This window comes from Nitrospira sp. M1 (genome assembly GCF_965152605.1).
This window is the reverse complement of the sequence record NZ_OZ224217.1, coordinates 4,282,711-4,340,381: the sequence shown is the minus strand read 5'-3', so window position 1 is coordinate 4,340,381 and position 57,671 is coordinate 4,282,711. Positions and strand designations below refer to the sequence as shown.

The 57,671-nt window shown below is 48.6% G+C and carries 47 protein-coding genes (2 of these 47 only partly in view); 28 read left to right on the top strand and 19 right to left on the bottom strand.

Going from position 1 to position 57,671, the window contains the following annotated elements; all coding sequences use genetic code 11:
- Window positions 1-643, bottom strand: partial view of a hypothetical protein gene (locus ACWHX8_RS19515; protein ID WP_447969809.1) — the 5' portion only. It extends 182 nt beyond the left edge of the window; 643 of the gene's 825 nt are visible here — the first part of the coding sequence; the start codon lies at window positions 641-643; its stop codon lies beyond the left edge, outside the window.
- A gap of 260 nt (window positions 644-903) precedes the next feature.
- On the opposite strand from ACWHX8_RS19515, the gene ACWHX8_RS19510 reads away from it, so the two are divergent.
- The 7 genes from ACWHX8_RS19510 to ACWHX8_RS19480 all read left to right on the top strand — a co-directional run bounded on the left by ACWHX8_RS19510 (window position 904) and on the right by ACWHX8_RS19480 (window position 10,214).
- Window positions 904-1,509 carry a 2,3-bisphosphoglycerate-dependent phosphoglycerate mutase gene (locus ACWHX8_RS19510; RefSeq protein WP_447969808.1) on the top strand — a complete coding sequence of 202 codons (606 nt, stop codon included), beginning with the start codon at window positions 904-906 and terminating at the stop codon, window positions 1,507-1,509.
- A gap of 572 nt (window positions 1,510-2,081) precedes the next feature.
- Complete coding sequence (locus tag ACWHX8_RS19505) at window positions 2,082-4,184, top strand: S8 family serine peptidase (protein WP_447969807.1); 2,103 nt, start codon at window positions 2,082-2,084, stop codon at window positions 4,182-4,184.
- A gap of 579 nt (window positions 4,185-4,763) precedes the next feature.
- Entirely contained in the window at window positions 4,764-5,696 is a 933-nt protein-coding gene (locus ACWHX8_RS19500) for an aldo/keto reductase (RefSeq protein ID WP_447969806.1), read from the top strand.
- Window positions 5,697-5,822: 126 nt separating this feature from the next.
- Entirely contained in the window at window positions 5,823-7,208 is a 1,386-nt protein-coding gene (locus tag ACWHX8_RS19495) for an NTP/NDP exchange transporter (protein ID WP_447969805.1), read from the top strand.
- A 134-nt stretch (window positions 7,209-7,342) separates the two neighbouring features.
- Complete coding sequence (locus ACWHX8_RS19490; protein ID WP_447969804.1) at window positions 7,343-8,482, top strand: D-2-hydroxyacid dehydrogenase; 1,140 nt, start codon at window positions 7,343-7,345, stop codon at window positions 8,480-8,482.
- A 180-nt stretch (window positions 8,483-8,662) separates the two neighbouring features.
- Complete coding sequence (locus ACWHX8_RS19485; protein ID WP_447969803.1) at window positions 8,663-9,454, top strand: SDR family NAD(P)-dependent oxidoreductase; 792 nt, start codon at window positions 8,663-8,665, stop codon at window positions 9,452-9,454.
- A gap of 79 nt (window positions 9,455-9,533) precedes the next feature.
- Window positions 9,534-10,214, top strand: a complete 681-nt coding sequence (locus ACWHX8_RS19480; RefSeq protein ID WP_447969802.1) for a class I SAM-dependent methyltransferase — start codon at window positions 9,534-9,536, stop codon at window positions 10,212-10,214.
- 59 nt (window positions 10,215-10,273) lie between these two features.
- On the opposite strand, the gene ACWHX8_RS19475 is transcribed toward ACWHX8_RS19480, so the two are convergent.
- The 3 genes from ACWHX8_RS19475 to ACWHX8_RS19465 form a co-directional block, all read right to left on the bottom strand.
- Window positions 10,274-10,729 (bottom strand): hypothetical protein, encoded by a 456-nt coding sequence (locus ACWHX8_RS19475; RefSeq protein ID WP_447969801.1) that lies wholly within the window; start codon window positions 10,727-10,729, stop codon window positions 10,274-10,276.
- A gap of 358 nt (window positions 10,730-11,087) precedes the next feature.
- A complete protein-coding gene (locus ACWHX8_RS19470; protein WP_447969800.1) occupies window positions 11,088-11,453 on the bottom strand; it encodes a VOC family protein in 366 nt (121 codons plus the stop codon).
- Between the two features lie 202 nt (window positions 11,454-11,655).
- A complete protein-coding gene (locus ACWHX8_RS19465) occupies window positions 11,656-12,660 on the bottom strand; it encodes a hypothetical protein (RefSeq protein WP_447969799.1) in 1,005 nt (334 codons plus the stop codon).
- Window positions 12,661-12,941: 281 nt separating this feature from the next.
- Between ACWHX8_RS19465 and ACWHX8_RS19460 the strand changes: the two genes are divergently transcribed.
- From ACWHX8_RS19460 to ACWHX8_RS19405, 12 genes are all read left to right on the top strand, one after another.
- The gene (locus ACWHX8_RS19460; RefSeq protein ID WP_447969798.1) at window positions 12,942-13,202 is read left to right on the top strand and encodes an AbrB/MazE/SpoVT family DNA-binding domain-containing protein; all 261 of its coding nucleotides are present in this window, start codon (window positions 12,942-12,944) and stop codon (window positions 13,200-13,202) included.
- Window positions 13,180-13,611: a putative toxin-antitoxin system toxin component, PIN family gene (locus ACWHX8_RS19455; protein WP_447969797.1), complete on the top strand. Its 432-nt coding sequence runs from the start codon at window positions 13,180-13,182 to the stop codon at window positions 13,609-13,611. Before ACWHX8_RS19460 ends, ACWHX8_RS19455 begins: the two co-directional genes overlap by 23 nt.
- Window positions 13,612-14,413: 802 nt before the next feature.
- On the top strand, window positions 14,414-15,316 hold the full coding sequence (locus tag ACWHX8_RS19450; RefSeq protein ID WP_447969796.1) for a polyprenyl synthetase family protein: 903 nt from the start codon (window positions 14,414-14,416) through the stop codon (window positions 15,314-15,316).
- A 153-nt stretch (window positions 15,317-15,469) separates the two neighbouring features.
- On the top strand, window positions 15,470-16,456 hold the full coding sequence (gene hpnA / locus ACWHX8_RS19445) for a hopanoid-associated sugar epimerase (RefSeq protein WP_447969795.1): 987 nt from the start codon (window positions 15,470-15,472) through the stop codon (window positions 16,454-16,456).
- A gap of 45 nt (window positions 16,457-16,501) precedes the next feature.
- The gene (locus tag ACWHX8_RS19440; RefSeq protein ID WP_447969794.1) at window positions 16,502-17,308 is read left to right on the top strand and encodes a carotenoid biosynthesis protein; all 807 of its coding nucleotides are present in this window, start codon (window positions 16,502-16,504) and stop codon (window positions 17,306-17,308) included.
- Window positions 17,309-17,646: 338 nt separating this feature from the next.
- Window positions 17,647-18,045 (top strand): phage holin family protein, encoded by a 399-nt coding sequence (locus ACWHX8_RS19435; RefSeq protein WP_447969793.1) that lies wholly within the window; start codon window positions 17,647-17,649, stop codon window positions 18,043-18,045.
- A 131-nt stretch (window positions 18,046-18,176) separates the two neighbouring features.
- Window positions 18,177-19,994 carry an ATP-binding protein gene (locus tag ACWHX8_RS19430; protein WP_447969792.1) on the top strand — a complete coding sequence of 606 codons (1,818 nt, stop codon included), beginning with the start codon at window positions 18,177-18,179 and terminating at the stop codon, window positions 19,992-19,994.
- A gap of 127 nt (window positions 19,995-20,121) precedes the next feature.
- Window positions 20,122-20,466 carry a hypothetical protein gene (locus tag ACWHX8_RS19425; RefSeq protein ID WP_447969791.1) on the top strand — a complete coding sequence of 115 codons (345 nt, stop codon included), beginning with the start codon at window positions 20,122-20,124 and terminating at the stop codon, window positions 20,464-20,466.
- Window positions 20,467-20,747: 281 nt separating this feature from the next.
- Window positions 20,748-21,731 (top strand): SAM-dependent methyltransferase, encoded by a 984-nt coding sequence (locus tag ACWHX8_RS19420; protein WP_447969790.1) that lies wholly within the window; start codon window positions 20,748-20,750, stop codon window positions 21,729-21,731.
- Between the two features lie 506 nt (window positions 21,732-22,237).
- Window positions 22,238-22,462, top strand: coding sequence for a hypothetical protein (locus tag ACWHX8_RS19415; RefSeq protein ID WP_447969789.1), 225 nt, complete (start codon window positions 22,238-22,240; stop codon window positions 22,460-22,462).
- Between the two features lie 885 nt (window positions 22,463-23,347).
- Complete coding sequence (locus ACWHX8_RS19410) at window positions 23,348-25,153, top strand: SLC13 family permease (RefSeq protein ID WP_447969788.1); 1,806 nt, start codon at window positions 23,348-23,350, stop codon at window positions 25,151-25,153.
- A gap of 125 nt (window positions 25,154-25,278) precedes the next feature.
- Window positions 25,279-26,340: a potassium channel family protein gene (locus ACWHX8_RS19405; protein WP_447969787.1), complete on the top strand. Its 1,062-nt coding sequence runs from the start codon at window positions 25,279-25,281 to the stop codon at window positions 26,338-26,340.
- Window positions 26,341-26,412: 72 nt separating this feature from the next.
- On the opposite strand, the gene ACWHX8_RS19400 is transcribed toward ACWHX8_RS19405, so the two are convergent.
- Window positions 26,413-27,201 carry a sulfite exporter TauE/SafE family protein gene (locus ACWHX8_RS19400; protein WP_447969786.1) on the bottom strand — a complete coding sequence of 263 codons (789 nt, stop codon included), beginning with the start codon at window positions 27,199-27,201 and terminating at the stop codon, window positions 26,413-26,415.
- A 650-nt stretch (window positions 27,202-27,851) separates the two neighbouring features.
- On the opposite strand from ACWHX8_RS19400, the gene ACWHX8_RS19395 reads away from it, so the two are divergent.
- Window positions 27,852-28,199: an endonuclease III domain-containing protein gene (locus tag ACWHX8_RS19395; RefSeq protein ID WP_447969785.1), complete on the top strand. Its 348-nt coding sequence runs from the start codon at window positions 27,852-27,854 to the stop codon at window positions 28,197-28,199.
- 221 nt (window positions 28,200-28,420) lie between these two features.
- Here ACWHX8_RS19395 and ACWHX8_RS19390 read toward each other — a convergent pair whose 3' ends face one another.
- From ACWHX8_RS19390 to ACWHX8_RS19380, 3 genes are all read right to left on the bottom strand, one after another.
- A complete protein-coding gene (locus ACWHX8_RS19390) occupies window positions 28,421-30,619 on the bottom strand; it encodes a S8 family serine peptidase (RefSeq protein WP_447969784.1) in 2,199 nt (732 codons plus the stop codon).
- Between the two features lie 99 nt (window positions 30,620-30,718).
- Window positions 30,719-31,345, bottom strand: coding sequence for a hypothetical protein (locus ACWHX8_RS19385; RefSeq protein ID WP_447969783.1), 627 nt, complete (start codon window positions 31,343-31,345; stop codon window positions 30,719-30,721).
- 65 nt (window positions 31,346-31,410) lie between these two features.
- Window positions 31,411-34,338, bottom strand: coding sequence for a S8 family serine peptidase (locus ACWHX8_RS19380; RefSeq protein WP_447969782.1), 2,928 nt, complete (start codon window positions 34,336-34,338; stop codon window positions 31,411-31,413).
- A gap of 874 nt (window positions 34,339-35,212) precedes the next feature.
- Between ACWHX8_RS19380 and ttcA the strand changes: the two genes are divergently transcribed.
- The gene (gene ttcA / locus ACWHX8_RS19375) at window positions 35,213-36,148 is read left to right on the top strand and encodes a tRNA 2-thiocytidine(32) synthetase TtcA (RefSeq protein ID WP_447969781.1); all 936 of its coding nucleotides are present in this window, start codon (window positions 35,213-35,215) and stop codon (window positions 36,146-36,148) included.
- On the opposite strand, the gene ACWHX8_RS19370 is transcribed toward ttcA, so the two are convergent.
- From ACWHX8_RS19370 to ACWHX8_RS19360, 3 genes are all read right to left on the bottom strand, one after another.
- Window positions 36,134-36,361 (bottom strand): YgaP family membrane protein, encoded by a 228-nt coding sequence (locus tag ACWHX8_RS19370; RefSeq protein ID WP_447969780.1) that lies wholly within the window; start codon window positions 36,359-36,361, stop codon window positions 36,134-36,136. The two genes, ttcA and ACWHX8_RS19370, sit on opposite strands and share 15 nt — an antisense overlap.
- 15 nt (window positions 36,362-36,376) lie before the next feature.
- Entirely contained in the window at window positions 36,377-37,219 is an 843-nt protein-coding gene (locus tag ACWHX8_RS19365) for a hypothetical protein (RefSeq protein WP_447969779.1), read from the bottom strand.
- A 107-nt stretch (window positions 37,220-37,326) separates the two neighbouring features.
- Entirely contained in the window at window positions 37,327-39,333 is a 2,007-nt protein-coding gene (locus ACWHX8_RS19360) for a thiamine pyrophosphate-dependent enzyme (RefSeq protein WP_447969778.1), read from the bottom strand.
- Window positions 39,334-39,590: 257 nt separating this feature from the next.
- Here ACWHX8_RS19360 and ACWHX8_RS19355 point away from each other — a divergent pair, with 257 nt between their 5' ends.
- Both ACWHX8_RS19355 and ACWHX8_RS19350 read left to right on the top strand, forming a co-directional pair.
- Window positions 39,591-41,198 (top strand): glutamate synthase-related protein, encoded by a 1,608-nt coding sequence (locus tag ACWHX8_RS19355; protein ID WP_447969777.1) that lies wholly within the window; start codon window positions 39,591-39,593, stop codon window positions 41,196-41,198.
- Window positions 41,199-41,208: 10 nt separating this feature from the next.
- Window positions 41,209-41,646 carry a hypothetical protein gene (locus tag ACWHX8_RS19350; protein WP_447969776.1) on the top strand — a complete coding sequence of 146 codons (438 nt, stop codon included), beginning with the start codon at window positions 41,209-41,211 and terminating at the stop codon, window positions 41,644-41,646.
- A gap of 8 nt (window positions 41,647-41,654) precedes the next feature.
- Here the strand turns inward: ACWHX8_RS19350 and msrA are convergent, their stop codons facing one another.
- Window positions 41,655-42,215, bottom strand: coding sequence for a peptide-methionine (S)-S-oxide reductase MsrA (gene msrA / locus ACWHX8_RS19345; protein WP_447969775.1), 561 nt, complete (start codon window positions 42,213-42,215; stop codon window positions 41,655-41,657).
- Between the two features lie 108 nt (window positions 42,216-42,323).
- On the opposite strand from msrA, the gene ACWHX8_RS19340 reads away from it, so the two are divergent.
- Window positions 42,324-43,130, top strand: a complete 807-nt coding sequence (locus tag ACWHX8_RS19340) for a metallophosphoesterase (protein WP_447969774.1) — start codon at window positions 42,324-42,326, stop codon at window positions 43,128-43,130.
- A gap of 16 nt (window positions 43,131-43,146) precedes the next feature.
- Here ACWHX8_RS19340 and ACWHX8_RS19335 read toward each other — a convergent pair whose 3' ends face one another.
- From ACWHX8_RS19335 to ACWHX8_RS19325, 3 genes are all read right to left on the bottom strand, one after another.
- Window positions 43,147-45,180 (bottom strand): TIR domain-containing protein, encoded by a 2,034-nt coding sequence (locus ACWHX8_RS19335; RefSeq protein ID WP_447969773.1) that lies wholly within the window; start codon window positions 45,178-45,180, stop codon window positions 43,147-43,149.
- 784 nt (window positions 45,181-45,964) lie between these two features.
- Window positions 45,965-46,180, bottom strand: a complete 216-nt coding sequence (locus ACWHX8_RS19330) for a DUF2191 domain-containing protein (protein WP_447969772.1) — start codon at window positions 46,178-46,180, stop codon at window positions 45,965-45,967.
- A gap of 231 nt (window positions 46,181-46,411) precedes the next feature.
- Window positions 46,412-47,344, bottom strand: a complete 933-nt coding sequence (locus ACWHX8_RS19325) for a carboxypeptidase-like regulatory domain-containing protein (protein ID WP_447969771.1) — start codon at window positions 47,342-47,344, stop codon at window positions 46,412-46,414.
- A gap of 379 nt (window positions 47,345-47,723) precedes the next feature.
- On the opposite strand from ACWHX8_RS19325, the gene ACWHX8_RS19320 reads away from it, so the two are divergent.
- Complete coding sequence (locus tag ACWHX8_RS19320; RefSeq protein ID WP_447969770.1) at window positions 47,724-48,917, top strand: geranylgeranyl reductase family protein; 1,194 nt, start codon at window positions 47,724-47,726, stop codon at window positions 48,915-48,917.
- Window positions 48,918-49,229: 312 nt separating this feature from the next.
- The gene (locus ACWHX8_RS19315; RefSeq protein ID WP_447969769.1) at window positions 49,230-49,544 is read left to right on the top strand and encodes an RNA recognition motif domain-containing protein; all 315 of its coding nucleotides are present in this window, start codon (window positions 49,230-49,232) and stop codon (window positions 49,542-49,544) included.
- Window positions 49,545-49,985: 441 nt separating this feature from the next.
- On the opposite strand, the gene typA is transcribed toward ACWHX8_RS19315, so the two are convergent.
- The gene (typA, locus tag ACWHX8_RS19310; RefSeq protein WP_447969768.1) at window positions 49,986-51,821 is read right to left on the bottom strand and encodes a translational GTPase TypA; all 1,836 of its coding nucleotides are present in this window, start codon (window positions 51,819-51,821) and stop codon (window positions 49,986-49,988) included.
- A gap of 557 nt (window positions 51,822-52,378) precedes the next feature.
- A complete protein-coding gene (locus ACWHX8_RS19305) occupies window positions 52,379-52,738 on the bottom strand; it encodes a hypothetical protein (protein ID WP_447969767.1) in 360 nt (119 codons plus the stop codon).
- Between the two features lie 447 nt (window positions 52,739-53,185).
- On the opposite strand from ACWHX8_RS19305, the gene ACWHX8_RS19300 reads away from it, so the two are divergent.
- On the top strand, window positions 53,186-54,484 hold the full coding sequence (locus ACWHX8_RS19300; protein ID WP_447969766.1) for a DEAD/DEAH box helicase: 1,299 nt from the start codon (window positions 53,186-53,188) through the stop codon (window positions 54,482-54,484).
- Between the two features lie 185 nt (window positions 54,485-54,669).
- The gene (locus ACWHX8_RS19295) at window positions 54,670-55,995 is read left to right on the top strand and encodes an NTP/NDP exchange transporter (protein ID WP_447969765.1); all 1,326 of its coding nucleotides are present in this window, start codon (window positions 54,670-54,672) and stop codon (window positions 55,993-55,995) included.
- Window positions 55,996-56,432: 437 nt separating this feature from the next.
- Here ACWHX8_RS19295 and ACWHX8_RS19290 read toward each other — a convergent pair whose 3' ends face one another.
- Window positions 56,433-56,936 carry a hypothetical protein gene (locus ACWHX8_RS19290; protein WP_447969764.1) on the bottom strand — a complete coding sequence of 168 codons (504 nt, stop codon included), beginning with the start codon at window positions 56,934-56,936 and terminating at the stop codon, window positions 56,433-56,435.
- 587 nt (window positions 56,937-57,523) lie between these two features.
- Window positions 57,524-57,671, bottom strand: the final stretch of a protein-coding gene (locus ACWHX8_RS19285) for a hypothetical protein (RefSeq protein WP_447969763.1). It continues 290 nt past the right edge of the window; the window shows 148 of its 438 coding nt (coding positions 291-438); the start codon falls outside the window, past its right edge; it ends in the stop codon at window positions 57,524-57,526.

Sequence of the window (57,671 nt, the reverse complement as noted above, 5' to 3'; positions counted from 1 at the left end):
GATGTCCGTTTCCTTGAACAATTTCTGCGGCGGCGACTACATCGGCAATGAGTCGCCAACAGCGATCCTTGCCTAAGCCAATTGAGCGAAAGTGTTCCCGGAGGAGAAAGACGACCCAGAGTTCGGCGCTATGCCGTTTGTTATGTTTAAAGGGCTGGGTTTGCCGTAAGGGAATGGGGTCAAAATATTTGACAATGGACGTATAGTCCGGGCCGCCATAGCTTCCGGTAATTTCGGCAATACCTTCCAGCATTCGCGCGAGTTCGACTTCGACAATCGGAGGAGCGGGGGAAATCTCTTGTGCGAGTGGGTTGGGCGTGGTGAGGAGATCAATGACGGGTTTGAGTTCTCGCAGGCGGTCCACCGCGGCTTTCAGAATTTGTTCTGACTCTATCCAATAATCGGCATCGTGTTTGGCTGTGCGTTCTCGGCCAGGCGGAGGAAGAACGGGAGGAATCCAGTGACGCAGAAGCACAAATAAGACATAATTCGGGTCGCCCCCTTCTTGGGCCACGCGTTCCAATGCTCGGTCTGCTCCCAAGGCATTCGCGAAAAATACCTGTGCTTGTTCTTCAACTTCGTGCCGTTGGGCTAGAGTGGCCCACCAGGCGGCCAATTGTTGCCAGGAAATGTGAGAATCCATAGGACCGGTACTATCACCACGTGTAAATTCAGATTGTTCGGCATGGTACGTATTGGGTAGAAGCAAAGCAAGTCACCTTCGTCGCTCGTGAATCGTATCTCGTAAAATGAAAAACCGTTGCTCGTATCTCGTGAAAAGAGTTTTCTGTCTTTTCTTCACGAGATACGCTTCACGAACGACGAGCGACGGATAAGGGGAGCCAGGACAAGACAACGGTTTGAGAACTCTTCAATTTTCCGTATAAGCATCAGGAGGAAGAAATGGCGCAGCTGATATTGATTCGACATGGAGAATCGCAGTGGAATCTAGAAAATCGATTTACCGGGTGGGTAGACGTCGATTTGACCTCCAAAGGTATTCAAGAGGCGAAGGATGCGGGAGAGAAGCTTCGCTCGTATCGTTTTGATCAAGCCTTTACTTCAGGGTTAAAACGTGCCCAAGAAACCCTTCGCTTGATTCTTGAAGTCATCGAACAGACCGGGCTTCCTATCGAGCGAGACGGTGCCCTGAATGAGCGAATGTATGGAGATCTTCAAGGATTAAATAAAACCGAAACCGTTGAGAAGTTTGGCGAGGAACAAGTCAAGCTCTGGCGGCGAAGTTACGACATTCAACCACCGGGCGGAGAAAGTCTTAAAGATACCGCTGAGCGGGTGCTTCCCTATTACGATCGCCGTATCCACCCTGAAGTGCTGGCAGGAAAAACCATTCTTGTCGCCGCCCATGGGAATAGTTTACGGGCCCTTGTCATGCATCTTGAACAGTTATCAAAAGAAGAGATCCTTGAAGTGAATATCCCAACCGGAGCCCCATTACTCTATGATATTGATGAACGCGGAAAGGTCGTCAATCACCGGTATCTCTAGTATTGATAAAAGTGCGTAATGGTCGTGCTCTTGCTCTGCCTTTTCTTCTTTTCTTTTTCCTTCCCCTAGTTGTATCGTCAGTATGTTTCCTCTTGTTCTGATGCTGCTATCAAGTGGACTCCCCTGTGTATCTCTTTGTGATAGTAAGATATCTTTTTGGATACGCTGCCTTCCTGTACAGGTACTACGCTATTCGGCCTCCTATGGTCAACCTTCCTGTTGCCATTTGCCCATTCAACCGCAACAGTCGAAAGTCGTGCTCTCTATTCCTACATCATGAAGGGCATGTGACTCACTGGCATTTCTTTTGCGTTTCTTACTCCAGATGAGCGCATGATCTTTCTCTTCGTCTCGATTGGAAAGTCTGCATCGCGGCAGTTTGCATGTGCGTGATCGCGCTCTTGTCAGTCGAAGCAATGAAAAAAATCTGCTATCGAAACGCAAGTCGATCGTGAGGTTGGCTATATGCGACATTCAAGTCTTGAGGCAACTGGATGTCTGCCTGTGTATGTTCCCTGATACATCGAAGTATAGGCGTAGCGCCTTACGCCAATTCCGTAAAGGAGAAAAGTATGAAACAGAGTCACGTAACAACAAAATGTCTAGCTGTTCTTCTCATTCTGTCCTTCATCAATATTTTTTCCCCGCTCTATGCGCAGCATTCTGAGACGCAACCACGGTTTGTTCCTGGGGAAGTTATTGTCAAAATGAAACCATCCGGCAATGCAGATGCGATGACCCGCTCAATCTTTGGTGTTGAAATGAGCGGAAAGAAGACATCTGGAGGCGAGGTCGTCATTACGGTGAGTCCGACGATGAGACAACGGTTTTCCGCTGCCCAGATGATTGACGAAACGCTGGCCTTAGTTCAGGAGCTGAACCAACGTCCGGATGTCGAGTACGCTCAACCGAACTATATTCTCGAACGACAAGCCACGCCGGATGATTCTCGATATGATGAGCAATGGTCCTATTTCAAGAATGGTTCAGGGGATGGCGAATCACCCGGTGGCATAGGTTTGCCGGAAGCGTGGGATGTGACGACAGGAAGCCCGAACATCGTTGTTGCGGTACTGGATACGGGGATACTGCCAGAACATCCAGATATCGTGGGTTCGCCCAATCTCATACCTGGATATGACATGATTACCGATCCGTTCATGGGTAACGATGGAGACGGTCGGGATGCCGATCCAACGGATACGGGAGATGCCATTCAGGCGTTTGACTGTGGAAACGGTCCCCCACAAGATCGGGACAACAGTTGGCACGGCACGCATGTGGCTGGAACGGTGGGTGTCGGGGTGACCAACAATGCGCTTGGTATGGCTGGCGTGAATTGGAATACGAAGGTTCAAGCCGTTCGTGTTCTCGGAAAGTGCGGCGGGACGACAGCCGATATTATTGATGCGATACGGTGGGCGGCAGGGTTGGATGTTCCAAATGTTCCCACCAATGAAACCCCTGCCAACGTCATCAATATGAGTTTAGGCGCATCGGGTGTGAACTGTCCCACACAAGATCTGGCTACCCAATCGGCTATTCGAGATGCCGTGCTTGCCGGTACAACAGTTGTCGTGGCTGCTGGGAACGATGCCATCGATGCCTCGCAAGCGACACCGGCTAGCTGTGATGCCGTGATTGCGGTGGCGGCAAGCGACTCTCGTGGTCATCTCGTCTCGCGATATTCAAACTTCGGGCAAACAGTTGACATTCTCGCGCCCGGCGGTGACCTTGCTGGAGGGAGTGGGGGCGGTGTGTTGAGTATGGTGGAAGGCGGGTACGCATTGTATAACGGGACATCGATGGCGGCCCCTCATGTCGCCGGTGTAGTCGCACTCATTTTATCTGAGAGTCCAGAATTGCTTCCTGGGCAGGTTGAGGCCATGTTGAAGCATGATGCGCTTCCGCGTGACGACCATCAATGTCCCAAAGCCTGTGGTGCTGGATTGCTTCAAGCGAAATTCGATAGTTCATCAGAGAAAGCCGATCTTGGAGTGCAAGTCGTTATTGTTCCAGAAATGGTAAATGTTGACGATGCAATGACCTATTCGGTGACGGTTACCAATCATGGCCCGGACGAGGCGACAGGAGTCATGCTGACCAATACGTTACCCCAAGAAGTCGACCTCATTTCGAAAGAGATCAATCATGGAACCTGTACCGGAGATTCAGTCGTGATCTGCGATGTGGATTCCTTACCGAATGGTTTTCATGCTCGATTAACGATGGTGGTCAAAGCGGGAATGGCCGGTTCCATCACGAATCATACCGAAGTCAAAGGAGATCTCTCTGACGAAAATATGAGTAACAATATTGCATCGGCCATCACAGTCGTTGACGATGCGGGTGGACCTCCTCCAGCATTGATTCCCGTAGCTCCTCCGTCGACGGACGGTGAGATTACCGAATTTCGGCAGATGGACCTGTATCGGGTGAAGGTCGAGACTCAAGGCGAGTATCGGTTCGAAACGGCAGGAGACACGGATGTCATGATGACACTGTATGGACCGAATAACACGCATTCTCGTGTGGCACAAGATTTAGATGGCGGCGATGGAGTCAATGCAAAAATCGTTCAATCATTAGAACAAGGAACGTACTTTGTAGAGGTGAGGCATCAATCGATCTTTGGAATGGGAACATATGAAATTGACGTGCAGCAATTACACTAATCTAAAGTATGTCATAGAAATTCGTGCGTTTCTAACCGTTGCTCACCCTCTCTATGGAAACATGGAGAGGGTGAGTGGTTTGGCGGCATTCTTTATTCCCACGTGTTGTGCTAACTCCCTGAATGACATGTTGCCGTCTATGGCGAATCCAAATGAATACAAGAAGATAGGCTTGGACATGGTATAGTGTTCTACCTTTTTGTTCAGCCCCCCTCACCCTTCCCTTTCCCATCAAATGGGGCAAGAAGATTTAGAGTGTCTTAGTTGAAAGTTAAAATACTATAGAATATCAACCCAAGAGTTCTTGACATCTCTGCCATGTCGTCACGCAATGCCTCCAGTCATGTGTTAACGTGTGATAGACAATACGTCTGCAATTGCATCTGCAGGGCGGTAGGCATTACTCGTGGGCGTTTGTTCGTCGTTCATTGTTCCTTTATGATAGACCTGAGGGCGGATGCTGACGGTGGCACCTATGGTAGATTTTAGACGCAAGAAATGAAACTCACCTGCATATTCATCAGAAGCACTCCGTCATCGATGAATTCAAACACCTGACACAATCGAAGGAACAGCGCTATGCATACAATGACGAGACGACAGTTTCTCATGACCGCTGCGGCCGGAACCGCCTCCCTCTCGTTACTTGGTATTGTTCCGACGTGGACAATGGCCGGTACTCAGAAATTAGTGCAACGCACTATTCCACGTACGGGAGAAAAACTACCGGTGATTGGTCTCGGCACGGCGGGTAACCTGGATGATATGCAGGACCCTGCGACAAAAAAACTGCGTGTTGCATTGCTGCAGGCTTTCTTTGACCTGGGTGGACGGCTTATCGATTCATCACCCATGTACGGAGATGCCGAAAGCGCGATTGGCGAATTACTGAAGGATGTTACACGTAAAGAGTCTCTGTTTGCGGCAACCAAGGTATGGACCGATGGGCGAGAGGCCGGCATACAACAGATGAATCAGTCTTTTGTACGTATGGGTGTGCAGAAGATGGATGTCATGCAAATACATAACTTGCGTGATTGGCAGACGCATCTTCCCACGCTCCGCGAGTGGAAAGCGCAAGGGAAGATTCGGTATCTCGGCATCACCACATCAAACGGCCGGGATCATGCGGAGCTTGAACGCATTATGGAATCTGAGGAATTAGACTTTGTGCAGTTCAGCTACAGCATGGGTGAACGCGTTGCTGAACAACGCTTGTTGCCGTTAGCCGCGGAAAAAGGCATTGCAACCCTGATCAATCGTCCCTTTCAGCGTGGTGAGTTGTTCGCTAATGTAAAGGGTAAGCAATTGCCAGCGTGGGCTGCAGAGTTTGATTGCGATAGTTGGGGGCAGTTTTTCTTGAAGTTTGTTGTGAGCCATCCAGCGGTGACGTGTGCTATCCCGAGAACGTCTCAATTGAAGCATATGCTGGATAACATGGGAGCATGTCATGGAAGGCTTCCAGACAACGCGACGCGTGTGAAAATGATCAGTCTACTCAATTCGCTGTAGATCTTCTTGTGTCCACATCACTTCCTGACGGGAACAGCCTCACGATGCCGTCCATCATTCAGCTGCCTGCCGTCCCGTTTTTCTTACAAGGCCTACGTCTGTGCAGCGGTTCAGACCATTAAAGCCATGGCACACACACACATTCAGTCTATTGCGAGATTGTTAGATGTGCAGCGTTGGATAAATGCGAAACCCGCTGAGATGCCGGCCTTGCTCTGGTCTTTCGCCTATTTCTTCTTTCTCCTGTGCAGCTATTACATTATTCGCCCCATTCGCGACGAAATGGGTGTGAGCGGTGGCGTGGAAAATCTGCAATGGTTATTTCTTGGCACGTTTCTGGCCATGCTGGCCATTGTGCCGGTGTTCGGCTGGGTCACGTCGCACTTTCCACGACGAAAATTTTTACCATACGCGTACATGTTTTTTATTATGAACCTGTTGGTGTTCTACGTGCTGCTCCAGTCAAGCATGGAGCAACAGTATATCGCCCGTGCCTTTTTTATCTGGGTCAGCGTGTTTAATTTGTTTGTCGTATCGGTGTTTTGGAGCTTCATGACCGACGTCTATACCGAAGAACAATCCAAGCGATTGTTTGGGTTTATCGCCGCAGGTGGCTCGGTAGGTGCCTTGATGGGACCACTCCTTACCCTTAGCCTGGTTGATCGTCTTGGTATCACTCACCTGCTACTCCTTTCCGCATTGTTGTTGCTGTGCGCCATTTACTGTATTTGGCGGTTAGACCAATGGAATCAAGACATGCGTGCTACTGGTGGGCAGTCTGCAGTGCCTACTGTCAGTCCGCTGAAACATGAAAAAATTGCAGGCGGGGTGTGGGCCGGAATTCAGCTTGTCGCAAAATCTCGTTATCTGCTCGGTATTTGTCTGTTAATTGTGCTCTATACGACCTTGTCGACCTTTTTGTACTTTCAGCAGGCGCAAATTATTCGTGATAGCTTTATCGATTCCGCCACTCGTACCGCGGTGTTCGCGAATATGGATTTTGCCACCAATGTCCTGACTCTAGTTTTTCAGGTGTTCTTGACAGGGCGTATTGTTGCCACCGTAGGTATCGCATGGATGCTCGCGCTGGTGCCACTGCTCCTTGCTGCAGGATTTCTCATTCTCAGTTTTGCGCCAATATGGTGGGTCATTGTTGTACTGCAAGTGCTGCGTCGCGCTGGCAACTTCGCAATCATGCGGCCCGCCCGCGAAATGCTCTTTGTGGTGCTTGGCCGTGAACAAAAATACAAGGCAAAAAACTTTATCGACACGACAGTGTATCGCAGCGGCGATGCGTTCAGTGCCTGGGTGTATGCAGGATTTAAGACGGTAGGGTTACCGCTTGCGCAGATTGCATTCATTGCCGTTCCGCTGTCGCTCTTGTGGGCAGTGGTGGCATTTGTGCTTGGTAAAAAACATGAACAACTCGTGAAGCAGCAGTCAGAGCAATTGCATGTCGAATCACCAGAAGACGAGGCGAAGAACGGAGCTTATTCACGAGACGACAGGTAACCCTGTTATAGGTGGTGAGGGTCATGAGGTCCGACATGCTTCTGTCTGCGAGATGCAGATCGCTTGGAAGATGATGTATCTGATCGAATCCATGTACAGTTTTTTGGTATTCTTTAACCATTGGAGAGTGACTGATGTCGCGTATGACTCAATTGGGAAGCGTGCTATTGATTGCGCTGTGCCTAGCCGCACCGCTGCAAGCCGAGATCACATCTGATGCCGAGGTTCAGGCGTTAATCGAGGAGCTTGGTTTACGAGAAAGCCCGCAGGCGATTCGCGAATCACCGAACTGGCAAAAACCGCAGCGCATCGTTGTGTTACTGCGAGAGGACCAGCTAGCCACATCAACGAAAGCCTTGGAGGAACTACAACACGTCAGCCATGGCGTTCAGCTTGTTCCGGTCAAATCCATTGATTCGCTACCGGCTGCATTGAATGGCGCTGATGCGCTGCTTGGCGTTTGCTCGCCGGAAGTGTTGCAGGCTGGCCTACAGCTTCGCTGGATTCAAACGTATAGCGCTGGAGTAGACCGCTGTGTTGGCTCTGCTGAACTGAAAGGGAAAGACTTGTTGCTGACTAATATGCAACGCGTACATGGGCCAGCCATTGCCGAACATGTATTGGCGACATTATTGTCACTGGCACGCGGGTTGCCGGCATACCAGAAATTACAGGGGCAGGCCGTATGGGGTAGTGCATCACAAGGCGGTAACAATGCCATCGAGTTAAAAGGTAAAACCATGTTGATTGTGGGTCTTGGTGGGATTGGTACTGAAATCGCCAAACGTGCTCACGCGCTTGGCATGCGTATTATTGCCACACGAAATTCACGTCGTGAAGGCCCTGCGTATGTCGACTATGTTGGGTTAGCCGATGAATTGGTGGAGCTTAGTAAGCAAGCCGATGTTGTGGTCAATGCCACACCGTTGACGACGGCTACTACAGGCCTGTTTGACGCCACCATCTTTCACGCCATGAGGCCGACCGCGTACTTTATTAATATCGGTCGTGGAAAAAGCGTGGTGACTAATGACCTCATCAGTGCATTGAAACATGGCGACATCGCTGCTGCTGCGTTGGACGTGACCGATCCGGAGCCACTGCCAAAAGACAACGAATTATGGCGATTGCCTAATGTGTTGATTACGCCGCATATCAGCGCTCGCAGCGACCAAAGAATCCAACGCGTCTGGCTCCTGGTCCGAGAAAATTTACGCCGTTATGTTCATGGCGAACGCATGTTGAATGTCGTAGATATCAAGCGAGGCTATTAATGCTCACAGAGCTTGTCCGTCTGTGAAATCCGTTCAGTCAGGCACGCGACGCTTGTTGCTACGCAAAACTATGGTAGGTCAATCTCCCCTTCGTAATCAAACACATGCGAAGGACAGTGTAGTATTTCGTTGCATTCTCTATATTGAAAGTCTGTGGAATTGAAACAATAAGGAGATCTTATGGATTTACAGTTAACCGATAAATTATGTCTCGTAACCGGCAGCACGGCAGGTATCGGATATGCGATTGCAGAAGCCCTTGTTGCTGAAGGAGCTCGAGTGATTATCAATGGACGTTCTCAGAAGTCAGTCGATGAGGCGATTGCGAAATTGGCTTCCGGTGCGTCAGGAGAGCTCATCGGGTTTGCCGGCGATCTTTCAACGGAGGCCGCTGCAGAACGGTTGGCGCAGACACAACCGGATGTTGAGATACTGGTGAACAACCTGGGGATCTTTGAACCAGTGTCGTTTGAAGAGATTCCGGACGATGATTGGCGACGGTTTTTTGAGGTGAATGTCTTGAGCGGAGTGCGTTTGAGCCGTCTCTATCTGCCTAGGATGCGAAGGCGTAACTGGGGACGGATTGTCTTCATCTCAAGTGAAAGTGGAGTTCAAATTCCTGCTGAGATGATCCATTATGGGATGACCAAGACCGCGCAGTTAGCTATTTCGCGTGGCCTTGCGGAAGCGGTTGCTGGAACAGGTATCACGGTCAACAGTGTGCTGCCTGGACCAACCAAGTCCCGAGGTGTGAGTGACTTCGTTGAGGATCTCGCCAAGCAAGAAGGCAAGTCGTTCAAAGAATTCGAAGAAGAATTCTTTCAGAGTGTGCGTCCGACCTCACTGATTAAACGTTTTGCGACCCCGGAAGAAGTCGCATCATTGGTGACTTATGTCGTGAGTCCGCTTGCCTCGGCGACAACAGGCGCTGCGCTGCGAGTCGATGGTGGCGTGGTGAAGAGTGCGTTTTGATTTCATTGTCGACTGGTGTTTTCACGCTCAGTGTTTGGTGAATAACCGGTGCAAACATGTGCGTGGGTCACGTTGATTCATGACGAAACGTTCTGATGCACATATTATTGAGTCCTGGAAAAAGAATGTGCACCCATGGATTGTGGCTATACGCGACGGTACAATTGAAAGTCGTGTACGTGTCACGAATACCGCCATTGTTGAGACCGTTGTCGCGCAATCCCCTCGCACCGTTCTGGATGTCGGCTGTGGGGAAGGGTGGTTGGTTAGAGCATTGGGACAGTGTGGAATCGACGTACTTGGGATTGATGGTGTTCCACAACTCATCGAACATGCCACGCAGCAAGGGGATGGCCGGTTTAGAACGCTCCCGTATGAAGCTTTGTCTTCAGACGTGCTCCAAGAGAAATTTGATGTGATGGTATGCAATTTTTCTTTGCTTGGCCATGAGTCCGTTCACCGCATTTTTCAACAGGCACAATTCTTACTCCAAAAACATGGTTCACTCATTATTCAAACGATGCATCCTGTTGCCGGCTGTGGAGAGGAAAATTATGAAGACGGCTGGAAAGACGGGTCATGGGCTGGATTTAGTGATGCATTTTGTGATCCCGCGCCGTGGTATTTCCGAACACTCGAAACATGGAAGGCATTGTTTGCGGAGAATCACCTTAGGCTCAATGACATCGTGGAACCGGTAGATCCAACAACACAACGTCCTGTCTCAATCATTTTCACTGGAATGTTGACGACATTGTGAGTGAAGCAGATGAATAGATGAGAGGCAAGAAGAAGATACGTACGTAGAAAAATAGTAACTTACGACATGAAAAATCGAGGAGAGGGTGGCTTGATTGGTGTTGGTTGTTGTTTAACTTCCGAGGGACTTTCATAACGCAGTCTGATGCGTTGCTTCCGGTGGTGAGCGTCCAGATCTCGCAGATCTTCTTCAAGTATTTGTCGATTTCGTTGAAACTTTCTCGTGCAGATCCCTGACGCGCACTTACGCCAGGTGTATAAATGAATATCCTCCACGATATTATTCAGGTATTCCCAGATATCTTTGTTTTCAGCATAGCGGTGAGCGCGCGAAATTTCATGGATGAATTTCTTTTCCCGCGCATGTCGACGGATGTCTTCGAATTCTTTTGAATAGTCGGCGTTGAGTTTATCGAGTTCGGCGAGTAGCTTTGTGCGCTCGTCGTTTTGTTGTGAAAGAAGTTGCCGTTTGTTGCCAGCCAGTTCCACCCGACACCATTTTGGTTGGAAAGCCATAGAGTGTAGCAAAACTGGTTAACGATTCCATGTACAGGATAGGGTGGGCCTTAATAGATAGGTCCACTAGATATAGATGTCTGAGAACTTCGAGAACATGAATTTACCCACTTTGCCTCACACGGTAGAAAGATCATGAATAGGAAGACCAGGTGGAGGAAAAGAGAACCGCGGTAGGCGGTGATTTAGCCGGGGGATGAAGGCAAGGATGCATCTGTTTTGGTCGAAAAAAGAGCCGTGTTCAAGAGATTCATGCGCTTGGTAAGAATTTTCTTACATCGAGCCTAAGGCTCATCAAGGGAAATGACAATTGGCATTACCTTTGTCAGAAGGTGTTGTTCCGGCCTGAAGCGGGTGCTCAAGCCCCTAAATCTTGCCCTATCATTATTCGATGACCATCGTTTGTTCGCAAACCAAATTCTCGCATTCCCCATGGTTCGCTTCTCAGTTCCTTTATCAGTTCTGCACCGTTTGCCACAACCTCAGCGTAATACTCATCTGCATTGTCGACAACAAAGTAAGCAAAATACGAATGATCTCCAAGGTCACGAGCTGGCGTTGAGCCAGGACAATGACCAGCCATTATTTGACATCCGTCACGCTCGAATAAGCGCCAACCTTCGTCTCCAATCTCTCTAATTGCGAATCCGAGAACATCGCGATAGAACTTCAGAGACGCTTGTAGGTCTTGTACTGCCAGAACATACATGGTGCGTTGAATCATTTTTATCACCTAAACGGTATTTATTTTTTCGATCTAATGGTGCATAACACATCGACAATGATCAATTGCATCCAACTGCGAATATCCGCTTTGGGTCGAACTCGAGAATTTGCCGTCTGGTGATAAACTCTTTGGCAATCGTTTAAGCAGTTCGGCAGAGTTCGGCCATAAGCCGACCTTACGTACACCACAGTTGTGACAATCAAACCTTATCGATCTCGACTCTATTGAAATTGTTAACATCCGTATCCAAGAACACCTTGATGTTCTCATTATTCCACGTTATGACGACCGTCAGCTCTTGACGGATCATCGGCTCCGGGACAGGAACACAAAGATTTAATGCTTTCTCGTCTAAGCCTTCAACGATAATTTCCATATTGCGATTCGGTAGTTTCTTTGTTGAAAAGCGAAGCCCGCCGAATTCCACAGACCCGAAATTGTAGGTTTCTTCATTTATCCGCCAATCATGATGCGGATGGTTAATCCTGAAGTAAGAAGTACCCTCAGTTGGCGGGCGCGAATCTGGCAATTCAAAGCCGCTCAGTTTTTCATCACCAGCGGTTGATGCTGCAAATTGGGGCACCGTTCTTTCTCCCAGCTTTATGCCAAACTCTTCGGCCAGTTGCTCGACTGCTCTCATCCCAACTTCTAACGTCAACTTAGCGATCAAAATCAACATAAGCTCCAACCCATTATGGGAGCCTAACTGGTATCCTTCGAGATCGGCGATGATGCGGTCAGCCTGATCAAGCTCGTGTCCGACTCCGATCTGGCCCGCAATGCGTTGGATCAATTTTTCATAGCTAAAACCTTTTCCCCCTACGTAGTACGCGTCATAGTTCTTAATGATTTTTTTAAGGCTTTCATCTCTTACAGCTAATTCGGTCGGCCCATCTCCCGCCAGATACAGCGGAATCTGTGTGAAAATCAAGCCTTCAGCCCGGGGATGTGTTGCATTTATGTTGAGACCCGGTGATTGAATCTTTACTTGGTCATCAATGCCCGTTGATTCTGTGAAACGCCAAATAAGACCTTCTGAACCTGAAACGTAACAAACCAAATTGCGCAAGATGGTGGATATTGTTTTAGAATATGCCGCCTCGCCTGATTCCAATCCAGTTAGGGAGACACGTAGAAGGTAGAGCTGGTTATCAAGGTCTTCCAACAGTCGTATCGGAGTTTTTTTTACTGTCTTTTTCGCCATAAATTCTGACCACTCTTTCTTGTCCCTCTAGAATCGGGCCCTCTGACTGTTGGATTCCTTAATATTCCAAACGGCTGGTATGGGTCGAGAGCCGCCGTGGTGATTTAGAAAATAACGAATTGTATCAAAAAGGATTAGCAGGACGGAAAATATAACTGAACATCTCATTCGGTTGCATGTACCGCACATAGGCTATGGCTTTGAGCGGAAATTGTATTCTTGGCAAAACCCTGTCATACTAAAATAAGAAATTCATAATTTACAAAATTAGGACAAAGGACATGAACAGAATCACACCAGAGAAACATCCTTCGGCATTGGTCAAAGTACGGAGAGCTGCACAGATCACGTTGCCGCGTGAAATTCGACAAGCGGCACATTTGGAAGAAGGCGATTATTTAGAGGCAGAAGTCACCGACTCCGGAATTTTGCTCCGGCCTGTGAGTATCGGCAGCCGTGAACCGACACCACAACAAGAGGCCGAAATCCTCGCCGTAGTGAACAAAGAGCGCCGGACCTATGCCGCACAACGCCATCGTTGATGCCTCGGTGTTGGTCAGCGCCTTCCTGTTCGCTGAGAGTGTGCCGAGACAGGTTATCCGCTTGGCAAGACAAGGGCTGTATGCTCTCCATTTCTCTCCCATCCTGATTGAAGAAGTTTCCCGTTCCCTCAAAAATCCACGCTTGAAAAAGCCATACAGCTACACGGATGATGACGTGCGTATATGGCGTGCGGAATTAAATGAGATCGGACTTTTATGGACTAAGCCCTTGCCTAAGGTCGGGAAGGTATGCCGTGACCCTGACGACGATCATGTCATTGCCGTAGCTGTGGCCGTCAAAGCTAAATGGATTGTCACGGGTGATTTGGATTTACTCGATCTCGGCGAATATAAGGGTATTCGGATAGTGAAGGCTCGGACTTTTGTTGATGAAATTCTTGCAGGCTAAAAATGTGACGAATCCCCCTTTCTAGGTGGGATGCAAGAAGCGGTCTATTTGATAAGGGCTATATCGTACATTTCGATCTTAGGGGAATGAAGGAAATCAAAGGAGGAAGCGATCATGATGAACGTAAAGGCGGTCATGGTTTTCTTTTGGGGGCTGCTGGTTGTGGTCCTTGATTCCAGTCCGGCCAGGCCACGATAGAACAAACGAGCCATCCCGCACGTTTTTAGAGGTGCCCTTATGATTGTCACATGAAAGCGTTGGAGTAATCCATTATCACTTCGATGAGAGAACATGATTGCTCGAAGATAAAGATATCGTCGTCGAGAAAACCTTCTTGGTTTGACACCGAAAAACCTCTTTGATACGCTCGGTATCTGCTTGACGCCTCCCGAAATCCATTGATCATTCGTGTTTTTTGAGCACTATCTATGCGACGTGTGGATGTCCATCGTCCAAGCGGATGGCTATGGAAAAGAACGGAGTTTGTCGGGACAAACGGTTGTGGCTAATACGGGAATCAGGACAAAAGGCAACAATCTGTTAGGATATAGCGAATCCAAATAAGTTCCAAACGGAAAAATATAACAAACTCCGCGCGGTTCAACGTTTGAATCAGCGGAAGTTATAGCCGTACCTTTCATCTTTTGCTCCTACGACATGTGTGGTTGCGCTTTGTACATGATAGCAATTCGGCTTAGAGTTATACGGTTACGCTATAATTGAAACGGCTATATCTTTTTCCATGTGTCATTGATGGCCGTCTGTCATCGGTGATGAATGAATACAACACAAGCAAACGTTTATGAGGATTTCTGTGGATATTCAAGATTACCTCAAGCAACAACAAGACAAGATTGATTCATTTTTAACGCAGGTTGTCCCGCCGGGAAATCCTCTGGCGAAAACGCTCTATGAGTCTATGCAGTATAGTCTCCTAGGCGGAGGGAAGCGTATTCGGCCTATTCTGACACTTGCTGCGGCAGAGGCTGTCGGGTCTCAGAGTCATGTGATTATGCCCTATGCGGCGGCACTTGAACTCATCCATACCTATTCTCTTGTGCACGATGATCTTCCGGCCATGGACAATGATGATTATCGAAGAGGGCGGCCGACCAATCATAAAGTGTACGGAGATGGCCTGGCGATTCTGGCAGGAGATGCGTTGCTGACGATGGCGTTTGAATTGTGCAGCCAACCTGCTACGGAGTCTGGAATTCCGGCTGACAGACAAGTCAACGTCATGTATGAGCTTGCGGTTGGCGCGGGGCATGATGGCATGGTCGGTGGGCAGGTGATGGATATTCAGGCAGAAAATCAGGATATCGACCTGATCACTTTGCAAACGATACATAACTACAAAACCGGGAAGCTCATTCGGGCAGCGGTTCGGATTGGCAGTTTGTTAGGTGGTGCCACACAGGTGCAATTAGAAAACTTGACGGGGTATGCGGAAGACATCGGCTTGGCCTTCCAAATTGCTGACGATGTACTCAATATGACCGGAACACGAGAAGAGCTTGGGAAGGATGCAGGGACGGATGCGAAACGTGGGAAAAAAACCTATCCTTCGTTCTATGGAATCGATGGGGCACGGGATCTTGCCGCAGATTGTGTCAGCCGTGCGTTGAAACGACTGGATGACTTTGATGATCGAGCCGATCCGCTTCGCGCATTGGCGAACTACGTAGTGCAGCGACGCAACTAGTCTTTCGAAGCGCGTCGTTCGTCGCTCGTATCTCGCAAAAAAAACTGAAGAACTTTTCCGACGAAATACGAGCAATGAAATACGAGATACGTTTTTTCATCGCATGAGACGTCAATGGCATGTTGATAAGCCTTCTATGAGGAAGGGGCAGTCGTGAAAGCGTTGGTTACCGGAGCGACGGGATTCATCGGTGCGGCTGTGGCTCGAGCGCTTCTGGAGGCTGGAACCGACGTGCGCGTTTTGGTCCGTCAGGAGAGCAATCTGAAAAATCTGGAAGGCCTGCGGGTTGAATCTGTTGTCGGGGATTTGCAAGATCCGCCCTCGCTTCGCCGGGCACTCGATGGTTGTCAGCACCTGTACCACGTTGCGGCGCATTATGCGCTGTGGGCCAAAAATCCAGAAATTTTTTATCGGGTCAATGTAGATGGAACAAAGCATTTGCTTCAAGCCGCAGGGGATGTGGGTGTGGAGCGAATTGTCTATACCAGTACCATTGGGGCGATTGGCCTTCCTGATGGCGGCGGGATGGGAACGGAGGAAACTCCGGTGTCTCTCTCGCAAATGGCTGGAGATTACAAGCGATCAAAATATTTGGCTGAGCAGGAAGTCTTAACCTTAGCCAAAGCCGGGCTTCCGGTTGTGATTGTCAATCCTTCAGCTCCTGTGGGTGAACGAGACGTGAAGCCGACTCCTACCGGTCAGATTGTCGTCGACTTTATGCTTGGCCGCATGTTGGCCTACATCGAAACCGGGATGAATCTCATTGATGTGAATGATGTGGCCATTGGACACATTCGGGCCATGGAACGTGGTCGAGTCGGAGAACGCTACATCCTTGGACATCGCAATCTCACACTTCGAGAAATTTGTGACATATTAAGCCAACTGACCGGCGTGAAGGCTCCACGCATCAAACTGCCTTGGCGAGCTGTTCTTCCCTTAGCGCACATGAATACATGGCTTGCTGATTACGTGACCCATCAAACCCCACGAATTCCGTTAGAAGGGGTGCGCATGGCCAAGTATCATATGCATTATAACTGTTCTAAAGCTCTTCGTGAACTCGACCTTCCTCAAACACCGATTGAGCATTCGTTGGAACATGCCGTGAAGTGGTTTCGAGCAAATGGCTATGCCTAGGGACTACATTTGCTGTCTGATCTAACCCTGTAGACCGATTTCCCTATGGAGTTTTTTTCACTTCTCATACCCACCGTGCTTCTTCGTCCATATGTCTTTCTGTTTCTCGGCATGTCGTTGTTTTCTGCTGTTCGCCTACTAGGGTGGAAGCGTACGCAGTGGATGTTTGGCCTGACGTGGGTTATTGCATTTCTTTGTGAGTTTTCTTCAACCCGTAACGGCTTCCCGTTTGGTGAGTACTATTACATGGGCTCGACGGTTGGACAGGAATTGTACATCTCGAATATCCCCTTTATGGACTCGTTATCGTTTACCTTTTTACTGTATGCAAGCTACTGTCTTGCCCTGACATGTGTGTTGCCGGTGCGTCAGGCGGGTTGGGGATCGACGTGGGACATCAATGTGCGTGATCGAACGTCTTGGCCAGTGATTGTGTTGACGACGCTCTTTATTACGTTTATTGATATTGTCATCGATCCCGTTGCTCTTCGCGGAGATCGTTGGTTCTTAGGCCTTATCTATGGCTACACGCACCCTGGGGTCTATTTTGGCGTTCCTCTTGAGAATTTTTTGGGGTGGGCCACGGTTGGCGTGTTATCGATCGGACTGTATTGTGCTGGAGATCGCTATCTTTGGAGTGATTCGTCTCTTCCACAGCGCACCGTCAGCGGGAATCTTCTTTGGGGAGTTGCACTCTACTATTTGGTGTTGGTGTTTAACTTGATCATGACCTTTTGGATAGGCGAAACCTTGATTGGTTTGGTGGGTTGCTTGATCTATGTACCAATTTCATTATTGATGACACTGAGAATTTTAGGTCGGGCGCCAGTTCATGCCTTGAAAGATGTTTAAGGGAACATTCTGCCAATTATTGCTTACTTTTTTGGCCTGCTGATGCGCCTGTTGCCAGAATCGGCGACAGGAATAACTTGAGGGCACCTCTAAAAACCGTTCTTTTCCGCGATTGCAGCGTCAGCCGCGTGCTCAAATCCTCATGTATGCGTCTATACACTGCGGTTTTGCGCGCGCGACTTCCTTGCACTCACGAAAAAGTCCTGGTTTTTAGAGGTGCCCTTGAGCCTGTGCGGAAGCCCCGTTATGATGAACCGTGATGATGGAGTTACTCATGTGGGGCCACGGGCGTCCTTCGGCTGCCACTGTCGTTACTATGGGATTCAATTGAACGTACAATGCGTGGGTTTTTGATTCGTTGTGGGGTCACTGCGGTGGCCGTCCTTCTTGCCAGCTCTATTATTCCTGGGATAGAAATGCGTAGCCTGTTGGCAGGCATTGTTGCTGCGGTCGTGCTGTCATTTTTGAACGCGTTAGTCAGACCATTACTGTATATCCTCTCTGCTCCGTTTATTTTATTGAGCTTAGGGCTTTTCATGGTGATGATAAACGCTTTTTTGTTGCATGTGGTGTCATTTTTTGTCAAAGGTTTTTCGGTTGACGGGTTTTGGCCAGCTATTGGGGGCGCTATTTTGATTAGCTTTGTAAGCGCCATTTTAAACATTTGGGTTTCAGAACGAGGCCATGTTGAGGTTGCGATGACCAGTCAACGGCGAAAAATACGCCATATTAATTGACGCAAATGCATGACTATTCATCGATTTCACTCACACTGGTGTCAGTGTAAGCTGCACAGTATGTTTGGCCGGTTAGGGCCTGCGTTGAAAAGCTGGAAACAGTACGCACGCCGATAAAGGAGAGAGACGATATGCCCAATTCCGTTGAAACCGCCTTGCCTACCAAGCAAAGCACGCTACAGAAAATTCTTACGTCGGCGGTTAATGAACTTGGAATGGAAGCGGTATTAGTGGCCATTATCGAGCATGAAAGTGGGCCATTTCTTCCTCAAGTGTCGCGCGGGTTTACCGCACGAGAAATTCGCGCAATCCTCAGGACCCTGACTCCGAATGAATGGGGCAAGCTGGGATCGAAGGGACAACTTTCAGATGCTGACCTCAATAAAGCGCTTCGTCTTCGCATGATTACCCCTGGCAGTAAGGTCTTATTAGGTGTGCCGTTAAAGCATGGGGGGCGTATTTACGGGACGATTGTGTTAGGGCGGAAAGAGAACTCCACACTCTTAAAGCGCGACAAGTCATCGGTTGAACGCGTGAGGGCCTACATCACTGAAGAATTGATGAAGGCCGGACTTTTTAGCACATCGCTGATTTTAGGTCGGCCGCTTGTCGCTCAAGAGCCGATGGCCGCTGATGGGGACGGCGTTCAAGCTAACCAGCCTCGATCGTACTCGAGTCCTATTATTCAGGAGCGGGTAACCACATTGCTTGGAGACATAGGCGATTCCGTTCCGTTCGAGCGGGCTTGGGTGACGATTTATGATCCGATTGCCGCGACGTTAGAAGTGCTTGGCGGTATCGGAAACGTGAAGCGCGATCTTGCGCCTGGGCAGCGACTCCTCTTGGATGAGTCCGCTTCGGGGTGGACCGTCAGACATCGAAAACCGAGATGTGATCATAACTTAGCTTCGACTCAGGGGCGTTTTCAGGACTACAAGCAACTCTATAAAGATCGATTTGCCTCAACAGTTGTCGTTCCTTTCTTTGTGAGAGGTCGAGTAGCGGGTACCGTGACGTTGGCGTCAAAGTCTCCTTCGCAGTATGAACCTGATGGGTTTCAGCTTAGGCAAATAGAGCCCATCACGACAAAATTGGTGGAATTATTTGAAGACCCCTCGGCTCAGCTGTCTATTCTGTCAGAACAAAAATCAGCAAATGGGAAACCTGTTGATCGCAATCGATCTGAAATATCGGAGCCGGCCATACGTCGTGAGGAACGGCGAGTGGCTCTTGACGAAGTCAGTTCGTTTCTCGCGACAGAAATTCGAGAGCCCATGGGATTTATTCGTGCGCAACTCGAAGAGATCACGGTCGAAGCGACGTTGGATTTTGACTCTCAGACTCGAATCGAAACGGCCATGCGAGATTTGATTCGTATTGAATCCATTCTCCATGAAATTTTGGACTTCGCCAAACCCCTCCAACTTGATCGACGACTCTGTCGCGTTCCTGATCTCTTGGATCACGCGTTTTCGCTGATTTCTACCGATATTCGCATTAATCGTATTGAGGTCGAGAAGGAGTATCCCGCACGACTGGCTCAAGTGCGATGGGATGAAGCGAAAATGCGACATGCGTTTCTCAGTATTTTCAAGAATTCTCTCGAAGCCATGTCTCCAGGCGGTCACTTGCGAGTGTCGGTGGCATCGCTAAAAGAGCCACGAAATCATATTGGCATTACGATTGAAAACGATGGGATACCGATTCCACCTGAACATGTCGATAAAGTATTTGAACCGTATTTTACGACTAAACGCTCAGGAACCGGATTAGGGCTAGCGATGGTCAAAAAAATTGTAGAGGAACATCAAGGGCAGATTCATATCACGAGCGGAGCAGACCAGGGAACGACGGTGACTCTACAAATGCCAGCCTTACGTCCACGAGTTCCATACAATCGAGGGAGGAGAAGAGGCCCGAGACGCGTGCCAACAGGACGCACGACATAAACGGTCGTTTCGTGTCTTGACAGCGCCGTTGAATTAGGAATATGATAGCCTTCCCTATGGCGTAAATGACGACACCATTATAAAGTTTTTTCCGTTGTTAACCTGTTTCTAACAAAGGAGCGGACTTATGAAAGCGATTGGAATTGTATTTGGCACAATGGGTGCCACCCTGCTCGCCGTCTCTCTGGCATGTGCCAACCCCGCGTTGCTTCCTAAGCATCCCGGCTATCCTGCAAAAGGCAAATCGCCAGCGACGGGACAAGCAACAGCCAATGATCAGGGGCAAGGCAATGTGAATAATCTCAGTGGCTCAACGATGTCTCATGATGTGGCTGTGATTAATGATGTTTCCGACCCAAACCGAAACCGGATCAAAAAGTCGATGGGTGCCGGTCGCCTTCCAGAAATCGAAGGTCCGCTGAATAGAACGAACCCTAACCCAGCTGGTGCAACGTCAACTGTCATTAAGTAACGTCGCTGGTTTTCGGTCGTTTACTGGCAAAAGTATTGATAAAAGGAAGAGTCCCTATTATTAGGGGCTCTTCCTTTTTTTATATTCCCACTCTTGGTTGTCTCTAATTCTTTAGAGTTTCAATGCATCGTGTTTGTGTGCTGGTGATCATTGATCGCATGGATGACCTCTGAAGGCAGTAGGAGGAAGAACCCGTCAAACCCATTCGCATCCAAACAGTACTCGGCGATCAATTAAAAGTTCAAATTACTGAGAATGGACCTCTCACATTTCATGAATTTATGACCGCAGCCTTGTATGATTCTGAGTATGGCTTCTACACGAAAGGTCCATTAATTGGTCGTCCCGAAGGTGATTTCAATACAAATGCAATGTTTCCAGCCTTCGCCTTTGCCATCAAGCAGGCGATAACGCGGGCAGAAGCACTTATTGGTGAACCCCTTAGAGTCGTAGAGTTTGGTGGTGGGACGGGTGAGCTTGCGTCAAATATTATCGCGTTTCTGGCATCTTCGCTCAACAACTACACTATCATTGAATCCAGCCCTTCACTAAGGGAGGAGCAGAAGCAGCGAGGGATTACGAGCCTTGCAAGTACGGAAACGCTCTCTCCGGCTCCGACATTTGTTTTTGGAAATGAAGTCTTAGATGCATTGCCGGTTCATCGAGTTATGCGTGATGGGTCGGGAGAACTTCTCGAAATGTATGTCGGGCTTGATGGTGATAGGGAATTGATGGAATTCCCTGGTCAGCCCTCTACGCCTCTATTGGCCAAACGACTGCAAGATGAACATATCAATCTAGGCCGTGGGCAAGTTGCAGAAATATGTCTGGATCTTGAAGAGTTTCTCTGTACAATACAAGGTATTGTGTCCAAAGGGTATGTAGTCTTTATCGATTACGGAGATGAAGCCACCGATCTCTATTCGTATAAGAAGCTCAATGGGACCCTGCGATCCTTTCGTTCACACAAACCGACGTTTGATCCGTTTGACGCTGTAGGAGAGCAAGACCTTACGGCAGATGTGGATTTTACCGCTCTCAAGCAAGCAGCAAGCAACGCCGGATTTTTCTATGTGGGAGGTGTTCGACAAGGAGCATGGTTAACAGACCTTGATATTAAACAATTCGTAAATTGGTCTCAAGATCAAGAACATGCACTCATGCAAATCGACCAATTAACCAGCATGGCCCAATTAGGAAGTTGTTTTGATGTTCTCATATTTAAGACGGCTGGCTTACCTGACGGGCTTACCCTACACTATTGATTACACATTTGCTGTCAATTATTCCAACAGACTGCCAAAAAACACCACATGAGCTCTTGTTTTTATTGCAAATTTGTTTTATTCTGTTCTTACTGTTGTGTGTCATAATACGAAACACTATTTTTTTTGACACAGTTTATATCGTTTCATTCATTCATTTTTTCTTTTGACGTGGCCGTATGGTCACATGATGTTCTTACAATAAATCATCTTTCAGCCGTAATCTTCCACATTTTTTCTCAATTTATCCCGCCTTTATTCTCTCGTTCCGTTTTCTAGATGCTGTCTAGATGTTCAACGTATACGTTGTAGCAAATAGAACACTTACAATACTTCATGTCTTCCCCTCTTGGCATGAGTGATGCATTAGCTTTGATTGTCGAAATCAATGGCTAGAGCGAAGCCCAATGACTTCCAATTGACTTAGGGCAAGATGCGATGGGTCGGAAGGATGTTGAAATGGCGACAAGAAGGCAGGAGGCTTTCAAAAAGAAGGAGGCGTCAATATGAATTGTACACGTTGTAGTGGACTCATGGTTGTGGATAATTGTTTAGACATTAAAGGCGGTCCCGGCGAATTGTGGATTAAGGCTCTTCGATGTGTCATGTGCGGAAATCTTGTCGATCCAACAATTAATCGCCATCGTTCCGGTTTTAAGGCAGAAGTTCTTCCATTTCGTAAACGTCTCCGCAGAGCACCGAGGACTCCTGTGGCTCGCTTGTCAGCCTGAGTGCAGGCCTACGGTAGCAATTCTTAAAAATCCTGTGGCGCGTTGACGCTACGGGCCGGCTTTCCTTTCTCCCTCTTTCGACGTGCGCCATTCTTGCCAACATTCAATCTGACATGAATGTGTGTTGCAAGAGCTTATCGGTGACTCTTATAGCCATTTCAATTATAGCGTAACCGTATAACTCTAAGCCGAATAGATATCATGTACAAAGCGCAACCACACATGTCGTAGGAGCAAAAGGTGAAAGGTACGGCTATAACTTTCACATGCTTGAAGTGAGTAAGCGCGTGGGGCTATAGCCGATTCACTGAACTTCCGAACCCTTGAAGGTTTTGACACCGCGTTGAAAGTCTTTTGGCATTATAGCGAAACCAAATAACTTCCAACCGAGTGTACATGTACACAGCGCAACAACACACGTCGTGCAGACGGAAGTAAATTGGAACGGCTATAACTGGACCGAATTGAGATTCGCTATAGTTGATCGACCTCAGCTGGAACGTATTTGGATTCGCTATAATGCCGTGTGGCTATTCCAATTGCATCGTGATGTGTGAAATTCGTAGAGCTGCACAATCTCTGACTTGTCAAATGCATTGTGGTTGTATCGTTTGAGGTCTAAGCGCCACGCAGTGCCTTTGCACCCAGAGTGTCGATCGAGGCACTTCTCATTCCATGCTCATTATGGAATCTCATAGAATTGTCCTGGTCCTGGGGTTCTGCAAATTCTTCCAAATGCTTGCTGTCAAGACTCAGACATCATACACTCCTCCCAGAAAAGAAATTCCTATCACTCCGCTCCTCAGATGCTTAGAACCCTCTTGATACCTGTGCTAGAAAACGATTTGTTGAGTGCGATGACAAAAGATCAATTAAGGATGGGTTATGACATCTGACCAGATCATATTGTTAAGTCTTTTAGGAGGGGTGTTTGTTCTCTTTATCTGGGAACGTTGGCGGTATGATATCGTCGCCGTTGGGATTCTTATGATTGCCGTTACCGCTGGGGTAGTCTCGTCGAGTGATGCCTTCCTAGGTTTTGGACACCCTGCAACGATTACCGTCGCCGCAGTATTAATCATCAGTCGAGGACTAAGCAATACGGGTGCGGTGGATTTCGTGACAAACTACGTCAAGCTTGCCCTCCATTCTCCTTCTCTTCACATCGCAGTCTTAGCTGGACTGGGAGCTATTCTTTCTACCGTCATGAACAATGTCGGTGCCCTTGCCTTGCTGATGCCCGTTGCTATTCAAACATCCATAGAAGCGAAACGTTCGCCTGCCATTGTCTTGATGCCCCTTGCATTCGGTACGATTTTGGGTGGAATGGTCACATTGATCGGGACCCCACCGAATATCATTGTGGCATCCTATCGTGAAAATATTGGTGGATCTGCCTTCACCATGTTTGACTTCTCTCCCGTCGGGGCCATTGTTGCGTTCATTGGGCTCCTCTTTGTCACACTGATTGGGTGGCATCTTATTCCAGCTGCTCGACGCAACCAAAGTGCTCCGCAAGAGCTATTTAAAATAGAAGACTATATTACTGAAGTCGTGGTTACGCGAGAGTCAAAAGCGATTGGAAAATCGCTGACGGAAATCGAAAAAATCACTGAAGATTCCGAAGCCCTTGTTGTTGGACTCGTTCGCGGGGATCAATCCATTCGAGGTGCAGTGTGGCGAGAAGGGCTTCAGGAAGGCGATATTCTCGTCATTGAAGCGGGTCCGCAGGGGATTAAAAAATTCGTTGAAACCATGAAGCTCGAACTGGCTGGGACTCAAGCAAATGAAGACGATTCAGCAGGCGTTGAGACAAAGCGAGTGATCCCCAAGGATCAGGTATTAATGGAAGCCGTCATTCCGCCTAATCGTTCGTGGTTAGTTGGACGTCTGGCGGAGACGCTTCAGCTTCGTTCACGATTTGGCATTATGCTTCTTGCTGTCTCGCGTCAAGGCAAACCCTATCGCGGAAGATTGAAATCGTTTCGATTTCGTGCGGGAGACGTGTTACTGCTACAGGGGGAGAAGGAGCAGGTCGTCGAAGTGATTTCGGTTCTTGGCTGTCTTCCACTCGCCGAACGTGGGTTGAAAATTGGCGGAAAGTCGCAAGCCTGGCTTGCTGCGGGAGTCTTTGGTCTCGCTATCACGAGTGCGACGTTTGGGCTGTTAGCCTTACCCATCGCCTTATTGCTTGCCGCGGTGATCATGGTCATGATGAATATGGTCCCACCGCGAGATATTTATGAATCGGTCGATTGGCCCGTGATCGTGTTAATTGGGGCAATGATTCCCATCGGCAACGCGTTAGAGATCAGTGGGGCCACAACGGTGATTGCTGAATCGTTGGTCGGCATTACGGAGGGGTTTCCTCCCGTCGCGATTCTTGGGTTGATTATGATTCTGACCATGACGTTATCTGACATCATGAACAATGCCGCGACGGCAGTCGTCATGGCGCCACTTGCGTGGGCGCTTGCTCAAGAGCTTGGAGTGAATCCCGACCCGTTTTTAATGGCCGTGGCTATTGGGGCATCATGTGCGTTTCTGACACCAATTGGGCATCAGAATAATTTGCTGGTGATGGGACCGGGGGGCTATCGATTTGGAGACTATTGGCGCATGGGGCTCCCCTTGGAAATTCTCATTGTCGTCGTGTCGATTCCTACTCTCATGTGGGCATGGCCGCTATGACCATAAAGAAATACACTATGAAAAGTGTAAAATGAATCAGTTCAATGCGGATGAGTCACACGTGCGTTCATCTTGAAATTGTGCACGTTGCCTTTTAACTTTTTCATTTTCCAATACCATTTGTCATGACACAAGAACGTCTTCAATCACGACCAGCAGAACCATTGAGCATGACCTGGCGCCGTGTCGTTTTTATGCCAGAAGATTTGAATCCTCGACGGACCTTGATAATTCGAATGTTGCTTGTGGGCCTGTTGTTAGTCTCGCTGCTTGGTATTTTGTGGGTAGATCGAGAAGGTCTCAACGATCAGTCTGATGGCGACGTGTCTTTTGTCGATGTTGTGTACTTTACGATGGTGACGATTACGACCGTGGGCTATGGCGATATTGTTCCTGTCACGCCTCGTGCGCGTCTGATTGATGCACTGGTCATTACTCCCGTCCGGATTTTTATTTGGGTGTTATTTTTAGGCACAGCTTACCAACTCGCACTCCGACAATTTTCAGAGGGATTTCGTATGGCAAAACTTCACGCTAATCTTGATCAACACATTATCGTCTGCGGATATGGGCATACAGGGAATGCTGCCGTGAAAGAGCTCTTAGCCAAAGGGACTTCTGAAGATCAAATTTTGGTGATTGATCCTCGGGATGAGCGAGTTCGTGCAGCCACGGAGCTGGGTGTTGCGGCGCTTCGGGGAGACGCGACACAAGAAGGTTTATTGAAAGACGTGGCACTCGTTCGAAAAGCGCAAGCCGTGATTATTTCAGCCGGACGAGACGATGCGAATGCACTCATACTGCTCACCGTTCGTCATTTGACTCCGACGTGTCGCGTGATCATGAGCGCAAAAGAACAGGAAAACGTCAAACTCTTTCGACAAGGCGGGGCTCAACGAATTATTTCTCCAGCGACCTATGGTGGGTACCTCCTAGCGGCTGCAGTCAATCAACGACATATGACTCAGTACATGGAAGATCTTTTGACGGCGGGAGGGCGAGTGAATCTTGTTGAAGAAGTTATTCGGGATGAAGATGTAGGAAAGACCCCAGTCGATCTCAAGCCTGATGTCCTGTTATGTGTATTTCGTCAGGGTAGTACGTATTCACCATGGGAATTTAAAGAAAATGAGTATCTCGAAAAAGGGGATGTCTTGCTCTTGTTGAAGCAAGCGCCGATTGCGTGAATATGGTTTCCCACGTCTGCCGCGAGGAATACATGTTCATGAGCATCCTGATTCATAATGGAAAGGGCTACCCTATAGGAAAAGACGAAGACTATTATCAATGATAATAAAAAGCCCTATGAAGCCTACCAGGATAGCGAAGGCTCGTCGGAGCGTTCGTTCTTTCATTTTTTTAGAGACATGAGTTCCCAGCATCATTCCAAGCACGCTGCCAAGAATCACCAATCCTGTTAGTTGCACTTGAATGTGATTGACGTCAAGGTGTCCGACAATTCCACCGATTGATGTCAACGCAATGATGAAGAACGATGTCCCGACAGCAGTCCATATCGGGAATCCTAAGATGAACATCAGAGCAGGAACGATGACAAACCCTCCTCCGATACCAAAAAACCCTGTGAGTAATCCAATGCCGAAACCAATAGCAACAGCTTTGACGGCGCAATTCCATGAAAAGTGTTGTGCGCAATCCATCTCGATGTGTTGATCAGTCTTCAAGGTGCGTGCTTGCAACGTCCAGAGGCTAATGAGGAGCAAGAGGAATCCAAACATCATCAGGATGACATCGGCTGGAACAAGTTTATGACCCTGAGCCCCCAACCATGCGCCCACCATCCCTGTGCTACTAAAGACCACAGCCGCCCGCCCCTTCACTTTACCGTGTCGACTTTGCTGCCATGCCCCGAAGGCCGCGGAGTAGCCGACCACAAGCAGAGACATGGCGGTTGCATGCTGAACGGGAATGCCGACGACATAGACTAAGAGTGGAATCGCAATGAGTGACCCTCCACCACCGGTTGCTCCCATAAGTAGCCCAATAATACCTCCAGAAAGCACAGCCAGGATTGTTTGAGTGATCATAAAGTGCACATTCTCGACAGTTCTGATACATGAAAAGACCAAGGAGGGGAAACAGCAGAATGGTCTATTTTGCGAAGGCCATCATTCAAGCAATTGACTCGTTGTTAACGGAATGACAGAAAAACCTATAGCAGCATTTCATCTTATTCTCAAATATTTCAGCATAGTATGGTTGATGCTCTCGGCAGGAAAAGCCTTGAAGGCTGTTGATCGTGCTTTAATCAGGACGTTCACGTATGCGCATCTGTGCAGAGTCTTATCACAACTGTCGTTGTCACCCGCCATGCCTTCTTCTTCAAATCTATGACAAGCCCATCACTAACACAAGAGACGCATCTCGAGAAAACAGGGCGGATAGCCAAGATCATCCACACGCTGCATCACACATATCCTGACACTACGCTTGCCCTGAATTTCACGAATCCCCCCTCGAGTTATTGATTGCCCTTATCCTTGCGGCGTAATGTACGGATATCTTAGTCAATCAGGTCACCGCGTTGTTGATTGAAAAGCATCGAACGGCACAAGACTGGGGCGATGTGGATCAGTCCACTCTTGAGGAGGAAATTCGTCAGGTGACGTTTTATCGGAATAAAACCAAAGCCATTCAATAGTGTTGCCGTGAACTTATCACTCGCTTCGAGGGGACAGTGCCTGAGACACTAGAGGATTTAATTTCATTGCCGGGAGTTGGTCGAAAGAAGGCAAATGCGCTGCGAGGAAATGCGATGGGGCAACCGACCATTGGTGTCGATCGACACGTTGGCCGCATTTCACAACTGTTGGGGTTGACCGCTGAAAAAGACTCGGACAAGATTGAGGCTGGCCTCAATCCAATCGTAGCCGGCAAGCAGAAAGTTCGTTTCTGTCATCTGCGCCAAACGCATGGACGAATCATTTGTGTCGCGAGAAAACCAAAGTGTGACGAATGCCCCATTCACCAGCATTGCCCTTATCCAAGTGGTATGGCCGACTCAAAATCTCCCACACCTAAATAATTGCGAAGACAACGCAGCCATTTTTGACTTTCTTGCAAAAGGGTCGATTCCGGACTGAGAAAAGACAAGGAAGAAGCTAATGGATTTTTATAAAACTGGCTAAATGGACTCAATGCATACTGCTGACGACATTCATACAGTGCCTGCATGGAGGCAACAACACAAGTTTTGTGGTTATTGCCTCCATGCCTTCATATACCTTGAATTGACGATCCAACCACTTATCCTAACGTGGTCTCGGAACGTGTGTTGTTGCCTTCATTGGATTCATTGACTGAATTGTCGGAGTCGACCGTTGCGCTTATCGTGCAATCCGGATCGAAACAATTCCCGCCTGGAGGCGTTGTCACTGTCAAAGATTGCATGTCTCCGGCTGCAAGACCTGAAAGAGATTGCGTAACGATAACTCCCTGTGTCGGGTCCAATACTATTCGAACTTTGAAGGATCCAGCATTTTGCATCCCGTCGTTGGCGACCGTTATTGACGTTTTTGTCACACAAGTTCCTCCACCGCCAGGACAAGAGACCGCAGGTCGTCTAATTTCCTTCACGACGAGATCCGGAAGACGCCTGTCCGATTTCATCTCCCTCTCTTGAATCTGTTCGACATCGATTGATGGATTGTCTCCTTCCAGATTCGTTGCCGTATACACTCCAGTCACGTCTAAAGATTCTGGGCTCTTGATCACGACAAACCCTTTGATATACGAAGTCGGAAACCCATTCGGGAACAAGCGTTGTTGAATATCTGGACAATCCACGGCCAAAGCCTCGCCAGGCTTAAGCGTATCTGTCGCAATCGGTAATACTTTGCCAGGTCGTTGTTCCTTTGGAGGGTAAGTCATTGCCAAGATTTTATTGAACTTCACAGGTGTTTGGTTGGGGTTGTGAATATTGATTGCGGTCGCATAGAGCCCCCTGGCCAGTCTCCTATCATCAGGATTCTTCTGTATTCCACACACGACCTTTGCGGAATATTGATACTTCGCTTCTGGCATTGGAGTCATACAATTCACCGATTTCAATGCCGCTAAGGCATCAATTCGCCCAAACCCATACAAATCGTCTTTGCCCGAGTCGCCTAAATCCACTGCGCTATCGTGCATGATCGTTCGTATTTTCTTCTGGCTCAGAGTGGGATCGCACGAGAGTAATAGACCTGCAAGACCTGCAACTTGAGGGGAGGCATAGGACGTCCCATCGCCTTCGCCATAATTATTGTTTTTTTGCGTGCTCCAAATTTCTTCCCCCGGAGCAGCGAGTTCGATTTCAGGGCCACGGTTGGAAAACGTTGAAAGAACGTCATTTTTATCAGTAGAACTCACGGCCACGACATTGGGATTCGTGGCTGGATATCCCACTGGGCCGGAGCTGTTCCCCGCGGCGTTATTCATAAAGACACCTTTTTGGTTTACGGCATAGTCAATCGCATCGTCAATCGCCTGACTACTTCCCACGGTCAAGCTCAGCGTGATGACTTTTGCCCCATTGTCTGCCGCATAGATGATCGCATCATCCAAAATGCTTCCGTCCGGCGCATTGTCGCCAACGCCTACCGCCATAACGGAAACACCCTTTTTCGGACCAAAGCCTCCAGCAACTCCAGCAAGACCCTGTCCATTGTTGGTCATCGCGCCGATGATGCCTGCCACATGCGTGCCATGGAAAAATGGCCCGAGAACATCATTGTTGTTATTCACGAAATCCCATCCGGCAAGATCATCCACGAATCCATTGCCATCGTCATCAGCCCCATTCTTATCATCATTGTCAAGATGGTCAGGATTAGATGCATCTAAAGCCCCGTCGCTATCGGCATCCTCACCGGGATTCACCCATATGTTACCAATGAGATCTTCATGGCCAATATCAGTGCCGCTATCGAGCACGGCGACAACCACATCGTTGGATCCCGTCGTTATGCCCCACGCGCCAGTCGGTTCGTTTGGAGACACCTGTGTTTTTTCAAGGTGCCACTGGTCAGGAAAGATCTGGTCATCGGGGTCTCCGACAGGAAGATAGCGCCCTAAGGTATTGATTTCCGCGTATTCAAGCACTCCGTCCGCTTGCAGTTGTTGAACGACGTCCAACGGGTTGCTCCCGGCAGGAATTTCAATGTCGACGTAACCTAACCGATTTTCCCTCAGCTCATTGAAACCTTGCTGCGCTTCAAAAGTTCGTTTCGACGCCAACGCGAGACCTTTTTTGAATTTTACGGTAATCACTTGCGGATGCACTTCATACTTGCTGCCCTGAAACTCTTGATACCATTTGTGCTCTTGCGCACTATACGTTTTCCCGGCAAACTCTCTCTTTTCCATGCCCAATCCTTGACTCGGGAAAGCCATTGAAAGAACACAGAGAATAACAAGGCTTCGAATACTCCATCTTCGACCAACACATTCTTTGTATCGTTTCATGACACACCTCCATGTATGAAAATACGAAAACAACTTGTTGACGTTCTATGAATGACTGACAACGTTATGAAATCATTCTCTAAAATTTGTTGCTGGTTATCATGGGCCTTCGTACACGCCCATCGTATGAATCTCCACATAGTCAATGAGCGAATGCCCTTGTAAGTCCGAAAACAATTCCAAGGCATTTTTCTTAGACATGATTCTGACATCAAAAATACCCAGGCGATTCGTTCTTACGACTTCAAGCTGTTGAGATTTAAAAAACTGTCGTCGTTCATCAACCGTTATCCCAGGTCGAAACTTGATTGATACGGTATCTGATGCAACTTGATACCATTTCCCTTGCGACTCTAAAAACCATTGGTTTTCTTTTCGAATAAACTTTTTATCCTTGATAGTCATCTCTGCAGACGAACGACCTCTCGCTGCCAACTCAGTCGCCTCGCCGACAACCTTGGAACGTCCATCTCTAGTGAATTGGGTGTGACGATAACCGCCACCTGACCCGAAATTGCAGGGTTCGTCCATGACAGGAGTCGCAGGGGGGTGATCACAGGGCATTGCTGTAGGTTCCCCATACGCAAACGAGGAAATCCCCATCATGACAATCAACGACAACAGGAGGGGCTGATTGCTCCTGGCTACGAACGTGGCTCTCGAAACCTTTGTGTTGAGTGGATGTATCAACAGAGCGCCTAGCTCAAAGTTTCGTTGCTGTTTCACAGGACTTCCCTCCTATAAGTTAAAAATATGTACGACAAGATCTAAGTCTATTTTTGATTTATGTCTTATCGTTCGGTCATGCCAGACCGGGTTCTTCGTTCACGAATTTGCTCAACATCAATACTAGGATTTTCTCCCTGGAGGTTCATTGCAGAATAGACCCCCGTGACATTTACCGAGGCGGAACTTTCGATAACCACAAACCCCTTGATGTACGATGTTGGAAATCCATTCGGGAACAGACGTTGTTGGATATCTGGACAATCCACGGCTAAAGCCTCGCCTGGCCCAAGTGTGTCAGTTGCGATCCGTAATACTTTTCCTGGTCGCTGTTCCTTCGGAGGGAACGTGAGCGCCAAGGTTTTGTCAAATGTCACTGGCTTTTCCCCGGGATTATGGATGTTAATCGCTGTTCCATAGATTCCCCTCGCAAGCCTCATGTCTTCCCGATCTCGTTGAATGCCACACACAACCTTTGCGGCATAGTGAAATCCCATGACTCGAGGTGTTGCCCTTTTCTCTTTAGCATTGTACACCACGAGGGCAAAATCCTGGTCTGTCGTATCACCTTGGTTCGGCACGCCATCTCCTGGGATATTGCTGGCCCGTACAGTGACGGTGAAGGAGCCAGTCGTTCCGCTGGGCAGCCATACGCTTTCGACGTTGTTTTGCCCATCAGGTGCCCCACCCGGTTGGGACTGATCATTTAGGAAATTGTTTCCTTGATAGTCGACCGGCCCACTCCCATCGTCCAACGTCACGATCAGATCAAGATCATTGACCCAAGCGTTGCCAACCGTGGACCCAGGAGCATCAGTCCAGACCAGCGTGACTCGAAACGGGTCCGTGTTCGTCGCAATCTGACCCTCCAGTTCAAACGGTGTATCACCCGTGCCATCAAACATATGCGTTTGATCCACGAGCATACGTGGAGTATTGTCAAACATCCGCTCCAGGTTCAGTCGGCCCATTCCCTGCGTATTTGAAGGAAGATCGTCATTTGCTCCAACCCCAGTCATGTATGTACCAGAATTCATGAGATAGGCTTTCGTCATCGCTGGAGAGGGAACCGGCATCGTTTGATTGACGAACCATTGGCGCAACAACGCGGAGGCACCTGCGACTGCCGGAGTTGAATGACTCGTACCTGAAGACCATGCATACAAGGTATTTCCAACAGGAAAACTGCCATCACACACCCCATCACCGATATATCCCGGATCTTGAGAGGCAGCTCCTTGAATATGTGTCCCAGGGGCCGCAATGTGAGGGCCAAACCGACCGTCGGCATTCGGTCCCTGACTCGAGAAATCAATAATGTCTCGAGCATCGTCAGCACCTGAGTTCCCGATCAAACATCCATCGACTCCAACTGGATAGTCATTTTCACTTGCTGCCACGACAAGCGTATTGTTGGCCGTGGCGCCTCTGTCCCCAAGCGTTGACGCACCGGCTCTTCCCCGATTTCCTGCTGCCCATACGATCACCATTTCCTGGTTTCCGGACTCACCCCCGTCACTAGCCGTTGCGGGTCTGGCATCTCGTACCAACCGATCATACTCCTGAGATGTTGCATCGTATTGTCCTGTTCCAACCGTGGAGCCCCAGCTGTTCGAACTAATCCTTGCTCCTTGGGCGTAGGCCGCGTTGGTCAGTTCCGTATGATCAGGGAACGTAAAGTTGGGATTGAAAATACGGGAACTCCCGAGTTGAACAAATGGCGCAATGCCTAACCCAAAGTGATAGCCACTTGCGTCCTCGAAATCGTTCCCACTGGAATTATTGAATCCCCCCACAATGGCGTGATCAATCGTTCCATGACCACCGGTATCGATGTTGTTTGCTGCGCTGACGTCGATCGTCGCACCTGTGACCTCCTGAACATACGCAATTCGACTGGCACCGCCTTGGTCTAAGAAATCCTGATGCACATTCCCAACGGTCGTCTGTCCCCGATCAAACCCGCTGTCGCTGACATTCACGACAAAATCAAAGGTATCATCAAAGCCCAAACTATTGAGCCAGGCAAGATAGCCTGGACTGGATAGCTGGCTGCCTATGGCATTAAGCTGATTCGCCATGATCTGCCCTTGCCGTTCACCAAATAGAACGGGTTCCACCCAGCGCTCAATGTTCACGACATCGGGAATCGCCGCCAAAGCCTGTAGATCATCAGGTGAGATGACGATTCGGAGGTTCTTGTACGGCCCCACTGTCCACACATCTTTCAAGACGCGTTTGGCCTTGCTCTTCACAGCAGTGATGGACGACTTCACGCTGACATGATCGACAAATTGGATTGTCACGTTGAGTTCGTCTTCAGCCAAAAAGTTTGATCCAGATTGTCCGCCCAGAGGACCTCGGAGTTCCACCGATTTGAGGCTGGGATCCATCTTGTATGCTGGCTCGAAGTGTCCGACCCATTGAACGAAAGGAAAGCCTCGCATTTTTTCCGCGGTTTCCATGTCTGTCTGAATCAGTTTGGCATTGCTTGGAATCGTATCAAGATATTTGACGGGTCCTTGTGCTTGAACGATGTCCAGCCATTCACCCTTAATAGGCCCTGCAAAATGAATGAGGTATAATTGCTGGGTTTCTGGATCAGGAGCTGCCCGAAAGCCTTGAGGAATAGATGGAATCGGCCTAGTGGTATCGATGACCCGATCCCTTAAAAAGATCTTATTCATATCGTCATCCATGGAAAATGCTTTTCTTTCAGAGAAGGTCATCCCTTTCATGTTGGAGTCTTCCACGATATAGACCTTGCGATCTGGATATTCAAAAACTTGAACGGGATTCAACGCTTTCGCTGCTTGAATGCCAGTTGAGTCATTCTTATAGACTGTGATCTTGTGGGTATTAGGGTATCTTTCCTCTGCAGTTCCTGTTAGTTGTGCCATGACGCCAATCGGCACACCTAGGCCTGTTACTAAAAAGAGGAAAATTGAATATTTCGCCAGATGACGGACTTTGGTCATAAATGAAGTTCGCATAATTGCATCCTCCTTATGAGTATATGGATGGCATTTCTTATGTGTTTGACAAGCGTTATGAATTACGACAAGTCTTTCCTTGCGCAACGAAATGCTGAATGACGTAGCGGTTGCCAAGAAATTAATTTTTTGATGATATATTGGGGAAAGTTGCTGTCATAACGCACTTCCTTTGCAAAACGAAAATACGAGACAAGAAAGATCGAAAATTATTCCTTACGATCACAAGTCCTACTCACCTACTCACTATGTTGAGCAAAGGTTATTCCAAGAAAAAACCCTCAAGAGTTTGTCAGTACATATGCATCACAAATACAGGATTTTCTTATACATAAAACTGGAAGGACGTTTTCATTCTGGATTTCGAGACGGGACTCCTGGCTAACGGCTCATGTATCCAAACGTCCTAGTTTGTTATCGATTTGGATACAAGCACACTCACCGATGATGTGTTTGTCGAATCCTCCAATGAAATTTTCCGACAAGAATGTTTACATACGCAGAAAGCCGCACATAATTTGATGAAGCAATATGCTATAGTGCGACGCAGCGGCAGGAATACAATGCGAGTCGGCCACACCGATCTTTACAGGGTAAGACCTCAGGTGCATTCCAAAACAATTTGCAGAGCATCAGGACAACAAGGAACGCATAGATGCCAACGAACTTGCTCGACAGCTAAGAGGAAATGGGGGAGGACAAAGCCTGGGAATCCCTGCCCTTTCAATAGGCGTTTTGTACGAATGAAAGAATCTATCGCACAAATCTAGACTGACGGGTATGGCCGTCTCGATCAGCGATTCTTAAGATACATTTGTGTATTCTGGCGCTATCTCTGCTTGCTAGCCACCAGGTACAATGGGCCTTATTGACCATGAATTCATTTTCAATAACAAACCAACGAACAGTTCAGTCTCCATCACTCCACCGCACAAGTAAGCTTTCCGGTGAAGTTGAGAAACTCCAAACCCGCCTCTGTCGCCGGGTTGGGCAAGCGATTACGGACTACAGCATGATCGATGACGGCGATAAAGTCATGGTTTGTCTTTCAGGTGGAAAAGACAGCTATGGCTTGCTGGATATTCTTCTGGCCATTCGCCCGAGAGCACCGATTCAATTCGAGATTGTCGCGGTCAATCTGGATCAAAAACAGCCAGGGTTTCCAGCGCATGTCCTCCCTGACTATCTGACTCAATTGGACATCCCGTTTCATATCGAAGAACGTGACACCTATTCGGTCGTCAAAGAACTGATTCCGGAAGGTAAAACCACATGCTCGCTCTGTTCACGACTGAGACGTGGCCACCTGTATCGGGTTGCTGCTGAACTGGGTGCAACCAAAATTGCGTTAGGTCATCATCGAGACGACCTGATCGAAACGCTCATGTTAAATATGTTGTTCGGGGGAAAGCTCAGAACGATGGCACCCAAGTTAGTCTCAGACGACGGGCAGCATATTGTGATTCGACCGCTGGCAAACGTCGAAGAACACGACTTAGCGAGATATGCTGAACTTCGCGCCTTTCCGCTTATCCCATGTGATTTGTGTGGCTCCCAAGAGAACTTGAAACGCAAGCAGATCAAAACGTTACTCGGTGAATGGGAAGAACGATTCCCAGGATGCAAAGACCGAATCTTTGGGGCACTTTCTAATGTGCTGCCTGAACATCTCCTTGACCATTCGCTATTCGACTTTGCAGCTCTACGAAAAAAGGTGGAGCAGAGTGAACAGCATGACTCAGGTGTTGAGAACGTAGATCCAAACCTGCTTGAACCTCTTCGTCTTCTACGCCCCTCAACTTCTCGGTGAATTCGCCAAATTCTCGGTCGGTTCGAAGGGACAGGTCTTGTCAAGAATGTAGTAGACCGGACAGAACCCAGTGAATCCGCTTTGAAGAAGCGTGACACCTAATATTCCTGGCATGAGCAACCATACCGGATCGACAGCATAGCCAAGCCACGTGCCAAGGGTGAGTAGCGCTCCAGCGACTCCATCATGAATTCGGCGTTTTTTGTTTGTCATGGTGTCCCCTCTTCCTTACCCATTGTTAGTGAGTAGTTTAACGCTTTCTTGTACTCCTTGCTCGATAAGAGTCTTGGCCAACGCCTGTTGCTGCTCAGCATTCTTTTTTGAAATCAGGTCAGCAGATCGAAGGATCAGTGCTGTAAAGCCTTCGAGATGCCAGAAGGCCGGTTCGGTCACAGATGGAAGGTTATTCTCCGGAGGATAGGGCCAAAGCGAAACGTAAAAATAGGGTTCAGGGTAGGTAGCGTCACCTGGTGATAAGCCAGCACCAATAGTGGCTTTTTCAGTGCTACCGTTTTGCTCAAATGTTAAGAGTGTTGCAATGTCGAAAAAATGCGGCCAGCAACGTACCGGAGAGGCATGAGGATAGATGGCCCGAATGGCCTCTAAGAGTGGAGGGGCATTGTTGTAATATTTAGCTAGTTCTTCTCTCTCTTTTTTCTCTACGGTTCCATATGCCCCACCTGAATCAAGATGTTGGTGCGATAATGTGTAGGGCCCAGGATCTTTTAATTTTTGAGGAGCAAGATTGTGACGTTCGACCAATTCGGCCAACCACTTTTCTGCTGCGCTTTCGCTTTGACCAAGAAGATTGAACGATTCATCTCCTCGCTTCGATTTTGCCAAAAAGGTCAGATCTTCAAGACGCAGTCCCACTGTCAGGTCAGGTGTCAGTGCTTGTCCCATTAACGCGTGTAGACCGGCATCCCAAGACAAACTGGTGTGGCTATCGTCAGGCTCGGCTTTGCAATACGCCCGTGTCGCGCGTGCAACCCACTGAACCGCATGATGCGCCTCAAGGCGAGCCTCCGTCAGTTCGGAAGGAGGCACAGTTCCTAAAATTTTCCACATCATAGACTCCTTATCAGTATAGAAAAACGTCGCTCGTTGCTCGTCGTTCGTATCTCGCATGAAGAAATTTCCGGTCTTTCTTGTACGAGCGACGAGCGACGTCTTTTTAACTAAACGAGTTCAGGATCCGAGATAATCTCGACCAAAGCTGGTCCTTTGACGGCAAGCGCTTGCCGAATGGCTGTATCTAGTTGGTCAATGGATGTTACGCGTTGTCCGTGTCCCCCACAGAGTTTTGCATATTCTGCGAAGTTGGGATTGTGAAGCGAGGTCTGCCACACCTCCCATTCACCCGCCCGTTGTTCTTTCGTGATTTTCCCAAGCTGACTGTTGTTCAACAAGATATGCGTGATATCCATTCCATATTTCACAGCAGTTGTGAACTCGGCCAAATATTGTCCGAACCCTCCATCGCCGCTGATGGAGATCACTTTGCGATCATGATATTCCTCGAAATCTTGAGTCGCGGCCCAAGCACCCATGGCCGCAGGAAAGGCAAAGCCAATCGAACCGAGATAACCAGACATGAGCACACGTTGCTTGGCGCATTCAAAATAACGACCGAATGAATAGGTGTTGTTTCCAACATCAACGGCAATCACGGCATCCGAAGGCGCTTCACGAGTGAGTGACGCAAATATCGAGGCAGAATTCAGCCCCTTGCTTCGATCATCTCCTGCACGACTCTCTTTTTCCTCACGCCATATCTCCCATCGTTGCTTGACCTCAGGTCTTTGATCATTTGCGGCTGTGGTCTCTGAAAGATTTTTCAATATTTGACGTGCAGTTACGCCAATTTCACCTAAAATCGGAACGGTCACAGGATGGAACTTCCCGAGTGCCATGGCCTCAAAATCTACTTGGATGATTGGTTTAGATCGTTCTATGCCGGTGTGATTGGAAAAAGAGGAACCAAACGTCAGGATCACATCGCATTCGTTCATAAACCAACTGGCAATGGGTGTTCCTGAGCGTCCCAGTACACCCGCTGCCAACGGATGCGAATCCGGAAGCAGTCCCTTGCCTTTGAAGGTTGTCAAGATTGGCGCATGAAGACGTTCGGCCAGATTGATAATCTCCGGCATGGCATCCCTTGCCCCGTACCCCACGATAATGATTGGTCGTGTGGCTTTTGCCAGCAGTGCGATGGCTTCGCCAACCGAATCTTCAGAAGGTGCGACTTCAAAGTTTGGCATGCGGCCGTTTGGTCCTGAGATGTTGCTCTGTTTATCAGCGGGAATGGTTTGCACGTTATCGGGAAAAATAAGATGTGCCACATCGCGCTGCACGATAGCATTTTTACAGGCCAGCGCAATCAGTTCAGAATGTTTGGAAGTGTTCAAGACCGTATGACTAAAACGGGCAACGGCTTGAAATGCTGAAGCCAAATCGATTTCCTGAAAAGCTCCTGGACCTAACACCTGCACATCGACTTGACCGGTTAAGGCTAAGACTGGCGCTCGATCAACCTTGGCATCCCACAGCCCGGTTAGTAGATTCGTCGCACCAGGTCCGGCTATTGCCAAACAGGCTGCCGGTCGACCGCTGAGCTTTGCATAGCCAGAGCAGGCAAACGCGGCGGCGCCTTCATGTCGAATGCCGATATAGGTCAGATGGCCTTTGGTTTCCTGGACACGCAGCGCATCGGCTAGTCCTAAGTTTGAATGGCCCACCATGCCAAATACACGCTTCACGCCCCATTGGACCATCGTGTCCGCCATGATGTCAGAAACCGTACGAGGCGGTTCTGTTTCTTGGGGAATACCCACGCAGATGGTTCCCTTGCGTATTTCAACTGGAAACAGTTCTTGGCCGGAATCCTCATGTCCCCCAGGAGGCTTGCCGGTCAATGGATCGAAATCCCAACCATGCCATGGGCAGCGCAGCCAACATTGCCCATCAACACCTGTCTCAATCGATCCTTCACCAAGCGGTCCGCCTTGATGGGGGCATCGATTATCCATCGCTGAATACTTTCCTTGGAAATGAACCAGCGCAAGAGACTTTGTGCCTGCCGTCACCGTTTTTACGCGACCTTCTGGAAGATCTGTGTCGCGTCCCACTTCATGCCATTCGATATGATGAGTGCTTGCAGAAGCCTGCTTTGTCTCGGCCATACATCAATCCTTTCATCTCTGTTAGAAATGAGACGTTTCGCGATGAGGAACTGTTTGCGTATGATACTGCCTTGAGCGATGCCCATCAATCCAAAAATAGAAAGCCACCATTCAAGAATTGCTCTGCTGAGAGAATGGTCTTGCACGAATACGAGTTGTTACACAAGAAAGGTCTTCTGTTTCATCACTGATCCATGTCAAAATGTGTGGGAATGGTTGAATTCGAAAAATCTACGAATCATTAAGGGGAAGCATTCATGAAGAAAGTGTCGATTGCACAATGGGCTAATCTCAAGGATCGTGAGCCGACCTATGCGCTCATCGCCAATGTCGATCTTGTCATCGTCCGCTATGAGCAAAACGTTTCAGTTCTCTATGGACGATGCCTGCATCGTGGCGCGCTTTTAGCCGATGGACGCATAGAGGGTGAAGATCTGATTTGCGGCTTACACGGCTGGGATTTCCAATTCGAAACGGGGATTAGTGCCTATAACAATGATGAACGTTTGCAGAAATTCAATGCCTGGATCGAACAGGACCAAGTCTGGGTTGATGAAGAAGAGGTTGCCAACTGGGAACGCAACAATCCCCAACCATTCAATCGTCAGGAATACCTCGGAACATATGCCGATACGCATCCGGTGGAGGAAGAGCCCCATGTGGGATTAATCCAAGGGTATGCGGCTGATGGGTTGGAGAAGACTGGCCATCATGGATTGGTCGCCGCCATGGGAGTTTCTCGCACGCAACTTCCCTTGTGGGATGATATTCAGTTTGTCACGGCACAGCTTGCCACATTACCGCAACTCGATGATGTTGCTGTCTCGACGGAAGTCGTGATTGGTCCCAATGCCAAGAAGCCACTCAAGCTGAGCATTCCACTTTTTGTCTCCGATATGAGTTTTGGCGCCTTGTCTGAAGAAGCCAAAACGGCTCTGGCCCGTGGAGCCGAAATGGCGGGCACAGGGATCTGTTCAGGAGAAGGCGGCATGCTTTCCGAAGAACAAGCCGAGAACTCACGGTATTTTTATGAGCTGGCATCCGGACGTTTCGGTTTTTCTATAGACAAGGTCAAGAAATGTCAGGCATTTCACTTTAAAGGCGGACAAGGAGCCAAGACGGGAACCGGTGGTCATTTGCCAGGGCCGAAAGTCAAAGGGAAAATCGCGCTTGTGCGTGGACTCAAAGAAGGGGAGCCGGCAATTTCACCGCCACGTTTCCCTGATTGGACCGATATTACACAAATTCGAGATTTTGCCGATGAAGTGCGGGATGAGACAGGAGGCATTCCGATTGGCTACAAGTTATCGGCGCAACACATTGAGAAAGATATTGATGCGGCCTTAGAAGTCGGAGTCGACTACATTATTCTCGATGGTCGAGGCGGAGGAACCGGAGCTGCTCCGCTTATCTTCCGCGACAACATTTCTGTTCCCACCATCCCGGCACTTGCACGTGCGCGTCGGCACTTGAATCGGCTCGGACGACAAGATGTCACATTAGTGATCACTGGCGGACTGCGACAGCCTGCTGATTTTGCGAAAGCGCTTGCATTGGGTGCCGATGCGGTTGCCCTTTCCAATTCGGCGATGCAGGCAATCGGTTGCCTTGGAATGCGCGCTTGCCACACTAATAACTGTCCTGTCGGTATTGCGACTCAAAAAGATCACCTCCGAGCTCGACTGATTATTGAAGAGTCTGCTGCGCGACTTGCGCGTTTCTTCGAAGCGTCGACCGAACTCATGAGCCTGCTGGCCAGAGCATGTGGCCATACCCATCTTCATCAGTTCTGTGTCGATGATCTCACGACATTTAAAAAACCGATTGCTGAACTGGCAGGGGTTCCATATGGTGGTGTGAGTTGATCAGACTGACATGGGCGAAGACTCCGAAAGAGATGAAGGGCAGACCTCCCGAAGTCCATTCGTGCCGATCGGGATAACAGTCTTAGGAATTCTGCTTTTGCCGATGCTCATCTATTCCAACGGACCCGAAGGGCCAATCAAAGACGGGGATGTGGTGTTTTCCACTGGACGGCATCGTGTGGATTTTGTCAAACCCGTTGATTACCATGTCCTCGGGTACAAGTCGTTTTGCGTGATTGAACTACGGGACCAATTACTTGTGACGCAACGACCAGCCGACCGGGCGGATGGGAGTCTCATTGCACATCCACTCGGACACACAACAAAAGAATACCCATTTTGTCCCCCAAAAGCAGACCTGCTCCTTCACCAGCATCAAGCCACGCTTCAAGCCAATACGTGGAATAGAATCAAAGACACATTGGCAAGGCTTTTCTCTGCGAATTGAATGCGAAATCACTTGAGTTTTTCCGCAAACTGCTGACGGAATTTGGCGACTTTTGGATTAATCAAGTACGCGCAGTACGGTTGCGAGGGATTCCGAACAAAATATTCTTGATGATACTCTTCGGCGATGTAGAACGTGTCAGCCGGTGCGACTTCTGTCACAATCGGTTGAGTAAAGATGTTGTCTTTTGTAAACGTCGCAATTACGTCTTCAGCAACGGTCTTCTGTTCAGGTGAGTGGTAGAAAATGGCCGAGCGGTATTGTGTGCCTGTATCGTTGCCCTGACGGTTGAGAGTTGTCGGATCATGAATCGCGAAGAATATTTCAAGGATTTCACGGTAAGAAATTACGGAAGGGTCAAACGTTACCTGCACGACTTCTGCATGGCCGGTGTTCCCCATGCACACGGCTTCATAGGTGGGATTCTGCACCTGCCCACCCATATAGCCTGACTCAACCGACTCTACACCCTTCAGTTGGTCATATGCCGCTTCTAAGCACCAAAAGCAGCCACCCCCTAACGTCGTGATTTCTTTGCCTGAATCTGTCTGTCTATTTTCTGTGGCCATTGTTAAGTCCTATGTGTTGTTCATGAATGAGTTCTGGAATGACCTCTAACTATGTTAAAAGTCTTATAGCATTAGATCCCGTCACTCGGCCACCTCTATAGAAAACGAATGATTATTATGCGTGTCGCGTGGGCAACCGATATCCATTTGAACTTCCTGAATGAACAGAAGCGAGAATCATTTTTCCATTCAATCGATGAACACAATCCAGATGGGGTATTCATAACTGGAGATATTGCCGAAGCGCCTACGTTGAGTCTCCACCTCCAAGAAATTCTGGACGCTATTCAGAAGCCAATCTATTTTGTACTTGGTAATCATGATTTTTATTATGGTGGGATCTCTTCGGTTCGAAACGCAACAGTAGAACTGTGTGACTCACAGCAAGGCCTCACGTATCTAACCGGCGACCGAGTTATTGAATTAACTAAAAGCACTGCGCTCGTTGGGCACGATGGCTGGGGCGATGGTCGACTTGGCAATATCGAGCAGACACCTGTCCGACTCAATGACTTTCGATTGATTAAAGAACTGACGGGCTTAGAGTATGGGAAACTCATAGACAAACTCAAAGAGCTTGGAGATGAAGCTGTCGTCTCGATTCAGGATACACTATCCAATGCTCTTGACTCGTATGCGCATGTGATATTCCTGACGCATGTCCCGCCATTCAAAGAAGCCTGCTGGTATGAAGGGAAAGTCGGCAACGACGACTGGCTGCCGTTTTTTACTTGCAAAGCGGTTGGAGATGTGTTGTTTCAGCTCATGCAAGACAGGCCGGATAGCAAGCTCACGGCCTTGTGCGGACACACTCACCATGAAGGCGTCGTGCAAATCCTACCCAATCTCCGGGTGCTCACAGGTTCAGCAGACTACGGAGCGCCACATGTGCAAGAGGTGCTGGAGATCTTGTAACGTTTCAAATCACCATTCACTTTACATCCTCTAGCTCTTTCTTCACCGCATCTCGTTCAACAGGCATGTTGAGATTTGTAAAGATCTTAAACGCCGCATTGAGTTTCTCCAGTTCGGTCTTCCGATCATTCAGCTCTCGTGCGAGAAGACCCCAGCTCCAATAACAGGTGCCTAAGGAAGACTTATTCCCCAACGCCTTGCACAACGCTTCCTTCTTTTGGTGCAGCGTCATCGCCTTGTCCAACTGCCCCCAGTCCTGGAGGATAAGCGCTTGGTTGCCGTAACATGCCTGCAGGCCATCATTGTTCCCTAACCCCTTGCACAACGATTCCTGCTCTTGGAACATCGCCATCGCCTCGCCCAACTGCCCCCAGGCCTGGAGGATCAGCGCTTGGTTGCCGTAGCTCCGTTGCAAAGTCTCTTTGGCTTCTGGACTTTCTCGGTTTTTCCAGAATTCCTCTTCCTGCTGAAGAATATGGAGCGCCGTTTGAAGTTCACCAATTCTACTTCCTGTGGAAAATCCATAGTAAGCCAGCCATGCAATTCGATCCCTCGAATCTAGAGCATGTAACAAGTGGAGAGCAGGAACGATTTCTGTAAGACATTCTCCACAATCTTTCCAACGAGTCTCCCAGTCGGCAAACAGATCTTCCAAGGCTCGTAGATATCTGGTATGTAGTTCATGATGAGTCGAGGACTGATGCAATTGCTCTCGTAGCAGCGCGTGCAATCGAAAGCGTTGTCGCCCTTGATCCACAACCTGCACCAAGGACGCATTGACCAATTGGTCTCGGACTTGTTTGCTTTCACTGTCGTTGAGACCTGACGTCATGACAGCCAGTGGAAACCAGAATCCTTCTGAATGACATACCGCCATGGCCTGCAACAACCGTTGGTTTGCTTCACTTTGGCTCTCGATGGCCCGTTGCAGCAAATCCGGGACATCATGAATACCATTACGCAACCGTTCCAACTCAAGGGCTGTCGCCTCTTCATCCAGAGGACCGAATTGGCGCGATAGCATTTCTGCTGCGACGGCCACCGCAATCGGTAGGTGTTCGACCCGATTTGCCAGCGCTAATAGATCATCGCGGTGGCGGGAAACCGTCTCTTCCTCTAGCCAGAGTCGGAACAACGCTTCGGTTTCCTCCTCGGCAAAACTCGTGACTTTCTTCGTGCAAGGCCGCTTCACCCAAGGCAGACTGCGTTGTCGCGAGGTGCAGAGAATTGAGAGTGAGGCTACCGACAGCGGTGGGCCTGGAATAAGATCTTCCACGTCAAGATTCCAGATATCATCCAACACCAAAAGCGTTCGTCGATCGCATACCCATTTCTTCGACTCCGTGATCTGTCTTTCGGGCGGTAGTTCCTTTACGTCCAAGCCGATTCGCTCAGCTAACTCAACTGCAATTTCCTCTTTTGTCCGTTGGCCGCAATGTTGAAACACCACAGCATCGAATGCACCTTGTACTTTCCAGGCGAACTTGAGTGCCAGGGTTGATTTTCCGCTTCCTGGCCCTCCCCACAGCAGATACTTCCCTTTCTTCTCCACTAGCGCTTCGTGAAGTATTTCAAAATATTCCTTACGTCCAACGAAATCCGGTGGCTCGTAATCGACGATGAATCGTGCAGCTCCCGATTCCTCAAACTGACGCATGTCACGCTGCCGTACGAGCCACTCCATCGTCTCTTTGATTGCTTTTTCCTGATCGGTCTGTGCATCAATTCGGTGTTTTGTCCGGAGCAGTTGTGGAATTTCTGCATCGTGTAACAGGATAATTCCCAGGCGCGTCCTTGATTCTTCCGTCTCACGAGCTAGCACTGACCTCCATTCCTTTCCTGTCCATGCCGAGCGTGCTGCGTCGGGAGACCAAATTAACAGAGTCAAATCGGCTTCACGCAGTCCTCGTTCGATTTCTTCAACAAAGTCATCTCCAAACAGCTCATCAATTTCGCAGAGCCACGGCTTGATTGAAGCAGCTTGCATCTTTTTGGCAAGCTGCTGCACAAACTCTTTGTCTTTTGTGCAATGGGAAAGAAAGACTTTCATGTGTTTTGGTAATACGCAACTAGGATTGAATTAACAACATTTTCCTATAGCGCCGATGCCTTAAAATTGCAAATTAATACTCATCCTTATTGGACGTTCTAGGTTAAGTACAAATTCTAAAGAAATTTTCTATGCAGGTGGGAAGTAGATGCTTACGGGCTCATGCCGAGTGGTCCCTCGCGCTAGCTTTGATATAGTGTTCCTCACGTTCAAGAGATTTTGGAGATATCGTAATCTCATATTAAATAACCTGGAACTTTACGGTTGATCTTTGTAGGGTAAGTCCCAAGAGGTCATGCGAGACGACCTTGGCGGGACACCGGTTCCAACTCCTTCCGTCTTTCTGTTTTTTGGCTCTGGATTCGCGGAATTCGGAGGTTGGAGAAGGAAAAGGCGTGTTAGTTTTTCACGGAGGGCATAAAGACTTCGGTAGGATTCAGAACCGACAAAAGCTTTTTGGTCAAGGTCCAGAGTTGCAACTTATGCCTTCGTGCAAAGCAGATAAGAAAGGCGTCAATCAGTCCAACACCCTTCGACAACCATTTTTGCTGTGACGATAGCAGTCCCGCCTCAACCTACAGACCATCCTCGTCCCTCTTAGGAAGATTGTCCCAATATTCGAAAATAATATCTCGTTCTCTCGAATTTTTCGCACCCTGGAGGAGTTCCCCAAATACACAACCTGTCGCCACGATGGATTGCCTTTCGAGAAGCGTTTGTACGATGGGAAAGATGAATGGCCGGCATTTCAAGAAATCAATCCACACCGAAGAATCGATGAGAATCATGATTGTCGATTCAGGGACCTGACTTTTTCAGCGGTGAACCCTTTCTCAAATTCTAAGGGCTTCTTCTCGATTTGTTGGTTTAACTTGGCAATCTTCTTCTGTTGTAACCATTCTTGAAGGGCAATGGTGAGCGATTCGGTGAGTGTTTTCCCTTTTGCATGAATTTTAACCTCGGAGACTAGCTGATCAGGGAGGAAAGTCGTGACTTTCATACGATATGTCATACGATCATTTAGCGTATCATTCAAGTTTTAATTATAACGACATTGACATTTCCCTCTTGTATAGCTGTGAGGTCCCCATCTCCTACGCCATGCCCAAAATGAACCAGATACAGGGTCTAAGATGTTTTAACTAAACAAATGCGAAACAGCCGCCCAAGCTGGCGGCTGTTTTTCTATTATGAAAATATCCTGATATCTGCAAATTCTAGAAAAATTCGCTCAGTGATGTTCTTGATGTTCATGCGTCACTTGGATGTCGACGATGTTCCCTTCTTTTTCCAGGACTTCTGTGCCGAATCGATAATTGGGTTTCATGGTACTGTGCGCCATCCGTCGATCTTTTGGATTGGTAAAGACCATTTTAGTCTGAAGGGTATCTCCCTCAAGAACCACCACTTTCATCTCCAGAAAACCACCCATGCCTGGATGCCAGGCAATGAGTTTGTATACGCCTTCCGGAATGTCCGGTAAGGTGAAGTTGCCTTGGTCGTCTGTAATCGCATAGTACGGATTGTCCATCGCCATACCCCACGACTGCATATATGGGTGAAACCCGCATTCTAAATAGAAAATTCGACGACCTTGTGAGAATTTCACGTTATCGATCATTGCTTCGCCGGGTTTGTGTTGGTGGTCCATCAATAAATCTTTGGGATGGTGCGGGTTGAGTCTCAGTGGTCGGTGGAGCATGACTTTGTTGCCGAATGGTGCCGTCTCATACGCCACGACATCATGGATGATCGGATCCATATTGACAATATGCAGAGGCTGTTGATCGCGCACAGCCATGACCCAGGGTTCAAACACACAGTCTTCCACCGTCACTTTCGATGGCGCGTGATCTTTGTCTGAAAACGGTTTGCCTTTTGTGATTCCCTCAAGAAACACGATGGCGTTTTTCAGGCCGCCTTCTGGTGAAACGTGAAACTCATCCACCACGCGCCACCCGGTCCCGGTGGAGATTCGACCACAGAACGCCGTATCTGGATTGGCGATGATGCTATAGGCTAAGGCCGGTGGTTTTTTCCCATCAAGCAAGACGGTCCCGCTGATCGCCCCGCCATTTGTCACAGATTCTTCGGTATAGGTCCAGGCAGCAATCGGGGAGAGTGCGAAGAGTAGAAAGCTAAAGAGTCCGGCAAGGCATTTCATGGTCATTTCCTTTGAATAGGGGAAGAAAAAGTTTCTGCTATGTGTACTTCCTACAACATCCACTTACCGAACGCTTCGGACGAACAGTAATCTAATCATAAATCGTGTATCCGCTTAACGCATAGCCCCTTCTAACGTGTCAGCTGATGAATTATATCGTTAATGCTATCACATGTCAGAATGTGGTTCACGAACATACCGTGTGGAGATGTTCGGTCATAGAGGTGGCAGGCGCATGGGTAATCCTACGAAATATGGTGGATGCTTTTCTAGTACCCTGACGTGTTCCAACCCTCTCCTCACGGATCGGTAAAACGAGTGAGCGAAGGCCTTCAAAAGTCATGGTCTACTCATAGGCCTCTCAGGTAGAGTGGGGCCTATGCCAGCCTTACCATCCTATGATGTGATCATTGTCGGTATGGGCCCAGCGGGTGCCTCAGCGGCTTTTGAATTATGCCGCGCTGGTCTCTCGGTCTTGGGTCTCGAAAAGCAATCCCACCCACGTTATAAAGTCTGTGGAGGAGGGCTTTCTGCCCGTATTGAGTCGATTTTGCCCCCAGACTTTCACACGGTCATTGAAGATGCTGTCCATCGTATGATTTTCTCGTACGGACCGGAGGAATCGTATTTGGTTGAATCCGAGAAACCGATTGCCTATATGGTTATGCGGTCGTGTTTTGATCAATGGTTGGTCGAGAGGGCGTTGAAGGCTGGCGCCGAAGTTCATGAAGATGAACCCGCGACGATGTTCACGAAGGTGCCTGATGGCATCGAAGTCCGGACAGCCAAAAGCCGGTATCATGGGCGGGTTGTTATTGGCGCGGATGGGGCGATGAGTCTGGTTGCGCAACAGCTTTTTCCGCATCGTCGACTCCAAAAAATTCCGGCATTGGAGAGTGAGGTTCTGTCGCACTCGCCAGAGGCTCATGCCTACGCCAAGACGGCATTGATCAGTCTCAATGCGGCCAAGAAGGGCTATGGCTGGATTTTTCCGAAACAACAGGGGCTGTCAATTGGCGTTGGCGAGTTTGTGCGGGGAATGAATCGACCCAAGCGAAGCTTTCAACAGTTTACGCGGGAAGAACCGACGCTAGACGGATATAAAATCCCATCTCCGCTAGGACACCCGATTCCGGTGTTTAATCGATCCCCCGGTATCACGAATGGACGGTGGAATAATGGGTTGGTTCAGGGTCATGCGCTATTAGTGGGAGATGCCGGACATCTCGTTGACCCGCTCTTAGGCGAGGGGATCTACTATGCCGTACGGTCTGGACAGCTAGCAGGGACGAGTATTATCCGTGCATTGCAGCATTCGCCCCCACGCTTCGAAGAATATGAACGTGCCGTGATCAACGAATTCGGTCGAGAATTTCAGATTGCTTCCAGGCTGGGGCGTCTGGTGTATGGCGTACCTCGTTCGTGGCATCGTTGGGTTGGAAAAACATTTCCAGGTCCCTATCAGGGAGTATTGCAGCGGTACTGTGGGATGTTGCAGGGACAAGAAACGTACCAAACACTGTGGAGTCGAATCGTGGCTGGACTATGCGGTCCCTTGGCTCGTCGTACGTGAAAATGGGGTCGGAAATCTATCGTGTATCCCTTGCGGAAAAGTTCCTTTATTTGTCACATGAACGAGGAAATTTGAATCGCATTTTGATATTTGCCTTCCCCTAGACAGTATGCTACCGTGATTTCACTTTAACGTTTTGGACCTGCGTTATAGTGTCGAACAAGAGTTGAGGTCCGAGTCTTTGCGTTGTTTTTCCCGGGAGTCTGCTCGAAAGTCTGAGCTAGGTCGCTGTGTTGATTTCGCGTCTTTGGCCCGTCCTTTCCTAACTTCTCGAGTCCAACACCACATTACGTTTTTACAAGGAGAACCTCTATGAGTTTGAAGATTTATGTGGGCGGCTTACCGTATGCTACGAGTGAAGCCGAGTTGAATGATCTGTTTGCCGCACATGGGACTGTGGAGTCAGTGAAAATTATTACCGATAAATTTACAGGGCAGTCGCGGGGATTTGGTTTTGTGGAAATGGCAGGAAGCGACGAAGGCAATGCAGCTATTGCTGCTCTCAATGGGACACAATTAGATGGCCGAACGTTGACGGTGAATGAAGCGCGTCCTCAAGAGCCAAGGTCTCCTGGAGGCCGCGGTGGATTTGGTGGAGGCGGTGGAGGCAAGGGTGGCCGTTGGTAGGTAACTGACGGTTTTCGTTCCTTGACGTGCATGTGAAGGCAAGCCGATAAAAAGCTAAGGGGTCTGTGTGGTTGACGCACAGACCCCTTTTCAGTTTGTGGACAGAGTCACACGCAGATGCTCAAGACTCCTCGCTACGTGTAGATTGCTATAGCCGTTCCAGTAATGCCGAATCTACAGGTTGTCCTATTGAATGCTGGTTATAGCCGTTTCAAATAACTTCCGCTGGTGGAAACGTTGTACCGCGCTGAGTTAGTTGTATTTTCCTGTTTGGAACGTATTTGGATTCGCTATAACCCTTCGTTATTGAACCGTCAACTGTCTGCCGGGCATCCAAGCGGGCATAACCTTCATCATGATCAGTTGTATCGCGCTGTGTACATGATGTAAATTTGGTTGGAAGTTTTTGGTTTCGCTATAGACGTCGTTTGTTTCTCAACCTTATCCTTTTTTGGCGGAATTCCTTGCCGAGCGACGCTCATTGTCGGTGAGGTAACGTTTTCTGAGACGAATATTTTTCGGAGTCACTTCGACCAGTTCGTCCTCTTCAATGAATTCCAGCGCAAACTCCAGAGTTAACTCTCGTGGTGGAATGAGATTGATGGCGTCATCAGATCCCGCGGCTCTGATGTTGGTGAGTTTTTTCTCTCGAATTCCGTTGACGACCAAATCTTGCCCCTTATTATTGACACCGAGAATCATCCCTTCATAGAGCGCATCGCCAGGATGCATGAAGATTTCCCCTCGGTCCTGCAACCCCCACAGGGCGTAGGAGACGGCCTTTCCAGGTCCATGCGAAATTTGGACACCGGCAGAACGCCGCGGCACTTCGCCTTTGAACGGTTGATACTCGTGAAAGATTTGCGACATCACCCCTGTCCCTCTGGTCATCATCAGCAGTTCACTACGGAAGCCCATTAAGGCACGGGAGGCAATGTGAAAGACCATGCGGATTGTGCCGACCGAGCTTTGTTGCATGTCTTTGAGTTCTGCCCGTCGATTGCCTAATGCTTCAATGACTCCGCCTTGATACCCTGGGTCGACTTCGATGACAACCTCTTCAACTGGTTCCAGGCGATCGCCATCGACTTCTTTGAAAATGACTTTCGGTGGGGACACCTCTAGCTCGTAGCCTTCCCGCCTCATTGTCTCAATTAAAATCGATAAATGCAGTTCGCCTCGACCGGATACCGTGAATCGCTCGCCCCCATCGGCTTCTTCAACTTTAATTCCCACATTCATCATGGCTTCGTGCGCTAATCGTTCACGAATATGCCGAGAGGTTAAAAACCGTCCACCGTCTTTTCCTGAAAGCGGACTGGTGTTGTGGGAGAAGTTCATGGATATGGTTGGTTCATCGACATTGACGGTAGGCAAGGCCACAGGATGTTCCGGCGCAGCCAGTGTTTCACCAACACGAACATCTTCAATCCCGGCAATGGAAACAATGTCTCCGGCCTGAGCTTGCTCACGTTCTACTCGTACGAGTCCTTGATAGGCTAAAATCTTCGTCACTTTACTTTTGACAACTTTCCCATCGCGTTTCACTAAGGCCACTTGCGCGCCGACTCGAATCGTCCCATGGACAATACGCCCTACGGCAATACGTCCAATATAGGTGTCGTAGTCTAAAATCGTGACCAGCATTTGGAACGGCAAGTCCGGGTCGGCCACTGGTGGAAGTACGCGATGGATGATGGTGTCCAACAGCGGTTTCATGTCCGTGGGTTTTTCGTCTAACTCAAGAGTGGCCAGTCCATCTTTGCCTGAGGCATAGACGATAGGAAAATCAAGTTGTTCATCCGTGGCATTGAGTTCGCAAAACAAGTCAAAGGTTTGATTGACTATCTCTGTCGGACGAGCATTTGGGCGGTCAATTTTATTGATGACAACAATGGGTTTCAGATGCAGTTCTAAGGACTTTTTTAAGACAAATTTTGTTTGGGGCATGGGTCCTTCAAATGCATCAACAAGCAGTAAAACTCCATCTACCATACGGAGAATTCGTTCGACTTCACTGCCAAAGTCGGCATGTCCAGGCGTATCCACAAGGTTGATGAGATGATCTTTATATTGAAGGGAAGCATTTTTTGAAAAAATTGTAATGCCCCGCTCTTTCTCCAAAGGGTTCGAGTCCATGATGACGGTTTCACCTTCTTTGAAGACGTATGCTCCGGTTTGCTGAAGCAGCGCATCCACTAAGGTGGTCTTGCCATGATCGACATGCGCGATAATGGCCACATTACGCATGTCCTTTCGTCGTTTTTGTTGAGGCATGATCGTCATCTCCACCCACCCTCAGGTTCAAGGGAAGGGTTCTAGCGAAACAATAAAATTAGGTATGTGAAATACGTAAGGCTCAATCATTCACGGCACGAGAGCTCGCTCCCCACATCCGACTTTGGACGCTCATTCTTTTTCACTGGTTTGCCCAGATACTGGCGTCCACTATAGCTGGCATCTCGTCCTATCATACGGCAACCGTCAGTCGGCGCTTGGAATGACGAGAAAGTCAGTTCCCATTCGTGGACACAAACATACGACGGGGCCATGACAGCCACGACCATTCCGGACACGAGAACATTTCAAAGTCTGTTCAGGATGTTTCGTCACACAACCGACGGGACTCGCCGGAGGAGGGTTTGTTCCGCACAGGACAATGAATTCTTTATCTCTATCAAACTACCCTATAGGGGGATTTAATGCAACGTGCTGTCAGCAGATTGTTGGCAACACGTGTCTTTACGTCGTTCGTTCAATGGGCTGCTGACGGTTACAGCGTAACTCACGAGGGACGATCGCTAATGATGCGATCCCTCTCTCTCCATGAACGCTTACTTCTTCGCTGTGGCATTGGCCTTGTAGGCCTTGTCTTGAGTTTCCCAGTCAAGTCGGAGACGTTCGGACATAATCTTTGTCTTATCCATACGTTCGCTCATCAGGTCGAGTGTTCGATCGTGGGCTAACGCTGCTTCAGTCAATACTGATGAATGATACTGATCGCATAAGACGCGGAGCACTTCAGCATTGGGTGAGGCGATTCCCCTAGCCTTGCAAAACCCAATTCCAGCTTTGGTCATGGTCGTCCCATCAGCCTCTACCAACGGTTTAGTGCCGGAGGGAGCATCACTGCCGGTAAATTTAATGACGGTGCCGAAATCACCAATTGCATACCGAGGTGTCTCACTACTCATCGTAATCTACTCCTTCTTCGTGATATAGGTGAATTCCCAGGTCCCCAATTTATGGTCCATTCACAAACTGTCGCTAGGGGCTAGTGTCCTGTCAAGTTGGACTCTCAACGATTGAGAGATGCGTAGTGTACTCGTTTTTCCTGCAATGTCACAACCTTAAGAAGCTTTATTCTTCGCCTTCCGATTACCTACGTTATGTTGAGCCTTCTGCATAATATCAAGGTACCCGAAGGAAACTACTAATTTGACATTACGGGAATTCTACAGTACTCTCTGATTAGTCACTGTTGAATCGGTCCGGCGACGCTGACGCTAGCAATACTCCGGGCCCCGCGATCGTATCGCGACCAGATCCTGCTCGGAGCGGACTTCCTCCCAATTCTGCCTCCATCGGTTTTCTGACCACGTGTAAATACGATCCCTTTCTAAAAACTAAGGAATATCTCTATGTCCAGTTCTGACTCCACGTCCGAAGAGACGTTATCGTTTAGTGCGCTTGGCTTATCTGAATTTCTCTTACAAGATTTAACCAAAGCCGGGTTTCAAGAACCTACCCCTATTCAAGCCAAAGCAATCCCTCCGGCCCTTGAAGGTCGTGATGTTCTGGGTTGTGCCCAGACAGGTACCGGGAAAACAGCGGCCTTTATCATTCCAATGATTGAACGGCTGGCTCAAGGCGCCAAAGGGGCCCCTCGTGGGCTTGTTTTAGCTCCTACTCGAGAATTAGCCATTCAAATTCAACAAACCGTGGATCGTCTGGGACGATCTCGTCGAATTTTTGCGACGACTGTTGTGGGTGGAGCCGATATGAATGCGCAGATACGAGGGCTGCGACAACGCCCGGATATCATTGTCGCGACTCCAGGCCGTTTGCTGGATCATATGTGGCAAGGCACCATTCGGTTTAACCAGCTTCAGATTGTGGTGTTAGACGAAGCGGATCGCATGCTCGATATGGGATTTGCCCCACAGCTGAATCAGATTATGGAAGCGGTGCCAGAAGAACGGCAGACTCTCTTGTTTTCGGCCACAATGCCGACAAATCTTGGAGATCTTGCGCGGATGTCCCTCAAGGACCCTGTCCGAGCCATGGTGTCAAAGTCGGCGACCTTAGCCACTGGCGTGACTCAGACGCTTCATCATACGACTTCTTCAGACAAAACCCCTCTGCTTCTTTCTCTTTTGAAAGGCAAAGGCGAATCGGTCCTCGTTTTTACCAGAACCAAGCATCGCGCCGATCGGTTAGGGGAAACCTTGGAACGTGGCGGACATCGAGTGGCGGTTCTTCATGGAGGACGTCGTCTGGCTCAGCGCCGCACGGCCTTAGAAGGTTTTCGCCGTGGACGTTTTCAGATTCTTGTTGCGACGGACATTGCGGCTCGCGGTCTTGATGTTGCCAATATCGGACATGTCATCAATTACGATCTTCCCAATGTTCCAGAGGATTATGTGCATCGTTTAGGTCGTACCGCACGTATGAAAGCCGTAGGTAGCGCCACCAGTTTCGTGACGGTTGAAGATTCTCGACATATGCGAGAGATTGAGAAACTGTTGGGGCAACCGGTTCCATCGGCGCCAGGGAGTCGACCACGATTTCAACCAACACCGCAGAACACCGGTCAACGCCCACGTCCTGGATTTAACCGTAACGGACCATCACGTCAAGGGCAGGGTCAGGAACAGCCTCGTCGATTTGGCTCAAATCGACGGAGTGGCGGACCACGGCCTGCCGCCTCTGCCAGATAGAGATAGTTCAGACGACTAAGTACTGATTGTGTTCTCAGCTCTACTTCTTCTGGAATCCAGAAGGAGTAGAGTCAGAACGAACATCTCAATCTCGACGGAATATTCCCACCTTTCCCTATCCCGACTCTGCAGTCAGTGGCCCCCTTTCTCATTCTGCGCTATAGTGCACGCGCAACAACTGTTTCATGTCTAGTTCTTCCAACACGCTCCTCTATCGAATGCTCAGATGGGTTGTTTTCGTGCACCCCAATGAAGTGCGCGCGCTGCTCTGGTCATTTGCCTATTTTTTCTGTGTGCTGGCAGCCTATTACATTCTTCGACCTGTACGCGATGAAATGGGCGTCCTTGCGGGTGTGCATGCATTGCCTTGGTTTTTCTTTACCGTTTTTCTCACGATGCTGGCGGTCGTTCCATTGTTTGGATGGGCAGCCAGTCGTCTTCCTATTCGTCGTCTCCTTCCAACCGTCTATATGTTTTTCATCGTCAATCTGATTGGGTTTTTCATTGCACTCAAGGTCGGAATAACGATGGTCATGTTAGCCCCGGTCTTTTTCGTGTGGGTCAGTGTGTTTAACTTATTTATCGTGTCTGTCTTTTGGAGTTTCATGGCTGATGTCTTTTCTACCGAGGATGCTCGACGGTATTTTGGTTTCATCTCTGCCGGGGGGAGTCTAGGGGCTATTAGTGGACCGTTGTTTACAGCGACGGCTGTAAAAGGGCTTGGCGTCGCCAGTTTATTACTTGTCTCTGCGACATTATTACTCATGGCTGTGGGATGTATCATGGCATTGCTGGCTTGGTTTAACGAGCGGCATGGAGAGGATTTAGGGGCTAAGCATCTGGCATCGTCGATGAACCACGAGTCGCCGCCAAGTTTATGGATAGGCATTGCTCAAATCGCTCGCTCGTCTTACTTGCAAGCTATGTGCATGTATTTGGTGTGTTATTCCATCCTCTCAACGTTCCTGTATTCGCAACAAACGATCCTTGTCCCGCAGGTCGTTCCGAACTCCGAGGACCGCCTGCAACTGTTCGCATCTGTTGATCTAGTCGTCAACGTGCTCACAGTCTGCATACAAATGTTTGTGACTGGTCGGTTGCTGACCTATCTTGGCGTGACCGCCTTGCTTGTTGCCATGCCATTGGTGAACATTTTGGGGTTTGGCATATTCGGGATGGCGACACTGTTGTCGGTGTTGATTGGTTTTGGCGTGCTACGTCGAGCAGGAGAGTTTTCTCTCACCAAACCCACGAGAGAAACGCTCTTTACCGTGGTTCCACGAGTCGAGAAATATCAGGCCAAAAATGTCATTGATACCGTCGTCCATCGCGCAGGCGATATGACGGGCACCTGGGTGGGGTCGGCCTTGCATGCATTCGGCATGTCGATCTCGCAGATGTCGTTTGCCGCCATACCAATTGCCTTACTCTGGTTGTTCACCGGTCGATTCTTAGGCAGACGACATGAGAAGATTCGAGAAAAACTTCGATTAGCAAAGGACAAAACATAGGGTTTTAGTCATGAAGGATTGGCGAAACCGAAAAATATGCATTCTTCTGTGCAAAACCCCAAACCCTGCTGGATACTATAGAAAAATCTTCTTATTGATTCAAAATAGAATTGCTTATTTATCAATAAGCATGCCTGACCCCTATTTTGCGAAATACATTAATGGGGCCTTGTTGATTTGGCTATTCGAGATAACATCATTAAGCTCATTGGTTACTCGATCATGGGCGCAAATTCGAAGTTCGGTCGACCCTCACACACACACAACCTAAATGTATTGGAGGAGTGACACAAGACATATCAATTGATATGTCTTGTGTCTGTGTGGCGATGTCTGGGGCTCAAGAGCTAGCAGTGTTCTTTAGAGAACATAGGGTATGATTCTATGCTGTATTTTCTCTTGCTGTCTGTCGTTCATGAAAAAACTCTCTCAGACGATTACTTCACATCAACTGACATAATCACGAATTCTTTATTCAATTGCCCACCCTGGTGTGGCTCTACATAGGTGCCGTCATAGTAGTACCATTGCAGGGGTTTCATTTTGCCTAATTCACTGGGATGACGTGGAAGCTTTGTCACATCTAGGCCGTTTGCGATAAACGTGGCTGGGTTAATGAAGTAGACGACATCTTCATGTGTCTTCTCAGGTGTCTCGGAGAAATGAATCATATTATGCTTGGTGACCGTCTCGAGCATGCACATTTCTCCACTTGCCTTGGTGGCATCAATCGGAATCATTTTTGAGTCGGGGCCGAGAATATTGGCAATCGCATTAATCTCCTGTCGCGCTTTACCCTCTAATTTCAGCACGGGGCCGAACTGTTCTTTCATGGTGTCTGATGAATCGTCTGCGAATGCGAGAGGAGTGGTTGTCCAAAGAAATGCTGAATTCATTGCAATTCCAACGCAGAGCACGAATAACTTTTTGTTGATCTTCATGGTTATCTCCTTGACGTATGTCTGTTGATAAAAAATCTGACCTTTTTTGTTTAATAGTCAGTCCGAAATGCGTCGAAGAAGTCTTGACCACTTCTCCAATTGCCGAGTAGAAACTCGGATTTATTCAATAGCAGATCAAATGAATCTTTTGGCCATAATGACATCGCGAATTAAATTCTTTCTCTACGGTTTTATTTTCGGTCTCTTACAGACGACAAGACTTGCATGAGATTCCTCATTCTACCACCTATTTGATAATTCATGACAATTGATACCATAGTATTCATCGATTTTCCTCCATCGCTATCATCAATCTTTCTGTGATTAGATGATTCTTGACGATGGAAACGTTTGGCTGTTCATTAATGGGAATCAAATTTGATTCTGATAGGTGAGACATTTGCATCATGAAGGTAGACACATTGGGGTAGAGTTTTAAAACGAACCCTGTCTCAAGATTTGTACCCAATTCCGTTTCTCTATGAAGACTCTAAGAAATGTTAGAACCTCCGACTCCCCCTTCCAGTCATCAAGGATGAAAGAAGGGGGAAGTGATCAATGAAAAATCACGGTGGAATGACATTACTTCATATGCCGAATCCCAGCTCAGGCGACGGATTCATGGCATATTCAATTGCCTGAAGGGTATGTTGTAACGCAAAGTCCACCGCTTGCCCAACTTCTTTGGGTGCCTGCTGGTCTTCTAATGCCATTTCAGCATCTTCTAAATGGTGG

Excerpts from the sequence above, each read along its gene's own strand:
- ACWHX8_RS19510 (WP_447969808.1), top strand. The coding sequence starts at position 904 with ATGGCGCAGCTGATATTGATTCGACATGGAGAATCGCAGTGGAATCTA.
- ACWHX8_RS19505 (WP_447969807.1), top strand. The coding sequence starts at position 2,082 with ATGAAACAGAGTCACGTAACAACAAAATGTCTAGCTGTTCTTCTCATT.
- ACWHX8_RS19500 (WP_447969806.1), top strand. The coding sequence starts at position 4,764 with ATGCATACAATGACGAGACGACAGTTTCTCATGACCGCTGCGGCCGGA.
- ACWHX8_RS19495 (WP_447969805.1), top strand. The coding sequence starts at position 5,823 with ATGGCACACACACACATTCAGTCTATTGCGAGATTGTTAGATGTGCAG.
- ACWHX8_RS19490 (WP_447969804.1), top strand. The coding sequence starts at position 7,343 with ATGTCGCGTATGACTCAATTGGGAAGCGTGCTATTGATTGCGCTGTGC.
- ACWHX8_RS19485 (WP_447969803.1), top strand. The coding sequence starts at position 8,663 with ATGGATTTACAGTTAACCGATAAATTATGTCTCGTAACCGGCAGCACG.
- ACWHX8_RS19480 (WP_447969802.1), top strand. The coding sequence starts at position 9,534 with ATGACGAAACGTTCTGATGCACATATTATTGAGTCCTGGAAAAAGAAT.
- ACWHX8_RS19475 (WP_447969801.1), bottom strand. The coding sequence starts at position 10,729 with ATGGCTTTCCAACCAAAATGGTGTCGGGTGGAACTGGCTGGCAACAAA.
- ACWHX8_RS19470 (WP_447969800.1), bottom strand. The coding sequence starts at position 11,453 with ATGATTCAACGCACCATGTATGTTCTGGCAGTACAAGACCTACAAGCG.
- ACWHX8_RS19465 (WP_447969799.1), bottom strand. The coding sequence starts at position 12,660 with ATGGCGAAAAAGACAGTAAAAAAAACTCCGATACGACTGTTGGAAGAC.
- ACWHX8_RS19460 (WP_447969798.1), top strand. The coding sequence starts at position 12,942 with ATGAACAGAATCACACCAGAGAAACATCCTTCGGCATTGGTCAAAGTA.
- ACWHX8_RS19455 (WP_447969797.1), top strand. The coding sequence starts at position 13,180 with ATGCCGCACAACGCCATCGTTGATGCCTCGGTGTTGGTCAGCGCCTTC.
- ACWHX8_RS19450 (WP_447969796.1), top strand. The coding sequence starts at position 14,414 with ATGAGGATTTCTGTGGATATTCAAGATTACCTCAAGCAACAACAAGAC.
- ACWHX8_RS19440 (WP_447969794.1), top strand. The coding sequence starts at position 16,502 with ATGGAGTTTTTTTCACTTCTCATACCCACCGTGCTTCTTCGTCCATAT.
- ACWHX8_RS19435 (WP_447969793.1), top strand. The coding sequence starts at position 17,647 with ATGCGTGGGTTTTTGATTCGTTGTGGGGTCACTGCGGTGGCCGTCCTT.
- ACWHX8_RS19430 (WP_447969792.1), top strand. The coding sequence starts at position 18,177 with ATGCCCAATTCCGTTGAAACCGCCTTGCCTACCAAGCAAAGCACGCTA.
- ACWHX8_RS19425 (WP_447969791.1), top strand. The coding sequence starts at position 20,122 with ATGAAAGCGATTGGAATTGTATTTGGCACAATGGGTGCCACCCTGCTC.
- ACWHX8_RS19420 (WP_447969790.1), top strand. The coding sequence starts at position 20,748 with ATGACCGCAGCCTTGTATGATTCTGAGTATGGCTTCTACACGAAAGGT.
- ACWHX8_RS19415 (WP_447969789.1), top strand. The coding sequence starts at position 22,238 with ATGAATTGTACACGTTGTAGTGGACTCATGGTTGTGGATAATTGTTTA.
- ACWHX8_RS19410 (WP_447969788.1), top strand. The coding sequence starts at position 23,348 with ATGACATCTGACCAGATCATATTGTTAAGTCTTTTAGGAGGGGTGTTT.
- ACWHX8_RS19405 (WP_447969787.1), top strand. The coding sequence starts at position 25,279 with ATGACACAAGAACGTCTTCAATCACGACCAGCAGAACCATTGAGCATG.
- ACWHX8_RS19400 (WP_447969786.1), bottom strand. The coding sequence starts at position 27,201 with ATGATCACTCAAACAATCCTGGCTGTGCTTTCTGGAGGTATTATTGGG.
- ACWHX8_RS19390 (WP_447969784.1), bottom strand. The coding sequence starts at position 30,619 with ATGAAACGATACAAAGAATGTGTTGGTCGAAGATGGAGTATTCGAAGC.
- ACWHX8_RS19380 (WP_447969782.1), bottom strand. The coding sequence starts at position 34,338 with ATGCGAACTTCATTTATGACCAAAGTCCGTCATCTGGCGAAATATTCA.
- ttcA (WP_447969781.1), top strand. The coding sequence starts at position 35,213 with ATGAATTCATTTTCAATAACAAACCAACGAACAGTTCAGTCTCCATCA.
- ACWHX8_RS19370 (WP_447969780.1), bottom strand. The coding sequence starts at position 36,361 with ATGACAAACAAAAAACGCCGAATTCATGATGGAGTCGCTGGAGCGCTA.
- ACWHX8_RS19365 (WP_447969779.1), bottom strand. The coding sequence starts at position 37,219 with ATGATGTGGAAAATTTTAGGAACTGTGCCTCCTTCCGAACTGACGGAG.
- ACWHX8_RS19360 (WP_447969778.1), bottom strand. The coding sequence starts at position 39,333 with ATGGCCGAGACAAAGCAGGCTTCTGCAAGCACTCATCATATCGAATGG.
- ACWHX8_RS19355 (WP_447969777.1), top strand. The coding sequence starts at position 39,591 with ATGAAGAAAGTGTCGATTGCACAATGGGCTAATCTCAAGGATCGTGAG.
- ACWHX8_RS19350 (WP_447969776.1), top strand. The coding sequence starts at position 41,209 with ATGGGCGAAGACTCCGAAAGAGATGAAGGGCAGACCTCCCGAAGTCCA.
- msrA (WP_447969775.1), bottom strand. The coding sequence starts at position 42,215 with ATGGCCACAGAAAATAGACAGACAGATTCAGGCAAAGAAATCACGACG.
- ACWHX8_RS19340 (WP_447969774.1), top strand. The coding sequence starts at position 42,324 with ATGATTATTATGCGTGTCGCGTGGGCAACCGATATCCATTTGAACTTC.
- ACWHX8_RS19335 (WP_447969773.1), bottom strand. The coding sequence starts at position 45,180 with ATGAAAGTCTTTCTTTCCCATTGCACAAAAGACAAAGAGTTTGTGCAG.
- ACWHX8_RS19330 (WP_447969772.1), bottom strand. The coding sequence starts at position 46,180 with ATGAAAGTCACGACTTTCCTCCCTGATCAGCTAGTCTCCGAGGTTAAA.
- ACWHX8_RS19325 (WP_447969771.1), bottom strand. The coding sequence starts at position 47,344 with ATGAAATGCCTTGCCGGACTCTTTAGCTTTCTACTCTTCGCACTCTCC.
- ACWHX8_RS19320 (WP_447969770.1), top strand. The coding sequence starts at position 47,724 with ATGCCAGCCTTACCATCCTATGATGTGATCATTGTCGGTATGGGCCCA.
- ACWHX8_RS19315 (WP_447969769.1), top strand. The coding sequence starts at position 49,230 with ATGAGTTTGAAGATTTATGTGGGCGGCTTACCGTATGCTACGAGTGAA.
- typA (WP_447969768.1), bottom strand. The coding sequence starts at position 51,821 with ATGCCTCAACAAAAACGACGAAAGGACATGCGTAATGTGGCCATTATC.
- ACWHX8_RS19305 (WP_447969767.1), bottom strand. The coding sequence starts at position 52,738 with ATGAGTAGTGAGACACCTCGGTATGCAATTGGTGATTTCGGCACCGTC.
- ACWHX8_RS19300 (WP_447969766.1), top strand. The coding sequence starts at position 53,186 with ATGTCCAGTTCTGACTCCACGTCCGAAGAGACGTTATCGTTTAGTGCG.
- ACWHX8_RS19295 (WP_447969765.1), top strand. The coding sequence starts at position 54,670 with ATGTCTAGTTCTTCCAACACGCTCCTCTATCGAATGCTCAGATGGGTT.
- ACWHX8_RS19290 (WP_447969764.1), bottom strand. The coding sequence starts at position 56,936 with ATGAAGATCAACAAAAAGTTATTCGTGCTCTGCGTTGGAATTGCAATG.